This is a genomic window from Streptomyces sp. NPDC054887, from assembly GCF_053610585.1.
This window is the reverse complement of record NZ_JBSGYQ010000012.1, coordinates 1-55,103: the sequence shown is the minus strand read 5'-3', so window position 1 is coordinate 55,103 and position 55,103 is coordinate 1. Positions and strand designations below refer to the sequence as shown.

The following is a 55,103-nucleotide window of genomic DNA, read 5'->3' as shown; positions in this document are numbered from 1 at the left end:
TTCGTGAAATCGAACACGAGAGCTGTCACGATCACAATCGCGAGCAGCAAGGTGATGTGTTCCATTTACCCAGGCAATCGTTTGACGTCAGTGGCACGTGGAACGTAGGCAACCTGGGTGAACGGAAGGTGAACTGGGCCCGGCGGTGTGGTGACCCGAACCGGCTCCCAGACATTCCGCTTCTGGTCCGGAAGGCGTCGAACCGGGCATTCCAGGGGCTCCGCCGTCCCCGCCGGTCTCCAGAAGCGGCCGAAAGACCGGTGGAAGAGATTCCGGTCACCTGCCGCGACCGCGCTGGCAGGATCTCCCGCATGACCGACAGGGATGCGCAGCGGCCGGAACTGATCGAACAGGCGTGGGGCGAGCTGGTGGCCACCGCGCGCAGGACCGTGCGGGAGGGGCTGGTGGTCGGCACCTCCGGAAACGTCTCCGTACGCGTGGGCGGGCTCGTCCTCGTCACCCCGAGCGGAGTCCCGTACGAACGGCTGCGGCCGGAGGACGTCCTCGCCGTCGACCTCGACGGCGAGCGGGTGCTCGGCGGACTCACCCCCACCAGCGAGCTGCCGCTGCACCTCGCGGTCTACCGGAACACGCCGGCCTCCGCCGTCGTCCACACGCACGCCGTGCACGCCACCGCCGCCTCCACCCTGGTGTCCGAGCTGCCCCTCGTGCACTACATGGCCGGCGCGCTCGGCGGCCCCGTCCGCACCGCCCCGTACGCGACGTACGGCTCGCCGGAACTGGCCGACCACATGCTCCGGGCCCTGCAAGACCGCTCCGGGTGCCTGCTGCGCAACCACGGGACGATCACCTACGGCGACACCCTCGACCAGGCGTACGACCGCACCGCGCAGCTGGAGTGGATGTGCCGGGTCTGGCTCACCGCGAGCGCGGTGCCGGGCCTCGAACCGTCCCTGCTCACGCCCGGGCAGCTCGCCGAAGCGCAGGAGAAACTGCGCGGCTACGGCCAGCGCGGCTGACGCCGGCGACACGACACGCGACCGTCCGGCCCCGCCCACTGGCCCCGCGCCCCCCTGATGCGGACACTGGAGCGGTGCGCCCGGCTACAGCGACGGCAGCGGCCGTCACCTCACTCCTCGGCGCCGGCGCGGCGGCGGTCGCGGCCGGCCGCTACGCCGGCGGCGCCGCGCTCAGGGCGTCGGCCGGCAGGCCGCTGCCGTCCGACCCCCGGCTGACCGTGCACGCGGCGGCCGACGGCCGGATCACCCTGACCCGCTGCCTGGCGTCCCTGCGCCCCGGCACGTACGGCATCGAGGGCCCCGGCGTCCACGCCGTCGTCGGCCCCGTCCTGGCGGGCGTCCCGCACACCCCCGACACCGTCGTACGCCGCCTGGAACGCGTCAGCCACGGGGCCCTCGCCGCCGGCGCCCGGGTGCGGCTCACCCCGCAGGTGTACGCCGGCGACCCGCGCACCGCCCTCGGCGTCGACCACATCGACGTGGAGATCCCCGGCGAGCTCGGCCCCCTGCCCGCCTGGTTCCTGCCGGGCGCCCGCAGCACCTGGGTGATCACCGTCCACGGCCTCGGCGCCACGCGCGCCCACGGCATGAACCTCATGCCCTTCCTGCGGTCCCAGCAGCTGCCCGTCCTCGGCCTCGCCTACCGGGGCGACGCGGGCGCCCCGAGGCCCCCCGGCGGTCTCGGGCACCTCGGCGACTCGGAATGGCGCGACGTGGACGCCGCCGTCCGGTTCGCCGTCCGCGGCGGCGCCGAGCGCGTCGTCCTGCACGGCTGGTCCACGGGCGGGGCCATGGCCGTGCACGCGGCGGTGCGCTCCCCGCTCCGCGACCGGGTCAGCGGCCTCGTCCTCGACTCGCCGGTACTCGACTGGCAGGCCACCGTGCGGGCCCTGGCCGTCGCCCGCCGCACCCCCCGCGCACTGCTCCCGCTCGCAGTCAGGGCCGTACAGGGCCGCACGGGCGTGCACGGCGACCGGCTGGCCGAAGCGGCGGGCCCCGGCGGGCTGCGGGTGCCGACGCTCGTCCTCCACGGCCCGGACGACACCGTGGCCCCGTGGCAGCCGTCGCGGGAACTGGCCGGACGGCTCCCGGGACTGGTCGTCCTCCATCCCACCCCGCACGCGCCGCACGCCGCCATGTGGAACGCCGCCCCGGCCGTCTACGAAGAGGTCCTGCGCCGCTTCCTGACGCCGCTGATGTAGCCCGCCCCACCGCCGCCGCCCGGAATATCCGGCCCGTCCGCCGGGGAAAGGTTCCGGCCAGACGCCGTCCACGAACGGCAAGTTCGATTCCGTTTGGGCTTTCGGGGCGTGAACGGCGAGACTGCTCTCCGTGACGTCCCGTACCCCGCGCGACTCCAGGCTCCGACTTGTCCGCCCGCGACCGCTCGCCACCGCCCTCCCCCCGGCTTCCCAGGGCGGACACCAGGCCGTGACACCGCGGCGCACCCGCCCGGCCCCGAGGCCCCCCGAGGGCACCCCGCCGCCCACGGAACTGGCCCGTCAGGCCAGGGCCGTACTCGCCGACGCCGTACGGGTCGCGCGCTGGGCCTCCCCGTCGCCGCGCGGCGCGGCGTCCCGCGTGGAGCCCGGCCGGGACGGCGCACTGTCGGCCGCCGCCGTCCAACAGGCCGCGGCCGAACTCGGCCTGACTCCGTCCCAGGTCCGCGCGGCGTGGGACAGGGCGAGACTCGCGGGCCTGATCGAACTCCACGGCGACCGCACCCGCCCCGGCTGGCGGCTGCGTGCCTGGGACCGTGACGACGCGGCCGTGCTGCGCGGCTGGGTCGCCCTCTTCGACGCGTGGTCGATCGTCCACCCCGCGCCCGAGGGCATCGCCGCGACCGCCGTCGCCGAGGTCGTGGAAGCCGTTCCCCAGGTGCTCTCCCTCCTCCAGCTCTCCGCCGGACCTGTGCAGGTGCCCGCCCTGCTCGACCTGCTCGAACAGCGCGTCGCCGAACTGCGCGAGGAGCGCTGCGAGGTGCCGTACGGCCCGCAGCCGCTGCCGGCGGCCGACGCCGAGCCCGCCGTCTCCCTGCCGCTCCTCCTCGACTGGGCCCTGGAGGGCCAGGCCGCCGTCGGCGCCCTGACCCTCGGCCCGGGACTCGCCACGCTCACCGCCCTCGGCAACTGGGCGGTGTGGGTCAAGCTGGAACAGATCTGCGTCGCGGCGCAGAGCCCGGCGGGCAACATCGAGCAGTCCGCCGAGGACATGCTGCGCGGCTGCGCCCGCCTGACGCCGGGTCCCGCCCGCGCCGAGTACCGCGCCTGGCTCGCCGCCCGTACGGTCTCCAGCGCCGTGACCGAGCTGCTCGAAGCGGCCAGGGGCGAGGACGCGCTGCTGCGCGGACTGGCCTTCGACGCGCTGCGGGTGGTCGGGGCCCCGGCGGAGTCCGGAGTACGGGCAGCCGCCGACGACAGCTCGCTGCGCCCCTACGCCCTGCTGTGGCTCGCGGAGTACGAGGGCGCCGACCCCGAGGACGCCCACGAGGTCCTCACCCGCGAGGAGTCGACGTGGCTGTGGGTGGACACCGCCGCGGCCGTCGCGGACCACGGCGAGACACAGCTGCTCGTACGCCACCTCGACGCCGCGGTGCAGTCGACCGTGCCGGCGCTCCTGGAGGAGGTCCAGGCGATCGGCCACCCGCGCACGGTCCAGGTCCTGGTGGCCCTTGCGGCGGCCCACCCGGACCCGGCCCTCGCGAAGGCCGTGCGCCGGGCGGCCTTCCAGGTCCACACCGGCGGCGTCTAGCGCTGCGCCGCGGTCGCCGGGTCAGCCGCCGAGCGCAGGGGTGTACGTGCCGAAGCTCCAGACGTTGCCCTCGCGGTCCCGGGCCATGTAGTCCCGGGAGCCGTAGTCCTGGTCGGTCGGCGGCATCATGATCTCCACGCCATGCTCGACCGCGCGCGCGTGGTGCGCATCCACGTCGTCGACCACCACGTACACCCCCACCGGTCCCGCGCCCGCCATGGCCTCGGCGAAGACGCCCCTGCGGCCGTGCGCCCCCACCATCACCGCTCCGTTGCCGTACGCCAGCTCCGCGTGCTCCACGTAACCGCCCTCGCTCTCGTAGAGCGCCACCTCCCGGAAGCCGAAGGCGTCCTTCAGGAGCGCGATGGCCGCCTTGGCGTCCTTGTACAGAACCGTCGGGTACATGCTCGGTGCACCGGCCATGCCGATCACCCCGTCCTCTCGTCAGGCGGCCCGTCGAATGCTTCGCGTGCGTCACGCACGCCGAAAGGTGACGTGCGTCTCAGTCTTCCACCGGCCACCGACAACGCCACTTCCGCCGGCGCGCGGCCGAACGGGGGACGCGGCGCCCCCGCCCCGCCGTGTCGGCCGGGCCCGTCCGCCCGCCCCCGGCGCCCACGACTACGTTCTGTCCCTGACCCATGGGCGGCGCCGCAAGGGGGAATCGTGACTGCCAGCACGTCAACGGCCGCGCCGGCCGGTGGCATCAGCAGTTCCGCCGCCCCGGCCCCGAGCGCCGCGCTCCCCGCCCCCGCCCGGCGCCGCCGCCGCGCGCGGCGCATCGCCGGCAGCCTGCTCGCCGCCGCCCTCGCCCTGCCCCTGGTCACCGCCGCCCACCAGGCCAGGAGCGCCCCGTACGGCGACCGGCTCACCGCCCACACCCGCGCGGCCCGCCCCGATCCGGCCCTGCGGATCAGGGACCGGGCGGTCGAGGCGTACGACGGGGCCAGCGGCCGGCGGCACTGGACGCACACCCGCGCGGGACGCCGCCCGCTCGCCCTGCGGCCCGCTCCCGGCCACGCCTTCGCGCTCTGGAGCGACGGCCTGGTCACCGACACCGCCCGCACCACCGGCCGCACCGTCCACTGGCACCGCGCCGTCCCCGGCCTCTCCTCGTGGCTGGCGGCCGGCGGCCCGGCCCGTGCCGCCGGGGTGCTGCACCCCCTCGACCCCGCCGCCGGAATGCTCGCCGTCGTCACCCCGCAGCGCATCGCGGCCTACCGCACGCTCGACGGCGACCTGCGCTGGGTGCTGCCCGCCCGGCGCGGCTGCGCCTTCGAACCGCGCCGCACGGCCCGTACCGGCGGCGCGCTGCTGGTCGCCCAGCCCTGCGGCGCCACCGCCCCCTGGACCGCCGAACTCGTCGCCGTCGACGATCTCGGCCGGATGGCGCCCGACCGCACCCCCCTGGGCAACGCCCCGCCGGGCGGCAACGCCCGCGCCAGAAAAGCAGTTGCGGGCGACCGTTAGACTGGGTCTATGGCAACTCTCCTTGTGCATTAGACGGCGTCGAAGATTTCCCCGCCCGTCCCTTCCGCCGTCCATACCGCCCTGGAGTTTTCCCCTTGATCACCGCCTCCGGCATCGAGCTGCGCGCCGGCGCCCGCCTCCTCATCGAGTCCGCTTCCTTCCGCATCGCCAAGGGCGACCGCATCGGCCTCGTCGGCCGCAACGGAGCGGGCAAGACGACCCTCACCAAGTGCCTCGCCGGCGAGGGCACCCCGGCGGGCGGCACCATCACCCGCTCCGGCGAGGTCGGCTACCTCCCGCAGGACCCGCGCACCGGCGACCTCGACGTCCTCGCCCGCGACCGCATCCTGTCCGCCCGCGACCTCGACGCGGTTCTGCGCAAGATGCGCGAGAACGAGGAGCGCATGTCGAACGGACAGGGCGCCACCCGCGAGAAGGCGATGAAGAAGTACGAGCGCCTGGAGACGGAGTTCCTGACCAAGGGCGGTTACGCCGCCGAGGCCGAGGCCGCCACCATCGCCGCCGCGCTCGGCCTGCCCGACCGTGTGCTCGGCCAGCCCCTGCACACGCTCTCCGGTGGTCAGCGCCGCCGTGTCGAGCTGGCCCGCATCCTCTTCTCGGACGCCGACACCCTGCTCCTCGACGAGCCCACGAACCACCTCGACGCCGACTCCATCGTCTGGCTCCGCGACTACCTGAAGAACTACCGCGGCGGCTTCATCGTGATCTCCCACGACGTCGACCTCGTCGAAACGGTCGTCAACAAGGTCTTCTACCTGGACGCCAACCGGTCGCAGATCGACGTCTACAACATGGGCTGGAAGCTCTACCAGCAGCAGCGCGAGGCCGACGAGAAGCGCCGCAAGCGCGAGCGCCAGAACGCCGAGAAGAAGGCGTCGGCCCTCAACTCGCAGGCCGACAAGATGCGCGCCAAGGCTACCAAGACCGTCGCCGCGCAGAACATGGCCAAGCGCGCCGAGCGGCTGCTCTCCGGCCTCGAAGCGGTGCGCGTGTCCGACAAGGTCGCCAAGCTGCGCTTCCCGGACCCCGCGCCCTGCGGCAAGACCCCGCTGATGGCGGAGGGCCTGTCGAAGTCGTACGGCTCGCTGGAGATCTTCACCGACGTCAACCTGGCCATCGACAAGGGGTCGCGCGTCGTCATCCTCGGCCTCAACGGCGCGGGCAAGACGACCCTCCTGCGGCTGCTCGGCGGCGCCGAGAAGCCCGACACCGGCGAAGTCATCCCGGGCCACGGCCTCAAGCTGGGCTACTACGCCCAGGAGCACGAGACCCTGGACCCCGAGCGCTCCGTCCTGGAGAACATGCGCTCGGCGGCGCCCGACCTCGACCTGGTCGCGGTCCGCAAGACGCTCGGCTCCTTCCTCTTCACCGGCGACGACGTCGACAAGCCGGCCGGAGTGCTGTCCGGCGGCGAGAAGACCCGGCTGGCGCTGGCGACCCTCGTCGTCTCGTCCGCCAACGTCCTGCTCCTCGACGAGCCGACGAACAACCTCGACCCGGCCAGCCGCGAGGAGATCCTCGGCGCCCTGCGCACGTACAAGGGCGCGGTCATCCTCGTCACCCACGACGAGGGAGCGGTCGACGCGCTGGAGCCGGAGCGGATCATCCTGCTGCCCGACGGCGTGGAGGACCTGTGGGGCCCGGACTACAAGGACCTCGTCGCCCTGGCCTGACCGGGCGCCCCGGCCCCGGGCCGGATCCCTCCCGCTGGATCATTCGGCTTACCGGTGATCCTTCATCTGAGTGAGTGGCTCTCGTACCCCGGCGTGTCATGCACCGGAGCGCGGCCCGCCCCCCGTGGGGCGGGCCCTTCGCGTTCCGCTGATCGTTTACCGGCGCTGACCTGGCCATTCCCCCCGGGGCCCGCCGAAACGTACGACGGGGAAACCGCGCGAGCGCGCGCCGTGAGCCCCGCGGGCCGTTCCCGGCGGCCGAACGTTGTTGTACGGACCTTGCCGAATGGGTGGCCAGGAAGCCGGGAAGGGGTGATCATGAGAGTCCAGAGCGCACTTCCTTGAGGAGGCACGGGTGGCCGAGACTCTGAAGAAGGGCAGCCGGGTAACCGGCGCCGCGCGCGACAAGCTCGCGGCAGACCTGAAGAAGAAGTACGACTCCGGTGCGAGCATCCGGGCGTTGGCCGAAGAGACCGGCCGCTCCTACGGATTCGTACACCGGATGCTCAGCGAGTCCGGCGTCACGCTGCGGGGACGCGGCGGGGCGACACGAGGCAAGAAGGCCACTACGGCCTGACCGCCTCGGGCGGGCCCGGCCCATCGTTTTCGGGCGGTGGCCACCCGGTCGATCGCAGGATCGCCCGGGTGGTTACTGTGCAGTCACTTGATGACGGCACGACTGCCACCCGGACCGGAGGCGCCACATGGCTTCGCTCGACTCTGTGCTCGACAAGGACGGCGTACGACTCACCGTCGAGGACGCCGTTGCCACGGTGACCCTGACCAATGCGGCAAAGCGCAACGCCCAGTCTCCCGCTCTGTGGCGGGCGTTGACAGAAGCCGGACGGTCTCTGCCTGGCAACGTGCGGGTCGTGGTGCTGCGCGGCGAGGGCAAGTCCTTCTCCGCCGGCCTGGACCGGCAGGCGTTCAGCCCCGAGGGCTTCGACGGTGAGCCCTCCTTCCTTGACCTGGCACGCGGCTCCGACGAAGACCTCGACGCGGTCATCGCCGAATACCAGGAAGCGTTCACCTGGTGGCGGCGCAGCGACCTCGTGACCATCGCCGCCGTACAGGGCCATGCCATCGGCGCCGGTTTCCAGCTCGCTCTCGCCTGCGACCTGCGGGTCGTCGCCGAGGACGTGCAGTTCGCCATGCGCGAGACCAGCCTCGGTCTCGTCCCCGACCTCACCGGTACGCACCCGCTGACCAGCCTCGTCGGTTACGCGCGTGCGCTGGAGATCTGCGCCACCGGACGCTTCGTCCACGCGGCGGAGGCCGAGCGCGTCGGCCTCGCCAACCTCGTCGTGCCCGCCGGAGAACTCGACGGCGCGGTCCAGGACCTGGCGGCCGCGCTGCTGGCCGCCCCGCGCGACGCGGTGATCGAGACCAAGGCGCTGCTCCAGGGCGCGTCCTCGCGCACGTACGAGGACCAGCGCGTCGCCGAGCGCGCGGCGCAGGCCCGCAGGCTCCGCGACCTCGCCGGCCTCGGCGACTGACGCCTCCAGCCTCCGCCGGCCGGTGCGGCGACCGTCGCGCCGGCCGGCTCATTCCACCCGGGTCACCAGGACGGTCACCGTGGACCGTCCGCCCAGGGACGCCGCGACCGCCTTGCGCACGGCGATCGCCACCGCGAGCGCGCGGTGGCCCGCCGCCGTCGCCACCTCGACGCGTACGTGGCCGTCGTCGACGTGGACCGGGGCGCCGAGCACACGGGTCAGGCGCGCCACGCCCGGCACGGCCGCGGCGGCCGCCGCCGCGCGCTCGGCCCTGCCGCGCTCCTGCGCCCCGTCGGCGCCCTCGTCCGTCGGCGCCTGGCCGCCGCCGGACTCCGCGTCCGTCGTACCCGTACCGCCGCCCTTTTCGTAGGGGCCGCCCGCTTCCGTGCCGCCTTCCGCGCGCCCGCTCTCCTCGGGCCCGCCGCCGGTTCCCCCGTCCGGGGGAGTGCCCGCGAGTTCCTGATCCGCCTCCACAAGGTCCGTCACCCGCAGGTGCACGGCCGTGACCGCGAGTCCCAGCCGGGCCGACGCCGCCTCGCGCAGCGCGAGGCGCAGCCGCTCCGCCCGGTGCGGCAGCGGCTCGCCGCCCGCCGTGGCCGTCAGTTCCGCGTCGATGCGCAGCGGACCGGGCGGCAGCGCGCCCGGCGGCGGCGGAACGGCGGGTTCCACCGCCGCGTCCGGGTCGGCGAGCCCGATGCGCAGCGATCCCAGCCGCACGCCGGCCGTGCCCGCCGTCGCCTGCCGCAGAACCGCGTCGGCCGCCTTCTCCGCGAGCCACGCGCCGTCCGACGCCTCGCCCAGGGGCAGCAGTCTGCCCAGGCCGAGTCGTTGCCGTACTGCCCGGGTCATTCCGTCAGGTGCCATTGCTCCAGCCTGCCGCATCCCCGGCGCGAGATCGGGCAACCGGCCCTAATCTGGGCAATGGAGTCCAGTACCGCCCGAAAGGGGACGAACGGATATGACTGACACCACGCGGAACCGGCCGGACCATCCCGACAAGGGCACGCCCGGCGAGGGGGCTCGGAAGACCTCCATGACGAAGCGGGGCGGCGGCGATCCTTCCTCCCGCGGACGTACGACCATCGCCGACGGCGTGGTCGAGAAGATCGCCGGCCTCGCCGCCCGCGACGTGATGGGCGTGCACGCCATGGGCAGCGGACTCTCCCGCACCTTCGGGGCCGTCCGCGACCGGGTGCCGGGCGGAGCGAAGTCGGTCACCCGGGGCGTCAAGGCCGAGGTCGGCGAGGTGCAGACGGCGCTGGACCTGGAGATCGTCGTCGAGTACGGCGTCTCCATCTCCGACGTCGCCCGCTCGGTACGGGAGAACGTCGTGTCCGCCGTGGAACGCATGACGGGCCTCGAAGTCGTCGAGGTCAACATCGCGGTCAGCGACGTGAAGCTGCCCGACGAGGAAGAGGACGAGCCGGAGCCACGTCTCCAGTAGAGGGAGCAGCAGGATGAGCATGGCGGTAATCGGCCTTGTGGCCGGTATGGCGCTCGGATTCGCCGGGTACTTCGGCGGGTTCGGAGCATTTCTGCTGGTGGCGGCCTTGGGCGCGATCGGCTTCGTAGTGGGCAAGTTCGCCGACGGCGACCTGGAACCAGGCGACTTCTTCCGCGTGGGTGAGCGCGGCGGCCGGCCGAGGTGATCCCCGCGATGGCCACCGGTCAGGTCGAGGCCGCCGAGCGCGGCGCGACCCGGATCGCCGACCGGGTCGTCGCGAAGATCGCCGCGCAGTCGGCGCGCGAGGCGCTCGGGAAGACGCCGGAAGGCGGCAGGGCGCCGCACGCCACGGTGACCGTGCACCACGACAGGGCGCGGGTGCGGGTCGTGCTGGAACTCGGCTACCCCTCCGACATCGGCGGTCAGTGCGGCGCGGTACGCCGGGGTGTCTCCCACGGCGTCAGCGCGCTGGCGGGCATGGAGGTGTCCGAGGTGGCGGTCCACGTCGAGCGGCTGCACTCCTCGCAGGCGCCGCACGGGAAGCGGGGGAGGATCAGGTGAGCGAACCCGACAGCGGCGACAGCGGCCGTACGCAGCGGCTTCCCGTCCTAGGGCGCGAACAGGACGGGCCGGGAGCGTCCGGCGCGTCCGCCGCGCACGACAGGGTGCCCACCCTCCGGGAAGAGGAGGACGGCGGACGGGCCGGACGTTTCTGGTCCGCCCGCCGGGTGCCGGCCGCGCTCGTCGCCCTGCTGACACTCGGCGGCGCCGGTCTGCTGCTGTACGACGTCGCGGCGGTCCGGGCCGGCCACCCCGCGATGCGGTGGCGGCGCGAGCTCGCGGACGGCCTCGCGACGCGGCCCCTGGACGACGTCTGGGTGCTCGTCGGCGCGGGCGTCGCGGCGGCGCTCGGCCTGTGGCTGCTGCTCCTCGCCCTCACCCCGGGGCTGCGCGCGATCCTGCCCATGCGGCGCACGTCGGCCGACGTACGGGCCGGGCTCGACCGGCGGGCCGCCGCGATGATGCTGCGCGACCGGGCCATGGAGGTGTCCGGCGTGCAGTCCGTGCGGGTGGCGGTGGGCCGCTCCAGAGTGCGGGCGCGCGCGGTGTCCCACTTCCGGGAACTCGACGACGTACAGGCCGATCTGGAAGCGGTGTTCGCCCACGGGATCCAGCAGCTCGGGCTCGCCCACCGGCCGGGTCTGTCCGTGCGTGTCGGCCGGCCGGCCAAGAAGAGGTGACGGAGCGATGCCCAAGAAGGTCAACCGTGTCCTGCTCGGGCTGGCGGGGCTGGTGCTGCTCGCCGTCGGCGGCGGGGTGCTCGCCACCGGGCTCGGGATGTCCGTACCGTCGTGGTGGCCCTTCGACGGCCGGGACGACGTGCTGCTCAGCGACGCGGACCGGACGCGGTGGCGGGACTCCGGGTGGTGGTGGCCGGTGGTCATCGCCGCCCTGGCCGTACTGGTCCTGCTCGCCCTGTGGTGGCTGCTCGCCCAGCTCCGCCGGCACCGGCTCGCCGAGGTGCTGGTCGACAGCCGGGACGGCGACGGCGCGGTGCTGCGGGGGCGGGCGCTGGAGAACGTCATGGCGGACGACGCGGGGACGCTGGACGGCGTGGAGCGGGCGCACGTGAGACTGACCGGCCGGCGCGACGCGCCCCGGGCGCGCGCGGCGCTGCTCCTCGCGCCGCACGCCGAGCCGGCCGGGACGCTGGCCGGGTTCACGCACGGGGCGCTGACCCGCGCGCGTGAATCGGCCTCGCTGGAGTCGCTCCCGGCGGAGGTCCGCCTGAGGGAGGTCAAGCACGGGGCGCGGCGCGTGAGTTGAGGCGCGACCGGACGGGCTCGCGGGCCGGTCCCGTCCGGCCCGCGCGTGCGTACGCCTGCGTACGCGGACGTCTCCGGACGGATCAGAAGCCGTGGCGTGCGCCGCCGTCCACCGGCAGCATGACGCCGGTCAGGTACGACGCAGCCGGGGACAGGAGGAACGCGGCCGTCCTGCCGAACTCGTCCGGCCTGCCGTAGCGCCGCAGCGGGATGTTCGCCTCGTTGGCCGCGCGGGCGGCCTCCGCGTCGCCGGACAGCGCGTCGAGCTGACGCACCCGGTCCGTGTCGATGCGGGCCGGCAGCAGGCCCACCACCCGGATGCCCCGCGGGCCGAGGTCGTCGGAGAGGGACTTCGCGAAGCCGGCCAGGCCCGGGCGCAGGCCGTTGGAGATCGTGAGGCCGTGGATCGGTTCGTGGACCGACCCGGAGAGCACGAAGCCGATCACGCCGCCCTCGGACAGCTCGGCCGCCGCCGCGCGGGCCAGGCGTACCGCGCCGAGGAAGACGGCGTCGAAGGCCGCCTGCCACTGCTCGTCGGTGTTGTCGGCCGCCACGCCGGGGGCCGGGCCGCCGACGCTGATCAGGATGCCGTCGAAGCGGCCGAAGTGCGCTCGGGCGGCGGCGATCAGGCGCTGCGCAGACTCGGGGTCGGCGTTGTCCGCGGCGACGCCGACCGCGTTCGGCCCGAGTTCGGCGGCGGCGTCCCCCACCGCCTTCTCGTCCCGGCCGCTCAGGACGACCTTCGCGCCCTCCGCCGTCAACTGCCGCGCCGAGGCGTGGCCGAGCCCGCGGCTCGCCCCGGTCACGACGTACACCCGGTCCTTCAGTTCAAGATCCATGGGCCCATCCTGCCGTCTGCTCCCCGTCCCCGTCGAGGGCGAGCGCGGACCCCACAAGTCCGATATGACTGAATGCCTGCGGGAAGTTCCCGAGCTGCCGCCCGGAGGACGGGTCGTACTCCTCGGCGAGCAGTCCCACGTCGTTGCGCAGGGTCAGCAGCCGCTCGAACAGCTCCCGGGCCTCCTTCACCCGCCCGGTCATCCGCAGCGCGTCGACGAGCCAGTACGAGCAGGCCAAAAAGGTCCCCTCGTCGCCGGGCAGGCCGTCCACGGTGAGGCCGTCGGTGCTGTAGCGGCGGATGAAACCGCCGTGGCTCAGCTCGGACCGTACCGCCTCCACCGTCCCGACGACCCGGGGATCGTCCGGCGGCAGGAAGCCGACGCGGGGGATGAGGAGCGTGGCGGCGTCCAGCTCGGTGGAGCCGTAGTACTGCGTGAAGGTGTTGCGCTCGGGGTCGTACCCCTTCTCGCAGACCTCCCGGTGCACCTCGTCGCGCATCGCCCGCCACCGGTCCGCGTCGCCGCGCAGCGCCGGGTTCTCCTCCAGGGCGCGTACGGCGCGGTCGGCGGCGACCCACGTCATCACCTTGGAGTGCACGAAGTGCCGGCGAGGACCCCTGACCTCCCACAGGCCCTCGTCCGGCTCCCGCCAGTTTGCCTCCAGGAAACCGAGGAGGCTCAGCTGGAGGTTCCACGCGTGCGGCTTGGGCCGCAGGCCCCACGCCCTGGCCAGGTAGAGCGAGTCGATGACCTCGCCGTACACGTCGAGCTGGAGCTGTTTGACGGCCGCGTTGCCGGTGCGGACGGGGGCGGACCCCTCGTACCCCTTCAGCCACGGCAGTTCCGTCTCGGGCAGCCGGCGCTCGCCGGACAGGCCGTACATGATCTGGAGGTCGGCCGGGTTGCCCGCGACCGCCCGCAGCAGCCAGTCGCGCCAGGCGGCGGCCTCGTCGATGTAGCCGGCCGCGACGAGCGCGCCGAGGGTCAGGGTGGAGTCGCGCAGCCAGCAGTAGCGGTAGTCCCAGTTGCGGACGCCGCCGATCTCCTCCGGCAGCGAGGTCGTGGGGGCGGCGACGATGCCGCCGGTCGGTGCGTAGGTCAGCGCCTTGAGGGTGATGAGCGAGCGCAGCACGGCTTCCCGGTACGGGCCCCGGTACCGGCACCGGGAGGCCCACTCCTGCCAGTCCTGGAGGCTGTGTTCAAGGCCCTCGTACGGGTCGGTGGGGGGCGGCTCCTGCTCGTGCGACGGATGCCAGGTCAGGACGAATGCCACCTTTTCGCCCTCGGCCACCGTGAACGACGAGTAGGTCGTGTACTGCTGGCCCCAGGTCTTCACCCAGTCCGCCGGCTCGGTGCGCAGCCAGGCGGAGTCGGGTCCGGCGACGGCCACCCGGTGGCCGGCCGTGCGGCGCATCCACGGCACGATGTTGCCGTAGTCGAAGCGCAGCCGGAGCGTGGAGCGCATGGTCACCTCGCCCGAGAGGCCCTCCACGATCCGTACGACGTCGGGGGCCTCGTCGCGCTGCGGCATGAAATCGGTGACCTTGACCGAGCCGGACCGGGTCTCCCAGACCGTGTCGAGGATCAGGCTGTCACCCCGGTACGAGCGCCGCGCGCAGGCACCCGCGCCGGCCGGGGCCACGCGCCAGTGGCCGTTCTCCTCGTCGCCGAGCAGCGCGGCGAAGCACGCCGCCGAGTCGAAGCGGGGCAGGCAGAGCCAGTCGATGGAACCGTCCTTGCCGACCAGTGCGGCTGTCTGGAGGTCCCCGATGAGCGCGTAGTCCTCGATGCGTTGGGTCACGAGAACTCGTGTTCCCGCGCCGGTGCGGCGTTAAGCGGCCCCGGGCGGCGCGGCGGCGGACCGGCTCAGACGTCGGCGGTGGCCGGTTCGGCGGGCGTCCCTCCGGCGGCCCGCGCCGCCTCGGCGCGGTCGCGCAGTTCGCGGCGTACGAGGACGACCCAGCCGACCGGCACGGCCGCGGCGAACAGCCACCACTGCACGGCGTACGCCATGTGCGGGCCGATCGAGTCGGCGTCGGGGTCGGGCACGAGCTGCGGCTTCGGTCCGGCCGGGACCGGCTCCGTCAGCTCGATGTAGCCGCCGAGGACCGGCCGCCCGAGCGCCTCGGCCCGCTGTTCGCTGTTGATCAGCATGACCTGCCGGGGCGGCAGACCGCTCAGGTCCTTGATGCCGGTGCCGCCCGTCGTCTCGTCGGCCTTGAGGCGTCCGGTGACGGTGACTTCGCCCTTCGGCGCGGCCGGAACCTCGGGGAACGCCTGCTGGTCCGCGCCGAACGGGACCCAGCCCCGGTTGACGAGGACCGCACGGCCGTCGTCCATGACGAGTGGGGTGAGGACGTGGAAGCCGACCTGGTCGTCGGCGTCGGTGCGGCGGCGGACGACGACCTCGTGCGCGGTGTCGTACCTGCCGGTGGCGGTCACCCGGCGCCAGTAGTCGGCGCGCGGGACGGTGTGTCCGGGGGAGGTGATGTCGCCGACGGGCAGCGGCTCGGCCCGCAGGTTGCCCGAGATCAGCTCGTTCTGCGCGACCCGGTGCTCGTGCCGGTGCAGCTGCCAGAAGCCCAGCTCGACCATCGTGGGGATGAGAGCGAGCATCAGGAGGGTGAGGATCACCCACTGCCGGGACAACAGGAAGCGGTACACGTCCTTGACGTTACCTGGCGCGCGGCGGTCCCCGGCGGGTGGGTCGCCCGCCGGGGCGGGCCGGTGTCCGGCCGCCGCCTCAGACCTTGTCGACGATGCCCACCTTCCCCTCCGCGCGCGAACAGTGGGCGCCGCAGTACCAGTGGCCGTCGACCTCGACGCCCTGGCCCAGGATCTGCACCCGGCAGTGCTCGCAGATGGGCGCCATCCGGTGGATGGCGCAGGAGAAGCAGTCGAAGACGTGCACCGCGCCCTGCGCGTGCACCTCGAAGGACATGCCGTAGTCGTTTCCGCATACCTCGCAACGTGCCATGCGCCACAGGGTGGGACGGCGGGCGGCGGCAGGGCGAGCGGGCGGCGGGCGAGTCGCGTGCCAATCACCCGTCTGCCGTGCCTGGCCCGGTTCTCGTCAGCCCGCCGGAGCCACGTCCCGCAGCAACTGCGTGAAGGCGGCCTCGTCGACGACGGGGGTGCCGAAGGACTTGGCCTTGACGGTCTTGGACGTGGCCGAGTCGGGATCGTTGGTGACGAGCAGGCTGGTGAGCCGGGACACACTCGTCGCGACGTGCAGGCCCGCCTCGACCGCGCGGTCCTCCAGCAGCTCGCGGTCGACCGACGTGTCGCCGGAGAAGGCCACCCGCATGCCCTGCTTGAGCAGTTTGCCCGGTTCGTACCGTCCAGGGTTCGGGTACGGGCACGCCGGCCGCTTCCGCGACGGACGCCAGCTGCCCCCGCCGCCCCGGTACGCCGCCTGATGGCCCACCCGCGGCGTCACCGGCGAGTCGGACCACTCCGTGAGCGGCAGGCACTCCAGCAACGGCAGCCGCACGCCGCCCTGCGCCGCCGCGTGCAGGCTCGGGCGGAACGCCTCGGCCAGGACGCGCGCGTCGTCGAGGGCGTGGTGCGCGCGCTGCTGCACGACGCCGAAGTGCGCGGCCAGCGACTCCAGCTTGTGGTTGGGCAGCGGCAGGCGCAGCTCCTTGGAGAGCGCGATCGTGCACAGCCGCTGCTGAACCGGCGCGGTGCGGGCGGCCCGTGCGTACTCCCGGGCGATCATCGACCAGTCGAACATCGCGTTGTGCGCGACGAGCACCCGGCCGTCGAGCCGCTCCGACAGTTCGGCGGCGATGTCCGGGAACAGCGGGGCGCCCGTCAGCACATCGCTCGTCAGGCCGTGGATCCAGACGGGGCCGGGGTCGCGCTCGGGGTTGACGAGCGTGTACCAGTGGTCCTCGACGTTCCCCCGGTAGTCCAGCCGGTAGACGGCAGCGGAGATTATCCGGTCGTCGCGCGCGAGCCCGGTGGTCTCCACGTCGACGACCGCGTACCCCTTCGGGTAGGCGGTCGGCCACGGCGCTGCTGTCGATTGGTCTTCGAGCATGGTCACTGAGGATACGGGCCCCCACTGACAGCCCCGCCCGCCCGGGTGAGCAGACCCTCCACCAGAGCCCGCACGGAGTTGACGAAGAGGCGTTCGGGATCGGCGGGCCGGGCCGGCGCGCGCGCCAGCGTCGGGTCGTGCTCCGCGTTCCGCGCGTCCCACAGCTCCTCCCGGCCCGGGTGCTGCTCGGGGGCGCGTGCGCGGTTGCGCTCCACGAGGACGTACCCCACGACCTGGTACTGGACCGCCCGTACGGCCTCCGCGGCCCTCGCCCCGCGCAGACCCGCGGCGTGCGTCTCGCGCACGAGGGCGCGCTGGGCGGGCAGGAACATCCGCTCGGTGAGGCCGCGTTCGTGGACCATCGCGATCAGGTGGGGGCGTTCGAGCAGCTCGCGGCGCAGGCTGCGGGCGGCGGAGACGATGCGCGCGGCCGGGGTGCGGCCGGCCGGGCGGACGGCGCCCATCTCCTCGACGGTCCGCTCCACCAGGGCGTCGAGGAGCGACTCGCGGTTGCCGACGTGCCAGATGGACGTCACCGCCGTACCGAGCCCGGCGGCGAGCCTGCGCATGGTGAGCGCCGCCGGCCCGTGCTCCCTGACGAGGGCGGCCGCCGCGTCCAGCACCTCGTCGCGGGTCAGCGCGGTGCGCGGGGCGCGCGGTCCGGCGCTGCCGCCCGTGGCGCCCGAGGCGCGTGTGCCGCGTGGCATCGGAGCCCCCGAATCCCGTACGTGCGCGGCCCTTTCACCTTCATCGGCGCCGGTGCAACGGTGTCACAGGTCTTCCCCCGACGAAGGGCGGTACGACATGGCACGCGTACGGTACGGCGCGCGGACCGGCCACGACTTCGCGGCGCTGGGGGTCGCGCCGTGACCGGGGAGCGCTACACCGTCATCTCGGCCGACTGCCACGCCGGGGCCGATCTCCCGGACTACAGGCCGTACTTGGAGAAGCGCCACCACGACGACTTCGACGCCTGGGCCGCGACGTACGTCAACCCGTACGAGGACCTCCTCGCCGACACCGCCGACCGCAACTGGAACTCCGCCCGCCGACTGGGGGAGCTGGAGGCGGACGGCATCGTGGCGGAGGTCGTCTTCCCGAACACCATTCCGCCCTTCTTCCTCAGCGCCTCGCTGACGGCCCCCGCGCCGTCCCCGGCGGAGTACGAACAGCGCTGGGCGGGCCTGCGGGCCCACAACCGGTGGCTCACGGACTTCTGCGACGCGGCGCCGGGACGGCGGGCGGGCGTCGCGCAGATCCTCCTCAACGACGTGGAGGAGGCGGTACGGGAGATCCGCCGCGCCAGGGCGGCCGGCCTCACCGGCGGAATCCTGCTGCCCGGCGCGCCACCGGGTTCGGGCGTCCCCGAGCTCTACTCGCGCACATACGACCCGATATGGGCGGTCTGCGAGGAGTTGGACGTGCCCGTCAACCACCACGGCGGGTCGGCCTCCCCGCCGCTGGGCGACGAACCGGCGGCCCGCGCCGTCTTCATGGTGGAGACGACGTGGTTCTCCCACCGCGCCCTGTGGCACCTGACGTTCGGCGGGGCGTTCCGGCGGCATCCCGGTCTGAAGCTGGTCCTCACCGAACAGGGGTCGGGCTGGATACCGGGCGTGCTCGAGATGCTCGACTACTACCACTCCCGGCTGGTGGCGGCGGCGACCCGCGCGTCCACCGCCGAGTCGAAGTTCGGCGCGGGGCTCGCGGACTCGATGGGCAGCAGCCCCGGCGAGGTCTGGCGCGACCACTGCTACGTCGGCGCCGGCTTCATGCGCCTCACGAGGTGCCGCTGCGCCACCGGATCGGCCTCGACAAGATCATGTGGGGCAGCGACTACCCGCACGACGAGGGGACGGCTCCGTACTCCCGCGAGGGCCTGCGGATCGCGTACGCGGGACTGCCCAGGGAGCAGGTCGCGGCCATGGTGGGCGGGAACGCGGCCCGCGTGTATGGGTTCGACCTCGGCCTCCTGGACCGGCTGGCGGCGCAGTCCGGCCCGCTGGTCGAGGAGATCGCCGAGCCGCTCCCGCCTTCCGATGTCCCGCCCGCCGCGACGAGCCCGGCCTTCGCGCAGGGCGGCTCGGTGCGCGTCTGGTGACCCGGCGGCGCACCCACCCCGTTCGGGGGTGACGCATCGGCCGCCCGGGCACGCTCCGGGACGACGACCTGCCGGCGCGTCACCCCGGCGCGCGTGCGAACCGGCCGCGCGCCGGGGCGCCGGGGGCCGCCGGCCGCAGGCGCACCTCCCTGACAAGCCGTCTCACATACTTGTCGGTAACAACCCCTAGCCGAGCGCCCGTCCGGCCTCTATCGTGCGGGCATGCCGAACCTGCCCGATGTCGTGCTGTGGTCGATACCCGCCTTCGTCCTGCTCACCGTGATCGAAATCGTGAGCTACCGCCTCCATCCCGACGAAGACGCCGCCGGGTACGAGACCAAGGACGCCGTGACGAGCGTCGGCATGGGGCTCGGCAGCATCGCCTTCGACTTCCTGTGGAAGATCCCGATCGTCGCGATCTACATGGCGGTGTACGAGCTGACGCCCGCCCGGGTACCGGTCCTGTGGTGGACGATCCCGCTGATGCTGCTCGCACAGGACTTCTTCTACTACTGGTCCCACCGCGGCCACCACGTGATCCGCATCCTCTGGGCCTGCCACGTGGTCCACCACTCCAGCCGCAGGTTCAACCTCACCACCGCGCTGCGCCAGCCCTGGACGAGCCTCACCGTCTGGCCGTTCTACCTGCCGCTCATCGTCTGCGGCGTGCACCCGGCCGCGCTCGCGTTCTGCTCCTCCGCGAACCTCGTCTACCAGTTCTGGGTGCACACCGAGCGGGTCGGCAAGCTGCCGCGGCCCTTCGAGTACGTGCTGAACACGCCGTCCCACCACCGCGTCCACCACGCCTCCCAGGGCGGCTACCTCGACCGGAACTTCGGCGGCATCCTGATCGTCTGGGACCGGCTCTTCCGCTCCTTCGCGGCCGAGACCGAGCGGCCCGTCTACGGCCTCACCAAGAACATCGAGACGTACAACCCGCTGCGCGTCGCCACCCACGAGTACGCCGCCATCGCCCGCGACGTACGGGCCGCCACCACGTGGCGCGAGCGCGCCGGCCGGATCTTCCGCGGGCCCGGCTGGCAGCCGAAACGCCCGGCGGAGGCCGCGGTGACCGGGCAGGCGCAGGAAGCCCCGGCGGGACAGGCCGCGTGAGCCCCACCGCCCCGGGCGACCCCCGCACCGACGCCGCGGCGACGGCCGCGCCGGGCCCGGACACGGACACCGCCGGCAGCGGGCCGGCCACCGGCCGCCCCGGCGACGCGAGGGCCCGGTGGGTCCTCGCCGCGTTCGCCGTCGCGGCGACTGCCGACCTCGGCTCGCTGCTCGCCGGGGCCGACGCCGGCCACCTGATCGCCAAGCCGCTCCTGATGCCGCTGCTCGCCGCGTACGCCGTCCTGCGCGGCGCGCCGCGCCTGCTGACGCTCGCGCTGCTCTTCGGCTGGGGCGGCGACGTCCTGCTGCTCGCCGACGCCGACTGGGCCTTCCTCGCCGGCATGGGGTCCTTCGCCGCCGGGCACGTCTGCTACCTGCTGCTCTTCGCCCGCGCGGGAGCCAGGACGTCCGCGCTCCTCGGCGCCGGATACGCCGTCGCCCTCCTCACCACGGTCGCCCTGCTGTGGCCCGGCCTGCCCGCGGACCTTCGCGTACCGGTCGCCGGGTACAGCCTGCTGCTGACGGCCATGGCGCTCCGCGCCGGCGGCCTCGGCCGGTACGCCGGCCTCGGCGGCGCGCTGTTCCTGCTCTCCGACACGCTCATCGCCACCGGCGTGGCCGAGTGGCCGCAACTCCCCGTCCCCGACTTCTGGATCATGCTCACCTACATCGCCGCGCAGTACCTGCTGGTCACAGGCGTGCTGGTACGGCAGGCGACCCCGGGCTGGCAGGCGGCGTACGGTGAGGGCCGTACCACCGTCTGACCACAGAGGACCGACTCATGCGCGCCACCGTCATCCACGCCCCGCACGACATCCGCGTGGAGGAGGTGCCGGATCCGCGGATCCAGGAGCCCACGGACGTGGTCGTCCGTGTGCTGCGCGCCTGCGTCTGCGGCAGTGACCTCTGGGCGTACCGCGGCGAGTCCGCCCGGCAGCCCGGACAGCGCATCGGCCACGAGTTCCTCGGCGTCGTCGAGGAGGCCGGGCACGGGGTGGCCGGGTTCGCCCCGGGCGATCTCGTCGTCGCGCCCTTCGTATGGTCCGACGGCACGTGCGAGTACTGCGCCGAAGGGCTCCAGACCTCCTGTCCGCAGGGCGGTTTCTGGGGCTCCGTCGGCTCCGACGGCGGCCAGGGCGAAGCCGTGCGGGTGCCCTTCGCCGACGGCACGCTGGTCAAGCTCCCGGCCGCCGCGGCCTCCGACGACCGGCTGCTGACCGGCCTGCTGGCCCTCTCCGACGTACTGGGCACCGGACACCACGCCGCCCTCGGCGCGGGCGTGCGGCGCGGCTCGACGGTCGCGGTCGTCGGTGACGGCGCGGTCGGGCTGTGCGGGGTGCTGGCCGCCAGGCGGCTCGGCGCCGAGCGCATCATCGCGCTGGGCCGCCACCGGGCGCGCACCGACATCGCCAAGACCTTCGGCGCCACCGACATCGTCGCCGAGCGCGGCGAGGCAGCGGTCGCGGCCGTACGCGAACTCACCGGCGGACAGGGCGCGCACGCCGTCATCGAGGCCGTCGGCACCGAGCAGTCGATGCGCACGGCCGTCGGCATCGCCCGCGACGGCGGCGCGATAGGTTACGTCGGCGTCCCGCACGGCAGCGGCACCGGCCTCGACCTGAGCGTGCTGTTCGACCGCAACGTCGCGCTGCGCGGGGGAGTGGCCCCGGTGCGCGCGTACATCCCCGACCTGCTGCCGGACGTCCTGGACGGAACGGTCGACCCGTCGCCGGTCTTCGACGTCACCGTCGGTCTGGACGGCGTGCCCGACGGCTACCGGGCGATGGACGAGCGCACCGCGCTGAAGGTTCTCGTCAAGCCGTGACCGCGCGGCGGGTGCTGCGCCGAGCCGTGATCGCGCCGAAGGTCGGCGCCGAGCCGTGACCGCACCCGGCGGGACCGCGACCGCCGCACGAGAACGGGCCGCCCGGAAGAGTCCCGGGCGGCCCGCTCGCGTCGCGGTGCCTACTTCTTGGTCACGGCGTCCAGCGCGTCGGCGATGCCGACACCGTAGAAGCCGTTGTTGTTCGTGCCGCCCTCGCACACCGCGTCGACCTTGCCGTCGCCGTCGATGTCGTACGGGTCGGTGCACGGCGCCGCGTCCGCCTGGCGCGCCAGCAGCGCCTTGATCCGCTTCGCCGAGGCCTGGGGGTGCGTGCTCTTGAGGAGCGCCGCCACCCCCGCGACGTGCGGGGAGGCCATCGACGTACCGGCCATGTAGCCCCACTTGCCGCCCGGAACCGGACCCAGGATCAGGCCGCTCGTCGCGGGAGGAGCGGGCTTCTGGTACGCCGTGCTGTCGCCGCCCGGGGCCGCGATGTCGATGACACCGTGCCCGTAGTTGGAGAACGACGACTTGAGACCCTTGGCGCCCGTCGAGGCCACGGTCACGACGCCCGGAAGCTGCGTCGGGGCGTCCAGGCACTCGGACGGGTCGATGTCGCGCGGCACCGGAGTGGTGTCGTTCGGACTCGTCGTGTCATGGATCGTGTCCGCCGCGAGATCGTAGTTCGAGTTGCCGGCCGCGGCGACGTTCACCGCGCCCTTCTTCTCGGCGTACCGCGAGGCTCGGACGATGGCGTCGACGAGCGCCTTCTGGTCCGGGTCGTCCTCGCAGTTGAACATCCACGGGTCGGTGTAATAGCTGTTGTTCGTCACGTCGACGCCGTGCTCGGCGGCCCACATGAAGCCGCAGACCACCGACTCGGTGTAGAAGAACCCGGCCGGCGTGGACACCTTGATGCCCGAGACCCTGACGCCCGGAGCGACGCCGGTGACGCCGACGCCGTTCTTCGCGGCGGCTATCTCGCCCGCCACGTGCGTGCCGTGCGGGCTCTCCTCGGCCGACGGGCGCCAGGCGCCGTCCGTCGTGTCGGGCTTGCCGGTCACGCAGTTGACGGACGCCTCGCGGTCGAAGTTGGGCGCGATGTCCGGGTGGGTGTCGTCGACCCCCGTGTCGATCACGGCCACCGTGACCTTCCGGCTGCCGAGCGTCTTCTCGTGGGCCTTGTCCGCCTTGATGGCGGGCAGGTCCCACTGCAACGGCTGCAACGGGTCCTCACCGGCGACGGCGTCCGCGGACGCCGCCTCGGCCTGAGCCTCGGTGAGCGCCCTGGGGGTGCCGACGTCCTTCGTCGACTGGGCGGGCAGCGGCGCCGTACGGGTCGCACCCGCCGACTGCACACCCCTGACCCCGCGCATCGTCTTCGCGAAGTCGTCGTTCGACGAGTGGACGACGATCACGCCGATCCGGTCGTACGCATGGACGATCGTGCCCCCGGCCGCGGTGATCGCCTTCTTCACCTTGGCCGCGTTGCCGCCGCCCGGGCGGACGTTGACGACGTAGCTCAGCGGCGTGCCCGCCGCCTCGGCCACCGCCGACGCGGCGTCCTTCGCGCCCAGCGCGTCGGCCGACGCCGTGCCGGGCAGGAACGCGAGGGCGGCGGTCATGGCCATGCCCGCGGACACGGCCACGGTACGGCGGGACCGCGCAGTGCGGTGCGGCGTCATGAAATCTCCGTTCGCAGGTGGGCGGAGCCCCGGACGGTCACTTCTCGACGGCGTCGAGCGCGTCGACCACGCCGGCGCCGTAGTAGCCGTTGTAGTTCTCGTCTCCCTCGCAGGTGGTGGCCTCGACCCAGTTGCCGGCCGAGTCGTAGACGTGGCTCGGGCAGCCCGGGTTGTCCGCCTGCTTCTTCAGCAGGCGCTGAAGCTGCGCGGGGGTCGCCTTCGGGTGCGCGCTCTTGAGCAGCGCGGCAACGCCGGCGACGTGCGGGGTGGCCATCGAGGTGCCCTGCTTGTAGCCGTAGCCGCCGTTCAGGACGGTCGACAGGACCCGGCCGTTGGCGTCCGGCGTGGCCGGGATCTGCCACTTGTCGCCACCGGGCGCCGCGATGTCGGCGACGCCGTACCCGTAACTGGAGTAGTACGACTTGACGTTCTTGTCACCCGTCGCGGTGACCGTCATGACACCCGGCAGCTGCGTCGGGACGTCGAGGCACTCCGACGGGTCGATGAGCCGGTCGCCGGGGGTGCTGTCGTTCGGGCTGGAGTCGTCGAGGATCTCGTCGGCCGACAGGTCGAAGTTCGAGTTGCCGGCCGCGGCGACGTTCAGGGCGCCCTTGCGCTCGGCGTACTTCGTGGCGCGCGTCAGGGCGTCGAGCAGCGCCTTCTGGTCCGGGTCGTCCTTGCAGTTGAACATCCACGGGTCGACGTAGTAGCTGTTGTTCGTCACGTCGATGTCGTGCTCGGCGGCCCAGACGAAGCCGCAGACGACCGCCTCGGTGAAGAAGAGGCTGGTGCCCGGCTCGCTCACCTTGATGCCCGCGAGCTTCACGCCCGGCGCGACGCCGGCGACGCCGAGTCCGTTGCGCGGAGAGGCGATCGTGCCGGCGACGTGCGTGCCGTGGTCACTGCCGTCGGCGTACGGACGCCAGGCGCCCTCGGACGAGTCCGCGACGCCGCCGACGCAGTTGGCCGACTGGGACTTGGAGAAGTTCGGCGCGAGGTCCGGGTGCGTGTCGTCGACACCGGTGTCGATCACGCCGACGGTGACCTTCGAGCTGCCGTCGTTGACCAGGGCGGCCTTGTCGGCGCCGATGGCGCGGATGTCCCACTGGTTGGCTTCCAGGGGCTCCTGGCCGGCCACCGCCGCCGCCTCCGCCTTCGCGGCCTCGGCCGCGGACAGCTTCTGCGTGGTGCCTTCCTCCGTGATGCCGACCGGAGTGAGCGGAGAGGTGCGGGTCGCGCCCGCCGAGGCCACACCCTTGGCCTTGCGTATCTGCTTGCCGAAGTCCGGGTTCTGCGAGTGGACGACGATGACCCCGATCTGGTCGTACGCCTTCACCACCGTGCCACCGGCCTTGGCGATCGCCCGCTTCACCGAAGCGCTCGTGCCGTGGCCACCCTTGGTGTTGACCACGTACGACAGCTTGGGACCGGTGGTGTCGACCGCCACCGGGGTGTCGGAACCGTCCAGCGGCGCGGCCGAGGCGGCCGCTCCGGGCAGGAAGCCGAGCGTAGCCGTGAGAGCCAGTCCGACGGGCAGGGCGAGTGCGCGCTGCCGTCTGGATCCCAGATGAGCCATGGGTTCTCCACATCATCCGTGAGAGCCGCTCCTGCGCGGGTGCACATGAGCGGGTACATGACGAGTGAAGCTAGCGCCGATCATGCGTTCGTATCAACGTGTTCGGAAAAGAAATGGCGGATGCCGAACCGAGTCGTGATGCGATCCGTGCCGTTGTCAGGGGGACGAGCGCCATCACCCCCCACCAGTGAGGTCACTTTGTCCACCCCACCCACCGCAGCCGCGTCGCGAGGAGATTCCGTGGCAACCGATGCACCACCGCCCGAGGGCGGCACGGGCCTGATCCGGACAGGGCACACGACACAGGAGTTCGTCGAGGTGCAGGAGAGCGCCGAGTTCGGCGAACTGCGCCGTGCCCACCGGTCCTTCGCCTTCCCCCTGACCATCGCGTTCATCGCCTGGTACCTGCTGTACGTCCTGCTGTCCAACTACGCGGGCGGCTTCATGGGCACCAAGCTCTTCGGCAACATCAACGTGGCGCTCGTCCTGGGCATCGCCCAGTTCGCCACCACCTTCCTCATCGCCTGGTTCTACTCGCGTCATGCCGCGACGCAGCTCGACCCGAAGTCCGAGGCCATCAAGTCCCGTATGGAGGCCGACGCATGAGCCCCGCGCTGACCACGGCGGCCACGGCGCACCTCGCCGCCGCCGGTGACGCGAGCGAGCACCGGCCGCTCATCATCACCCTGTTCGGCCTCTTCGTCGTCGCCACCCTCTTCATCACGGTATGGGCCGGCCGCCAGACCAAGAGCGCCGCCGACTTCTACGCCGGCGGCCGCCAGTTCACCGGCTTCCAGAACGGCCTCGCCATCTCCGGCGACTACATGTCCGCCGCGTCGTTCCTCGGCATCGCCGGCGCCATCGCCCTCTTCGGCTACGACGGCTTCCTCTACTCCATCGGCTTCCTGGTCGCCTGGCTGGTCGCACTGCTCCTCGTCGCCGAGCCGCTGCGCAACTCCGGCCGCTACACGATGGGCGACGTCCTCGCCTACCGCATGCGCCAGCGCCCCGTCCGCACCGCGGCGGGCGCCTCCACCATCGTCGTGTCGATCTTCTACCTGCTCGCGCAGATGGCGGGCGCCGGCGTGCTGGTCTCGCTGCTCCTCGGCATCACCAGCGACGCCGGGAAGATCCTGATCGTCGCCCTCGTCGGCATTCTGATGATCGTCTACGTCACCATCGGCGGCATGAAGGGCACCACCTGGGTGCAGATGGTGAAGGCCGTCCTGCTCATCGCGGGCACCCTGCTGATCACCTTCCTGATCCTGCTGAAGTTCAACTTCAACCTGTCCGACCTGCTCGGTACGGCGGCCTCGAACAGCGGACAGGGCTCCGCGTTCCTCGAGCCCGGCCTCAAGTACGGCGCCACCGGCACCTCGAAGCTCGACTTCATCTCGCTCGGCATCGCCCTGGTCCTGGGCACCGCCGGCCTGCCGCACATCCTGATCCGCTTCTACACCGTCCCCACGGCCCAGGCCGCCCGTAAGTCGGTGAACTGGGCGATCGGCATCATCGGCGCCTTCTACCTGATGACCATCGTGCTCGGCTTCGGCGCCGCGGCGCTGCTCAAGCCAGGCGACATCATCGCCTCCAACAAGGCCGGCAACACGGCGGCCCCGCTCGCCGCCCTGGAGATCGGCGGCGGCGCGGACTCCCCGGGCGGCGCCATCCTGCTCGCCGTGATCTCGGCGGTCGCCTTCGCCACCATCCTCGCCGTGGTCGCCGGCCTCACCCTGGCGTCATCGTCGTCGTTCGCCCACGACATCTACGCCAACGTCATCCGGCGCGGCAAGGCCACGGAGAAGGAAGAGGTACGCGCCGCCCGCTGGGCCACGGTGGCCATCGGCGTGGTGTCCATCGCCCTGGGCGCGATGGCCCGCGACCTGAACGTCGCCGGCCTGGTCGCCCTCGCCTTCGCGGTCGCCGCCTCCGCCAACCTGCCGACGATCCTCTACAGCCTGTTCTGGAAGAAGTTCACGACGCAGGGCGCCCTGTGGTCCATCTACGGCGGTCTGACCGCCTCCGTGGGCCTCGTCCTGTTCTCGCCGGTCGTCTCCGGCAAGCCCAGCTCGATGTTCCCCGGCGCCGACTTCGCCCTGTTCCCGCTGGAGAACCCGGGCCTGATCTCCATCCCGCTCGGCTTCCTGCTCGGCTGGCTCGGCTCCGTACTGTCCAAGGACGAGCCGGACAAGGGGAAGTACGCGGAGCTGGAGGTCAAGTCACTCACAGGCATCGGCGCGCACTGAGCGTACCGCCCACCGGGCCTTCCGCCCTTTCCCACAGCGGTGCCCCCGTGGCCGCGTCGTAGAGTCGTACGACGCGGCCACACCGCTCCCGTGGTATCGGGCCCGTGATCCTGTCAGAGGCGTCGCGTAGGCTCGACAGAGTTCAGCCAAGTCCAACCCGGATCGGGGAGTGGGTCGAGGATGCTTATCGACACGTACGGCCGAGTAGCCACTGACCTGCGCGTTTCGCTCACCGACCGCTGCAACCTGCGCTGCACGTACTGCATGCCCGAGGAGGGCCTGCAGTGGCTGGCGAAGCCGGACCTGCTCACGGACGACGAGATCGTGCGGCTGATCGGCATCGCCGTGACCGACCTCGGCGTGACCGAGGTCCGCTTCACCGGCGGCGAGCCGCTGCTGCGCCCCGGGCTCGTCGGGATAGTCGAGCGGTGTGCCGCGCTCGCGCCCCGCCCCAAGATGTCCCTGACGACCAACGGCATCGGCCTCAAGCGCACCGCGGCCGCGCTCAAGGCGGCCGGCCTGGACCGGGTCAACGTCTCCCTCGACACCCTGCGCCCCGACGTCTTCAAGACCCTCACCCGGCGCGACCGCCACCACGACGTCCTCGACGGCATGGCCGCCGCCCGCGACGCCGGCCTGACGCCGGTCAAGGTCAACGCCGTCCTGATGCCCGGGCTCAACGACGACGAGGCCCCCGACCTGCTCGCCTGGGCCGTCGAGAACGAGTACGAGATGCGCTTCATCGAGCAGATGCCGCTCGACGCCCAGCACGGCTGGAAGCGCGACGGCATGATCACGGCCGGCGACATCCTGGAGTCCCTGCGCACGCGCTTCACGCTCACCGCCGAGGGGGAGGACGAGCGCGGCTCCGCGCCCGCCGAGCGCTGGCTCGTCGACGGCGGCCCGCACCGGGTCGGCGTCATCGCCTCCGTCACCCGCCCGTTCTGCCGGGCCTGCGACCGGACCCGGCTCACCGCCGACGGGCAGGTGCGTACGTGCCTATTCGCCCGCGAGGAGTCGGACCTGCGCGGAGCCCTGCGCTCCGGCGCCCCCGACGAGGAGATCGCCCGGCTGTGGAAGGTGGCGATGTGGGGCAAGAAGGCCGGTTCGGGTCTGGACGACCCGTCCTTCCTCCAGCCCGACCGCCCGATGTCGGCCATCGGCGGCTGACGCGTCCGTCAGCCCTCTTCGGCCACGCGCCGCTCCCACTCCGCGAGCGTCACCACGTCCTTGAGGAAGCCGCGTACGCCGAGGAACTGGGACAGGTGCTCACGGTGCTCGTCGCACGCGAGCCACGTCTTGCGCCGCTCCGGCGTGTGCAGCTTCGGGTTGTTCCAGGCCAGCACCCACACGGCGGCCGAACGGCAGCCCTTGGCGGAGCACACGGCGGCGCCGGCGTCGGCCGAACCGGGGAAAAGAAGGGAATCAGGGGAGTTCACGCACTCAACCCTAGGCCACACCCCTGGTCACAAAGGCGACGCCGAGCAGCCACGGGGGGAGCTGCCCGGCGTCGGTCCGTCGCTCCGACGGGGGATGCGGAGCGCCTACGAAGTATGTCACGCGACATGGGGTGCGGTGCACAGGAACTTCATGATTGATCTGAGCTTTTCCTGAGCTTTGCGGACCGCTGAAGATCAGCTGCGCTCGGGCGGCCGCTCCTCGGACCCGGTCGCGCGCACGTCCGGAGCGGCTTCCCCGGCGGGCCGTTCGGGCGGGCTCTCCAGAGCCGGCCGGACCGGCGTCGGGATGTGCGCCGAGGGCAGTGAAGAGGCGTTCTCCCGGCCGCCGTTCGCGATGACCACGGCGATGTACGGGAGCAGGAGACCCAGCGCCAGGGCCACCACGGCGACATGCCGCTCGACGTTCCACAGGACCGCGGCCAGGATCACCGAGAGGGTACGCACCGACATCGAGATCACGTACCGGCGCTGGCGAGCGCGCACGTCGTCGGCCAGGGCCGGCCGGGCCCCGGTGATCCGGAAGACCTCGGTGTCGCTCTTCTTCCGCAGCACGTCGCACCACCTGATTCCCTGCCGGACGCTCGCTGACCGGACCTCTTCCACGGTACGCCGCCGCCGCGCGGCCATCGAGCGCGGGGGCGTCCGTCACCGGGGCGGTCGCCGTCGCACGGATGGCGTCGCCCGGCATGCGCCGTACGAGCGGCCGTCCGAGACTGGGCCCACATGCGCACACCGCGCCGATGAGGAGGCGACATGAGTTGGTTGTGGGCAATCGTCGTGGGTCTGGTGCTCGGTCTGATCGCGAAGGCGATCATCCCGGGCAAGCAGCAGATTCCGCTGTGGCTGACGGTCGTGTGCGGCATCCTCGGCAGCATCGTCGGCAACTCCGTCGCCGCCGGCCTCGGCGTCGACGAGACCAAGGGGATCGACTGGCTCAGGCATCTGTTCCAGCTGATCGGCGCCGTGGTGATCGTGGGACTCGGCGACATGCTCTACGCGTCGATGAAGGGCAAGAGGCGACGCGCCTGAGCGGGTACGCACAGCAGCGGCCGGAAGCGTGCGCCCACGCCCCCGGCCGCTGTTCCCTGCGAACGGCTCAGCCGGCCGTGACCTCGATCGCCGCCAGGTTCTTCTTCCCGCGCCGCAGTACGAGCCACCTGCCGTGCAGCAGGTCCTCGGGCGACGGCACGGCGTCCTCGTCGGCCACCTTCGCGTTGTTCACGTAGGCGCCGCCCTCCTTGACCGTACGGCGGGCGGCCGACTTGCTCGGCGCGAGACCGACCTCGACGAACAGGTCGACGACGGACCCGAGCTCCGTGACCTCGGCGTGCGGCAGTTCCGACAGCGAGGCGGCCAGCGTCGCCTCGTCGAGACCGGTCAGCTCACCCTGCCCGAACAGCGCCTTCGAAGCCGCGACGACCGCCGCGCACTGCTCCGCGCCGTGCACCAGCGTCGTCAGCTCCTCGGCCAGCGCGCGCTGGGCGGTGCGGGCCTGGGGCCGCTCCTCGGTGAGCTGCTCCAGCTCTTCGAGCTCCGTGCGGCTCTTGAAGCTGAGGATGCGCATGTAGCGCGAGATGTCCCGGTCGTCCACGTTCAGCCAGAACTGGTAGAACGCGTACGGCGTCGTCATCTCCGGGTCCAGCCAGACCGCGCCGCTCTCGGACTTGCCGAACTTCGTCCCGTCCGCCTTGACCATCAGCGGCGTCGCCAGCGCGTGCACGTTGGCGTGCGGCTCCAGGCGGTGGATCAGGTCGAGCCCCGCCGTGAGGTTGCCCCACTGGTCGCTGCCGCCCTGCTGGAGGGTGCAGCCGTGCCGCCGGTACAGCTCCAGGAAGTCCATGCCCTGGAGCAGCTGGTAGCTGAACTCCGTGTAGCTGATGCCCTGGTCGGACTCCAGCCGCCGGGCGACCGAGTCCTTCGCGAGCATCTTGCTGACCCGGAAGTGCTTGCCGATGTCCCGCAGGAACTCGATCGCGGAGAGTCCGGCCGTCCAGTCCAGGTTGTTGACCATGGTGGCCGCGTTGGGACCCTCGAACGACAGGAAGGGCTCGATCTGGGCGCGCAGCCGCGCCACCCAGTTAGCGATCGTCTCCGGGTCGTTCAGCGTGCGCTCCGCCGTCGGCCGCGGGTCACCGATCTGGCCGGTGGCCCCGCCCACGAGGGCGATCGGCCGGTGCCCGGCCTGCTGGAGCCGGCGGACGGTGAGGACCTGCACCAGGTGCCCCACGTGCAGGCTGGCCGCGGTCGGGTCGAAACCGCAATAGAACGTGACCGGACCGTCCGCGAGCGCCTTGCGCAGTGCGTCCTCGTCAGTGGACTGGGCGAACAGCCCGCGCCACTTCAGCTCGTCGACGATGTCGGTCACGGTCTTGACTCTCCTCGGGTGTTCGAACGCTGTGGGTTGCTCCCGGCCAGTCTATGGGCGTCACACGCCCTGGCTGACCGAACTCATGTTGAAGTCCGGGACGCGCAGCGCCGGCATCGCGGCCCGGGTGAACCAGTCGCCCCACTCGCGCGGCAGCGTCTTCTCGGTACGCCCGGCCTCGGACGCCCGCGACAGCAGGTCGACCGGCGACTCGTTGAACCGGAAGTTGTTCACCTCCCCGACCACCTCGCCGTCCTCCACCAGATAGACGCCGTCGCGGGTCAGTCCGGTCAGCAGCAGCGTCGCCGGGTCGACCTCGCGGATGTACCACAGGCACGTCAGCAGCAGGCCGCGCCGGGTCGAGGCGACCATCTCCTGGAGGGAACGCTCCCCACCGCCGTCCAGGATCAGGTTCCCGATCGCCGGCGCCACCGGCAGCCCGGTCAGTCCCGCGCTGTGCCGTGTGGTGACCAGGTGCTCCAGCCGCCCTTCGCGCAGCCAGTCGGTCGGACCCAGCGGCAGCCCGTTGTCGAACACCGAGGAGTCGTCGCCCGAGGAGTGCGCGATCACGAAGGGCGCCGACTCCAGACCCGGCTCGTACGGGTCGCTGCGCAGCGTCAGCGGCAGCGCGGACAGCGTCTCGCCGACCCGCGTCCCGCCGCCCGGCCTGCTGAACACCGTGCGGCCCTCGGCGGCGTCCCGGGCCGCCGACGACCACATCTGGTACACCAGCAGGTCCGCGACGGCGGTGGGCGGCAGCAGCGTCTCGTAACGCCCCGCGGGCAGGTCGATCCGGCGCTCGGCCCAGCCGAGGCGCGTCGCCAGCTCGGCGTCGACGGCCGCCGGATCCACGTCACGGAAGTCCCGGGTCGCGTACCCGGCCCAGGCCGAGCGGCTGCGGTCCGGCGACTTGGCGTTGATCTCCAGGGTGCCGTTGGGCTGGTCGTGGCGCAGGCGCAGCCCCGTCGACGTACCGAGGTAGGTCGAGGTCATCTCGTGGTTGGCGAAGCCGTAGAGCTCCCGGCCGCCGGCCCTGGCGCGGGCGAAGGACTCGCCCAGCGCGGGCGCGAAGTCGGTGAAGACGCCGGACGAGGTCTCGGCGGGCGCGTCCCGGAAGCCGGGGGACTCCGGCACCCCCGACACCAGCGGCTGGGCGTCCTCCGCCGGCCCCGCGCCGCGCGCCGCCGCCTCGGCGGCCCGTACCAGCGGCTCCAGCTCGTCGGCCGTGACGGCCGAGCGCGACACGACGCCGGACGCCGTGCCCCGCGCCCCGTCGACGGTCGCGACGACGGTGAGGGTGCGCCCCCGGGTGACGCCGTTCGTGGTGAGCGCGTTGCCCGCCCAGCGCAGGTTGGCGGAGGAGTGCTCGTCGGCGACGACCACGCACCCGTCGGCCGTGGACAGCTCCAGGGCCCGCTCGACGATCTCGTACGGCTTGACGGTGCGGCTCATCGGCCGGCCTCCTGAGTGGTGTTCAAGATGTTGACGCCGCGGAAGAGAGCCGACGGGCATCCGTGCGAAACGGCCGCGACCTGGCCCGGCTGCGCCTTGCCGCAGTTGAACGCGCCGCCCAGGACGTACGTCTGCGGGCCGCCGACCGCGGTCATCGAGCCCCAGAAGTCCGTGGTCGTCGCCTGGTACGCCACGTCCCGCAGCTGACCCGCGAGCCGCCCGTTCTCGATTCGGAAGAACCGCTGCCCGGTGAACTGGAAGTTGTACCGCTGCATGTCGATGGACCAGGACCGGTCCCCGACGACGTAGATCCCGCGCTCGACGCCGCCGATCAGGTCCTCGGTGGAGAGCCCGCCCGGGTCCGGCTGGAGCGACACGTTCGCCATGCGCTGCACCGGCACGTGGGCGGGGGAGTCCGCGAAGGCGCAGCCGTTCGACCGGCCGAGGCCCGTCAGCTTCGCGATGCGCCGGTCGAGCTGGTAGCCGGTGAGCGTGCCGTTCCTGATCAGGTCCCAGGACTGCGCCTCGACGCCCTCGTCGTCGTACCCGACCGTGGCGAGCCCGTGCTCGGCGGTCCTGTCACCCGTCACGTTCATGATCGGCGAACCGTACGCCAGCTTCCCGAGCCGGTCGAAGGTCGCGAAGGAGGTCCCCGCGTACGCCGCCTCGTACCCCAGCGCGCGGTCCAGCTCCGTCGCGTGCCCGATCGACTCGTGGATGGTCAGCCACAGGTTCGACGGGTCGACCACCAGGTCGTACGTCCCCGCCTCCACACTCGGCGCGCGCATCTTCTCGGCCAGCAGCGACGGCATCCGCTCCAGCTCGCCGTCCCAGTCCCAGCCGGTCCCCAGCAGGTACTCCCAGCCCCGACCCACCGGGGGCGCGATCGTGCGCATGGAGTCGAACTCGCCGGTCGCCGCGTCCACCGCGACCGCCGTGAGCTGCGGGTGCAGCCGCACCCGCTGCTGCGTGGTGACGGTGCCCGCCGTGTCCGCGTAGAACTTGTTCTCCTGCACGGTCAGCAGCGAGGCGTCCACGTGCGCGACGCCGTCCGCCGCCAGCAGCCGCGCGCTCCAGTCCGCGAGCAGCCCCGCCTTCTCCTCGTCCGGCACGTCGAATGGATTGACGTCGTACGCCGAGACCCACGTCCGGTCGGCGTGCACCGGCTCGTCCGCCAGCTCCACCCGCTCGTCGGACCCGGCCGCCCCGATCACCTTCGCCGACAGCTTCGCCATCGCCACCGCCTGTCCCGCGACCCGCGCGGCGGCGTCCATGCTCAGGTCGACCCCCGAGGCGAACCCCCAGCAGCCGCCGTGCACCACCCGCACCGCGTACCCGAGGTCCGTGGTGTCGGAGCTGCCCGACGGCTTGGCGTCGCGCAGCCGCCAGGACGCGCTGCGCACCCGCTCGAAGCGGAAATCGGCATGGTCGGCGCCCAGCGCGCGGGCACGCGCGAGCGCCGCGTCGGCGAGCGCGCGCAGCGGCAGTGCTGTGAACGCTTCGTCGATGGAATGAGGCACGGATGACTCCTAGTCGTCGAGACCGGTCCCCCGATCATGTCGTGGTCCCGGGTCCCTTGCCCACCACATTCTGTAGGGACCCGACAGAGGGCGTCGCTACGCGCTGTCAGGGCCCGATTCTCCGTACGTGGTCCGGTACCGATAGTTTCGGTCAGTACCAGACCGCTATGGAAAGGGTGATCCGTTGAGCCGCTCGGTTCTCGTCACCGGAGGAAACCGGGGCATCGGCCTCGCCATCGCCCGCGCCTTCGCCGAAGCAGGCGACAAGGTCGCGTTCACGTACCGCTCCGGCGAACCACCGGCGGCCCTCACCGAACTCGGCTGCCTCGCCGTCCGGTGCGACATCACCGACACCGAACAGGTGGAGCAGGCCTACAAGGAGATCGAGGAGAAGCACGGCCCGGTGGAGGTGCTGGTGGCCAACGCCGGCGTCACCAAGGACCAGCTCCTCATGCGGATGTCCGAGGAGGACTTCACGTCCGTACTCGACACCAACCTCACCGGCACCTTCCGGGTCGTCAAGCGGGCCAACCGCGGCATGCTGCGCGCCAAGAAGGGGAGGGTCGTACTGATCTCCTCGGTCGTCGGACTCCTCGGCTCGGCCGGGCAGGCGAACTACGCCGCCTCCAAGGCCGGTCTGGTCGGATTCGCGCGCTCCCTCGCCCGTGAGCTGGGCTCGCGCAACATCACCTTCAACGTCGTCGCGCCCGGTTTTGTCGACACCGACATGACCGGAGTGCTCACGGACGAGCAGCGCAAGGGCATCGTCGCCCAGGTGCCGCTCGGCCGTTACGCGCAGCCGGAGGAGATCGCCGCCACCGTGCGCTTCCTCTCCTCCGACGACGCGTCGTACATCACTGGAGCCGTCATCCCGGTTGACGGCGGATTGGGCATGGGTCACTGATCACATGAGTGGAATCCTCGACGGCAAGCGCATCCTCGTCACGGGTGTGCTGATGGAGTCCTCCATCGCCTTCCACACCGCCAAGATGGCCCAGGAGCAGGGTGCCGAAGTCATCCTGACCGCCTTTCCCCGCCCCACGCTGACCGAGCGCATCGCGAGGAAGCTGCCCAAGCCGGCCAAGGTCATCGAGCTGGACGTGACCAACACCGAGCACCTCGACCGGCTGGAGGGCCTTGTCCGCGCCGAGCTCGGCAGCCTCGACGGCGTCGTCCACTCCATCGGCTTCGCGCCGCAGGACGCGCTCGGCGGCAACTTCCTCAACACGCCCTTCGAGTCGGTCGCCACGGCGATGCACGTCTCGGCGTTCTCGCTGAAGTCGCTCACCATGGCCTGCCGCCCGCTGATGGGTTCCGGCGGCTCGGTCGTCGGCCTCACCTTCGACGCGCAGTTCGCCTGGCCGCAGTACGACTGGATGGGCCCCGCCAAGGCCGCGCTGGAGGCCACCTCCCGCTACCTCGCCCGCGACCTGGGCCCGGAGAACATCCGCTGCAACCTGATCTCCGCAGGACCGATCCAGTCCATGGCCGCGAAGTCCATCCCCGGCTTCGCGGACCTGGCGGGCGTCTGGGACGAGCGCTCCCCGCTGAAGTGGGACATGACGGACCCGGAGCCCACCGGCCGCGGCGTCGTCGCGCTGCTCTCCGACTGGTTCCCGATGACGACCGGCGAGATCATCCACGTCGACGGCGGGCTGCACGCGATCGGCGCCTGATCCCGCGACGCCCCACGAAAGCCGCGCGACCCGTCCACCGACGGGCCGCGCGGCTTTCGCGTCCCGCCTCCGACAGTCGTCACCCTCCGTGCCCGAACGCTTCCCGAGTCGAAAAGACCGGCGACTCCCCGCACACTGAGGAAACCGGGACGTACCCGGCGCTCTGAGGGGAGGAGGTGGAGCATGTGCGCCCGTCGAACCGTCAAGCCGCAGCCGGCGCGCTGGCCCTGGCCGCCGTCGCCGCCCTGGCCGCCCCGGCCGTCGCCGGGCGAGGGCCGCAGCCGGGCCCCGGGCCCGGACACGTGAGGGAGACGGCCCCGCAGGTGGCACTCTTCGGCTCCACCTGCCGTACGACCGTCGAGGGCTCACGCGTCGTCGCGTACTGCCACAACCCGTACCCCGCGACCGACCTGGTCCGCCTGCACGTCGAGTGCGACCGCTGGTGGGACATCGACGCCGATGGGCTGCCCGTCGAGGTCGCGCCGGCGCAGACGGTGCGCCTCACCGACCGCTGCTGGAAGGAAGTCCGCACGGCCTGGGTCAGCCACCACCGGATGTAGCGCGGGGCCCCGCGCCCTGCCCCCGGTCCCCGAGGCACTTGAGCGAGTACCCCGCCGCCTCGGTGGCGGCCGTGTCCGCGTCGCGCGCCCGGATCGCCTCGATCAGCCGCCCGTGGTCCATGTGGTCCTCGGGGCGCAGTTCCTGCCCCACGTCCTCGCGCAGCCAGTCGCGCAGCAGGTCGCCGAGATCCGCGTACAGGCCGATGAGCACGTCGTTGTGCGAGGCGGCGACCACGGCCAGGTGCAGCGTCGCGTCCGCCCGTACGAAGAGCTCCGCGTCGCCCGAGGCCCACGCCTCCTCCCGGCGCGCGAGCACCGCGTCGAGCTGCCGCACGTCGCGCTCGGTACGCCGCTGTGCCGCGAGCCGGGCCGCCGAGGACTCCAGCGTCGAGCGCAGCTCCGCGATGTGGCGGGGGTCGGCGTCCGCGAACCGGCGGTGCATGACGCCGGCCAGCTCGCTGGTGGCGACGACGTACGTGCCGGAGCCCTGCCGGATGTCCAGCAGCCCGTTGTGAGCCAGCGCGCGCACCGCCTCGCGGACGGTGTTGCGGGCGACGCCCAGCTGTTCCACCAGCTCCGGTTCGGTCGGGATGCGCGACCCCACCGGCCACTCGCCCGAGGTGATCGCGTTGCGCAGCTCGGTGATCACCTGATCGGCGAGCGCCGAGCGGCGGGGTGACGTCAGCGCCATGGCGGCAGTGCTCCCTGGTTCAGGATTGGACAACCAATCATCCCATGATTCTATGATGGTTCCATGGCCCGTGACGACACCCGAACCGTGAACCCCGCCGCCGAAGCCCCCGTACAGCGGCAGCACCGGCCCCCGTCGCAGCACCGCGCCCGGTCGGTCTGGGTCACCCGGCTCGTGGTCCTCGGCCTCGTCCTCGCCGCCCTCAACCTCCGACCGGCCATCACCAGCCTCGGCCCGCTCCTCGAAGAGGTCCGCGCAGGGCTCGGCATGAGCGGCAGCGTCGCCGGTCTCCTGACCTCCGTACCGCCGCTCTGCTTCGCCCTCTTCGGCCTCACCGCGCCCCGGCTCGCCCGCCGCTTCGGCCCCGGCGCGATCGTCTGCGCCGGGATGGCGGCCATCGCCGCCGGCCTGCTGATCCGCCCCTACCTGGGCGGCACCGCCGGATTCCTCGCCGCCAGCGCCCTCGCCCTCATGGGCATCGCGGTCAGCAACATCCTGATGCCGGTCATCGTCAAGCGCTGGTTCCCCGAGCGCGTCGGCCAGATGACCGGGCTCTACTCGATGGCGCTCGCCCTCGGCACCGCCCTCGCGGCCGCCGCCACCGTCCCCATGACGCGGGCGCTCGGAGGCAGTTGGCAGACCGGCCTCGCGGTGTGGGGCACCCTCGCCGCCGTCGCCGTACTGCCCTGGCTCGTCCTCACGCGCCACCCGGCCACCCGGGCGCCCCGCACCCCCGCCGCCCCCGGAACGGACAGCGCCCCCGCGCCCGCCCCGAGCATCACCCGCAGCCGTACGGCGTGGGCGCTGGCCTGCTTCTTCGGGCTCCAGGCCACCGCGGCGTACATCACCATGGGATGGATGCCGCAGATCTTCCGCGACGCCGGGGTCTCCGCCGGCACCGCGGGGGTCCTGCTCGCCGTGACCATGGCGATGGGCATCCCGCTCGCGTTCGTCATCCCGCGCCTCGCCTCCCGCATGCGCAACCAGGGGCCGATCGTCGTGGCCCTCGGCCTCAGCGGCCTGCTGGGTTACGCCGGCCTCTACCTCGCCCCCGCCTCCGGCGCCTGGGCGTGGGCCCTGCTGCTCGGCGTCTCCAACTGCGCCTTCCCGCTCGCCCTGACCATGATCGGCATGCGCGCCCGCAGCGGCGCGGGCGTCGTGCGCCTCTCCGCCTTCGCCCAGAGCACCGGCTACCTCATCTCCATCCCCGGGCCGCTGCTGGTCGGCGTGCTCTACCAGCACAGCGGCAGCTGGGGCCTGCCGATCGGCCTCATGGCGGGCCTGATGGTGCCGCAGATCGTGGTCGGCGTGCTGGCGGGACGCAACCGTACGATCGAGGACGAACTCGCCTGACCCCGTCGCGGCCGGGCGTACAAAGGGTGCGAGACTGGCCGTATGCCTGTACTCGACCCGAACCCCCAGAACGGCCAGAAGAAGCTGCTGCTCGTGCTCGGCGCGATGCTCGGCGTCACGGTCCTCATCGCGATCGTCGCCACCCTGGCCTCCCCCTGAGCCCCGTCGCCCGACGCGCACGCCCCCGCGGTGGTGGGGTTGTCCCCACCACCCCTTAGGGGGCCAGGGTCAGGGTGAACTGGGTGGATCACCGGATGGGTTCCCGCGCGCGCACTCCGTAGGTTGACGTACATCAGCCGAACAGCGACGACGGAGGCGGTCATGGCGGCCCGCACACACACCCGGACCCACCCGCCGGCCCCCGGCATCGGCACCCGCCTCCCGTGGTGGGCCGTGGCCCTCCCCATGCTGGCCTTCGCCGTCCTGCTGCTCCTGATCGCGGGGCCGGGCGAGGCGCAGGCGGCGCCCGGCGATCCGGCCGTCACACACCTCGTGGAGCGCGTCCGGCACACCCTGTCCCACTAGCCGGCCGGGCCCCGTTCACCCGTGTCGGGGCAGCCCGCCAACACCCTGCGCCCCGTGGCGCGATTCGTGCGAAGCTGGGATGCATGAGCGTCGATACACCCCGCAGGATCGTCCTACTCCGGCATGCGAAGGCCGACTGGCCGCAGGTGTCCGACCACGATCGGCCGCTCGCCGACCGCGGCCGCATGGACGCCCCCGTCGCCGGCCACCGGCTGGCCGACACGGGCATCACCTTCGACCTGGCCCTGTGCTCGACCGCCGCCAGGACGCGCGAGACCTGGAAGCTGGCCGTACAGGAACTGCCGAGGCGCCCCAAGACCGTCTACGAGGAGCGGCTGTACGAGGCCACCCTCGGTGACATCATCGCCCTCCTGAACGAGACGCCCGACGAGGTGAACGACCTCCTCGTCATCGGGCACAACCCCAGCATGCACGCCGCCGCCGACGCGCTCGCGGGCAGCGGCGAGGGCGACGCGATGGCCCGCATGGCCAAGAGCGGCTTCCCGACGGCCTCGTTCGCGGTCATCGGCTTCACCGGCTCCTGGAAGTCCGTGGAACACGGTGTGGGCAAGCTCCTGGACTACTGGGCCCCGCACGACTGAGCCCGACCCGTTTCCGGTACGTACGTCCGAGGCCCCGGCGCGCGACCGCGCCGGGGCCTCCTGCCGTACTCACACCCGCGGGGTCACTCGGCCAGCCCGTCGGCCGCCTCGACCTCTTCACGGGTGACACCGAGCAGATACAGCACGGTGTCCAGGAAGGGCACGTTCACGGCGGTGTCGGCGGCCTCGCGCACCACGGGCTTGGCGTTGAAGGCCACACCCAGTCCCGCAGCGTTCAGCATGTCGAGGTCGTTCGCCCCGTCGCCGACCGCGACGGTCTGGGCGAGCGGTACGCCCGCCTCCGCCGCGAAGCGGCGCAGCAGCCGGGCCTTGCCCGCACGGTCGACGATCTCGCCGACGACCCGGCCGGTGAGCTTCCCGTCCACGATCTCCAGCGTGTTGGCGGACGCGAAGTCCAGCCCGAGCCGCTCCTTGAGGTCGTCGGTGACCTGCGTGAACCCGCCTGACACGACGCCCACTTGGTAGCCGAGCCGCTTGAGCGTACGGATCAGGGTGCGGGCGCCGGGCGTGAGCCGCACCTCCTGGCGCACCTTGTCCACGACGTCCTCGTCGAGCCCGGCGAGCAGGGCGACGCGCGCGTGCAGCGACTGCTCGAAGTCCAACTCACCGCGCATCGCCTGGGCGGTGACCTCGGCGACCTGGTCCTCACAGCCCGCGTGCGCGGCGAACAGCTCGATGACCTCGTCCTGGATGAGCGTGGAGTCCACGTCCATCACGACCAGGCGCTGGGCGCGCCGGTGCAGCCCCGCCGACACCACGGCCACGTCGATGCCCAGCTCGGCGGCCTCCAGCGCCAGCGCGGTGCGCAGGGCCTCGGTCTCCGTGCCGGAGACCGCGAACTCCACAGCGGTGACCGGGTACTTGGCGAGCCGGAAGATGCGGTCGATGTTGCCGCCGGTCCCGGTGATCGTGGCCGCTATGGCGGCGGTCGACTCGGCGGTCAGCGGGTGCCCGAGCACCGTGACGTGCGAACGGCCGCTGCCGCGCGGCCGGTTGTCGCCCGTACCGGAGATGATCTCGGCCTGGAGGCTGAGGGAGTCGGCCCAGCTGTGCACGGTGGCGCGCAGCTCGCCCGCGGTGCTCACGGTGGGCTCGGTGACCAGGGCGCACAGGACGATGCGGCCCCGGGTGACGACCTGCTCGATGTCGACGACGTCGACCGAGTACGCGGCGAGCGTGTCGAAGAGCCCGGCGGTGATTCCGGGACGGTCCTTCCCGAAGATCTTGACGAGAAGGGTGGGTGCGGCGTCGGGGGACTGGCCGGGCCGACTCGGCTGAGAAGCGCTCATGATGTCTCTACCGTATCGGGCCCTTCCCCCTCCCTCACCTCCTGTCCCGACCACCGGACACCTCGCCCCGGCACACCACCCGCCCTTCACGCTGCGGAGCCGCACCGGCACAATGCGCACACGCGAAGTCGCCACCGCGAGTGGCGGAATGTCGACGGCAGTCCTCACCCGTCCTGTACCACCTTGCTGTCTTCACGCATGATCCGTACGACTCGCCCCTTCTCGCTACTCTCCGGGAGCATTTCTCCCACGCGAAAGGCATTCCCGAACGGTGCGCGCGGGGCTCGACTTTCTAATTCGGGACTGGGCCTGAAATAGTGCCCACCGATGTTCAGCATCCCTAGACTCCCTGCGACGGGGGTAACTCGGGGGACAACAAGTGGGGCGCGGAGTGCCGGAACTCGTACTGGAATTGAATGGAAGGACCTGGACGCTCGATCCGTCCAGGTCGTACACCCTCGGACGTGATCCGCAGGGTGATCTGGTGATCGACGACGCCAGGGTGTCGTGGCGGCACGCCACCGTCAGCTGGGGCGGCCGCAGTTGGGTCATCGAGGACCACGGCAGCACCAACGGCACGTACGTGCGGGGCCAGCGGATCCACCAGATGGAGATCGGCGCCGGAACCGCCGTGCACCTGGGCAACGCGACCGACGGCCCGCGGCTCACCCTCACCGGCGCGGGCGCGTCCGCGGGGCAGGCCGCCATGGCCCAGCAGGCACCGCAGCAGCAGGCGGCGCCTCAGCAGGCACCCCAGCAGCAGGGCGCTCCGGCCTGGACCCCTCAGCCGCAGGACCCGCACCAGCAGCAGCCCCAACAGCCCCAGCAGGCATGGCAGCAGCCGCCCCACCAGGCGCAGGTGCCGCACCAGCAGGGCAGCCCGGCCGGCGGCGGCGCGGGGGCTCCGCCGGTGTACGGCGACCGCAGCCCGACGACGTTCCACCAGGTGTCCATGGGCCGCGTGATGCGGATCGGCCGTGCCCTGGAGAACGAACTGGTGGTCTCCGACCTCCAGGTCTCGCGCCTGCACGCCGAGTTCACCGCGACGCCCGACGGCCGCTTCCAGATCCGCGACCTCGGCAGCCACAACGGCACGTACGTCAACGGTCAGCCGATCCCCAAGTCCGGCACCGTACTGCTCGGCCCCACCGACATCGTCGGCGTCGGCCACTCGACGTTCCGCCTGGTCGGGGACCGGCTGGAGGAGTTCGTCGACACCGGCGAGGTCTCCTTCTCCGCCCGCCACCTCACGGTGACGGTCGACGGCGGCAAGCAGATCCTCAAGGACGTCTCCTTCGGCGTCCCCGAGAAGTCGCTCATCGCCGTCATCGGCCCCTCCGGATCCGGCAAGTCCACCCTGCTCAAGGCGCTCACCGGCTACCGGCCCGCCAACCAGGGCGACGTCCTCTACGACAACCGGAACCTCTACAAGCAGTTCGCCGAGCTGCGTCAGCGCATCGGTCTGGTCCCGCAGGACGACATCCTGCACAAGGAACTGACCGTGAAGAAGGCCCTCAAGTACGCCGCCAAGCTCCGCTTCCCCGCGGACACCACGGAGGCCGAGCGCGAGCAGCGCATCAACGAGGTCCTCGGCGAGCTCAAGCTGGACATCCACAAGGAGAAGAAGGTCACCTCCCTCTCCGGTGGCCAGCGCAAGCGCGTCTCCGTGGCCCTGGAGCTGCTGACCAAGCCGTCGCTGATCTTCCTCGACGAGCCGACCTCCGGCCTCGACCCGGGCATGGACCGCGACGTCATGCAGCTGCTGCGCGGCCTCGCCGACGACGGCCGCACGGTCCTCGTCGTCACCCACTCCGTGGCCGAGCTCGCGATCTGCGACAAGCTCCTCGTCATGGCCCCCGGCGGCAGCGTCGCGTACTTCGGCCCGCCCGAGGAGGCCCTGAACTTCTTCGGCTACAGCACCTGGGCCGACGTGTTCTCCGCGTTCGAGAACTACCGCGACTACGACTGGGCGGGCCGCTGGCGCGGTTCCCAGCACTACCAGATGTACGCCGCCGACATCGACGCCGTCGCCGCGCAGCCCGTGCACATGCCGCCCCCGCAGCAGATGCGCCCGCCCAAGCCGCAGAGCTGGGGCTCGCAGCTGTGGACCCTGATCCGCCGGTACGTGTCGGTCATCGTGTCCGACAAGGGCTTCATCGGCCTCATGCTGATCCTCCCCGCCGTACTGGGCATCGTCAGCACCGTGATCCCGGCGGACAGCGGCCTGGGCTTCGGCCCGGAGAAGAACAGGCTGGTCAACAAGGACGTCGGCACGATCCTGCTGATCCTCGCCGTCGGCGCGTGCTTCTCCGGCGCGGCCAACTCGGTCCGTGAGCTGATCAAGGAACGGGTCATCTACGAGCGCGAGCGCGCCACCGGCCTGTCCCGCTCGGCGTACCTGATGTCCAAGGTCATCGTCCTCGGGTTCATCACCGCCCTCCAGGGCGTGATCATCGCGGCGATCGGCTTCGGCGCCCGCTCGAAGCTGCCGGCCGAGGGCGTCATCTTCGAGGACACCCCGGTCATCGAGATGACGATCGTCATCAGCGCGCTCGGGTTCACCTCGATGATGTTCGGCCTCATCATCTCCGCGCTCGTGAAGACCGCCGAGAAGACGATGCCGCTGCTCGTGATGTTCGCGATCGTCCAGGTCGTCTTCACCGGCGTGCTCTTCCAGCTCCACGACAGCCCGGGCATCGAGCAGGTCGCCTGGCTCATGCCGTCCCGCTGGGCCGTCGCCGCGCTCGGCACCACGGCGCAGCTCAACGTCACCATGCCGTGGGACCCGCTGAACCTCGACGGGCTGTGGGACCACACCGCCGGTCAGTGGATCTTCGACATGAGCGTGCTGCTCGGCATCGGCGCCCTCTGCGGCCTGCTCGTCGTGCGCCTGCTGCGGCGCCACGAGCCCGAGGTCATGCGCAAGTAACGGCACCCGGACACGCCGAAGGGCGGCACCCCACGCGGGGTGCCGCCCTTTCGCACGCTCCGAGCCTCAGGCTCAGTAGGCGCTGTTGACGTTGTCCATGGAGCCGTAGCGGTCGGCCGCGTAGTTGCAGGCGGCGACGATGTTGGCGACCGGGTCGTACTGGTCGTGCTTCGTGCCTGCGACGTGGTAGGCGTCGAAGGTCGGCTTGATGACCTGGAGCAGGCCCTTGGACGGGATGCCGTTGATGGCGTTGATGTCCCAGTTGTTGATCGCGCGCGGGTCGCCGGAGGACTCGCGGATGATGTTGCGGTGGATGCCCTCGTAGGACCCGGGGATGTTGTGCTTCTTCATGATGGACATCGCCTCACGGATCCACCCGTCGAGGTTGTTCGCGTAGACCGGCTTGCGCGCGGCGGCGCGGCTCGCGGCCGCTCGCGCGTCGGCGCGCTTCTTCGCCTCGGCCTTGGCCTTGGCTTCGGCCTCGGCCTTCGCCTTGGCGGCGGCCTGGACCTTGGCGTCGGCCTTGGCGCGGGCCTCGGCCACGGCCTTGGCCACCTTGTCGGCGCCGACCTGCTGCTGCGTGATGCTCGTGTGCACTGTCTTGGCCTGGACGCTGCCGGCGGCTGCCGACCACGCGACCGGAGCCGCGGCGGCCACCGACTGCGTGTCGGCCTCGGCCGACGCGTTGTCGGGGACGAGCGAGAACGTGAGGGCGGCGGCGCCGAGGGCGGCGACACCGGCGATCGAGAACTTGTGGTTCTTGTTCAGACGGCTATAGCCAGGGGTGCGAGACGCGGACATGCAGACGTACCTCTTCGAATAGCGGAAGCCGCGGAGTCCGCGACGGCAGCCATTGTTAGCGGCCGCAAAATCCTGTGGCAAAGGTGTGACGTACGATCCCCGGTAGTGGACACGGACCTTCGCACAAGGCCCCGGCGCGGGTCGCTACCCAGCCCAGACGCCCCTTATGTGTCCACTACGCCCCTTCGTAAGTGACGTGAGTCCTATGCGCGGGCTCACATCGGGCCGGTTGCGAACTCACCCTTAGTTGCTCGTGCGATGCTCCGCGTGAGCGGCCCGGCACCCTCCTCGGCATACGTCGCCGAACGCGCGCCGGACGCACCGCCCCGCCGTACCCGAGGCGCGCTACGGCGGCTCCCGCCACCACCGCCATCACCCCGCCCACAACGCGAATACCGACCCCGGGCTCCACCACCGGACCGGTCCACCCCCTGGCCGCCGACCCCAGAGCCCGTACCGCCGCCGTCCCCACCGGCCGCCCCGCCGGCCCGCGCCCGCGTCACCAGCCGCCGGCCCCCCTCACAGCGCCCACAGGGCGCCCACCCCACACCGTCACCGTCGCAGCTGCCGCAGCCGCCAGGCCCGGGCGCTTCGCCGTAGGCGGGGTCAGCAGGCCGGCGGTGCCGGGACGGCACCGCCTCCTCGCCCCCCGCCCACATCAGCCACACCCCACCCCGCACGGACACCGCCGCCCACCCCCGGCGCGGACCCCGCACCACCCCACCCCAATCCAGCCCACCCCACCCCTGCCCCGGCACCGGCACCGGCCCGCACTCCCCGCCCCCAGCCCTACGACCAACGCCCCAAGCACCCCCCACCCCACGCCCGATACGCCCGTCCCGCCCCGCCGGTACGGTGACCACATGAGCGATCCCCACGCTCCCAACTGCGTACGAGCAGGGGAGAGCCCGTCCCCCCGCGCCGGCCTCACGGCCGTGAGTTCCGCGCTGCTCGCGATGAGCCGGCACCTGGAAGTGCGCGACGTACTGAAGACGATCGTCGCCTCCGCCCGCGAGCTGCTCGACGCCGAGTACGCCGCCCTGGGCGTCCCGGACGACCACGGCGGCTTCGCCCAGTTCGTGGTGGACGGCGTCACCGACGCGCAGTGGAAGGCGATCGGGCCACTGCCCCGCCAGCACGGCATCCTCGCCTCGATGCTGCACGGCGCCCACACCGAGCGCCTCGCCGACGTACGCAAGGACCCGCGTTTCGAGGGCTGGCCGTCCGCGCACCCGGACATGTCCGACTTCCTCGGCCTGCCCATCCGCGACGGCGACGAGGTCATCGGCGCGCTGTTCCTCGCGAACAAGCGCTGCCCCAAGCCCGACGGAACCTGCGGCTTCACCGAGGACGACGAGGAACTGCTCGGCATGCTCGCCCAGCACGCCGCGATCGCTCTCACCAACGCCCGCCTGTACGAGCGCAGCCGCGAGCTGACGATCGCGGAGGAGCGCTCCCGGCTGGCGCACGAGCTGCACGACGCCGTGAGCCAGAAGCTCTTCTCCCTGCGCCTGACCGCCCAGGCCGCCGCGGCCCTGGTCGACCGCGACCCGGCCCGAGCCAAGGGCGAACTCCAGCAGGTCGCCTCGCTGGCCGCCGAGGCGGCCGACGAGCTGCGCGCCGCGGTCGTCGAGCTGCGCCCGGCCGCCCTCGACGAGGACGGCCTGATCGCCACCCTGCGCACCCAGATCAACGTCATGGACCGCGCCCACACCGCCCGCGTCACCTTCCACAGCAGCGGTGTACGGGCGCTGCCCGCCGCCCAGGAGGAGGCGCTGCTGCGGGTCGCCCAGGAGGCACTGCACAACGCGCTGCGCCACTCCGGCGCGGAGAACGTCGACGTCGTACTGGAGAAGAGCGGCCACGGCGCCCGGCTGCGCGTCACGGACGACGGCAGCGGCTTCGACCCCAGGACGGTGCGCCGGGCGGGCCGCCACCTCGGACTGGTCTCGATGCGCGACCGCGCGGACGGGGCGGGCGGCAGACTCACCGTGGAATCGGCGCCCGGCAAGGGCACCACGATCGAGATGGAGGTTCCCGGTGGCTGACGCCGTACGACCGCCGAAGGACGGAATCCGCGTACTGCTGGTCGACGACCACCAGGTGGTACGCCGAGGTCTGCGCACCTTCCTGGAGGTGCAGGACGACATCGAGGTCGTCGGCGAGGCGGCGGACGGTGCGGAGGGCGTCGCCCGCGCGGAGGAGCTGCGCCCCGACGTCGTACTGATGGACATCAGGATGCCGGGCACGGACGGCATCGACGCGCTGCGCAAGCTCAGGGAGCTGGCCAACCCGGCGAAGGTGCTGATCGTCACGAGCTTCACCGAGCAGCGCACCGTCGTCCCCGCCCTGCGCGCGGGTGCCTCGGGGTACGTCTACAAGGACGTGGACCCGGACGCCCTGGCCGGCGCCATCCGTTCCGTGCACGCCGGGCACGTCCTCCTCCAGCCGGAGGTCGCGGGCGCGCTGCTCGCGCAGGAGGAGGGGAACGGTGGCACGGGCCGGGGCAGCTCGCTCACCGAACGGGAGCGGGAAGTGCTCACGCTGATCGCCGACGGCCGCTCCAACCGGGAGATCGCCCGGGCACTGGTCCTCTCGGAGAAGACCGTCAAGACGCATGTGTCGAACATCCTGATGAAGCTGGATCTCTCCGACCGGACCCAGGCGGCCCTGTGGGCCGTCCGACATGGGATTACGGGTTAATCGGACGGTCTACGTCCGGTCCGAGATTCATACCGTCGGGTGTATGTCCCCCGAATGGCGCATCCCCCCGGGCCGACGGCCGTTCTTCATGGCGTGCTGCGGCGGCTGGCCGCGGCGACGTCTAGGAGGATCCTGAAGTGAAGAACCTGAAGAAGGCCGCTGCCGTCACCATGGTCGCGGGCGGCCTCGTCGCCGCCGGAGCCGGTGTCGCCTCCGCCACCGACAGCGGTGCGCTGGCGCAGGGCAAGGCCGTCCACTCGCCGGGCGTCGGCTCCGGCAACCTGGTTCAGGCCCCGGTCCACGTCCCGGTGAACGCCGTCGGCAACACCGTCAACGTCATCGGTGCCCTCAACCCGGCCTTCGGGAACCACGGCATCAACCGCTGACCCCAGCGGTGACCACCGGCCCCCAGGCGCCCGCCTGGGGGCCGGTCGCGTACCCGGCACCCGCCCCCGCTCCCGGGCGCCGCGCGCCCCGGCGTAAACCGCCCACACGCCCCCGCACGCAACGCACCCCACGAGGCCCCGCTCAGCACCGGCGCCCCCGCTCAACATGCATCCCCCGCACCTGGCCCACACCGAGCTACCCACTCAGCGCAGGCAGCCCCCGCCCCCGCAACCTGTCCCGCGCCGGCCAGCCCCCGCCCCCGCACCCAGGTCCCGCGCCGGCCAGCCCCCGCACCCAGACCTAGCGCCCCCCGCTCCGAACCCGGCGAGCAGCCTCAGCGGTCGCGCCCCCGCTCCCGCTCCTCCACCCACGCGTTGAACGCCGCCACCTGCGCCCGCCGGGCCACCCGCTCCACCGGCCGCAGCGCCTCCACCCGGGCCGCCATCTCGGACGCGCTCACCGCGCCGCCGTGCCCGTTCGCGTACGCCACCGAGACGAGCAGCCCCACCCGCTGCGCCAGCTCCAGCACACGGACCGCGCGCGGCGGATACCCCGGCGCCAGCACCTCGCCGCCGCCGCCCTCCACCCGCGCCCGGTACGCGTCGATCGCGGCCTCGGCCACCGGACCCGACCCCGCCACGTCGAGCCGCGACAGCACCGCGGTCGCGTCCCGCAGGGCCTCCGCGAGCTCCCGCTCGGCCTCGCCGAGCGAGGGCACATCGGCCGGCGGAGCCTCCCGTACGGGCAGGCAGTGCCACAGCACCTCGACCCGTACGTCCCCCTCCGGCCCGACCTCGTACACCTCCGGCACCAGCCCCAGCGCCGCCCCGGAGCAGACGACCGCCTCCTCCGCCTCCAGCGCCCGCGCGTTGAACTCCGGCGGCCCGCTGAGGCCCAGCGGATGCCCCGGAGCGGGCAGTGCCACCCGGAAACCGGTGGCCCCCAGTGCGCGCAGCCGCCCCAGGGCCAGCGTGAGCCCCACGGGCCCCACCTCCCCGGGCACGCCTTCCACCCGGTGCACCGCGTCCTCCCCGACGACGGAGAGCGCGACGTGATCCGGCGATGCGAGTCCGGCCAGCAGGGCGTTTCCCCATGCGGCCAGTCGTCCTGAGCGAGGTTCCGAGAGCATGGCCCCAGCCTAGGGAATGGACCTAGCAGACGGACCCCGCGACCGGTGGCGTAGGTTTTCCCCTGGAGCTTTGCCTACAGGCATGCCCGACATTCTCGAGACTGCATGGGGAGACAACGCGCTCATGAGCGATGTACTGGAGCTGGTGGACGTATCCGTGGTCCGCGACGGACGCGCTCTGGTGGAAGACGTCTCCTGGTCGGTCAAGGAGGGCGAGCGCTGGGTGATCCTCGGCCCGAACGGCGCCGGGAAGACCACCCTGCTGAACGTCGCCTCCAGCTATCTCTTCCCGACCACCGGCAGCACCCGGATCCTCGGCGAGCAGCTCGGCAGCCCCGGCACCGACGTGTTCGAGCTCCGCCCCCGGATCGGCATGGCCGGCATCGCGCTGGCCGACAAGCTGCCCCGCCGCCAGACCGTCCTCCAGACGGTGCTCACCGCGGCGTACGGCATGACCGCCACCTGGCACGAGGACTACGACGAGGTCGACGAGCAGCGCGCCCGCGCCTTCCTCGACCGCCTCGGCATGACCGCGTACCTCGACCGGAAGTTCGGCACGCTCTCCGAGGGCGAGCGCAAGCGCACCATGATCGCCCGCGCGATGATGACCGACCCCGAGCTGCTGCTCCTCGACGAGCCCGCCGCAGGTCTCGACCTCGGCGGCCGCGAGGACCTGGTCCGCCGCCTCGGCCGCCTCGCCCGCGACCCGTACGCCCCCTCGATGATCATGGTCACGCACCACGTCGAGGAGATCGCCCCGGGCTTCACCCACGTCCTGATGATCCGCCAGGGCAAGGTCCTCGCCGCCGGTCCCGTGGAGACCGAACTGACCTCCCGCAACCTGTCCTTGTGCTTCGGCCTCCCGCTCGTCGTCGAGCGCAGGTCGGACCGCTGGACCGCCCAGGGCCTCCCGCTGGGCTGACCTCCGGAAGCGGTGCTCGCGCCCTGTCGGCGAAGAGCGCCCGCCCCTACCATGACCATGTGGACATCGACGCATGGGTGTGGTGGCTGATCGGCGCTGTCGGGCTGGGAATTCCGCTCGTGGTGACCGCGATGCCGGAGTTGGGAATGCTGTCGGCGGGCGCGGTCGCCGGCGCCCTGACCGCGAGCCTGGGCGGCGGAATCGTCGCCCAGGTACTGGTCTTCGCCGCGGTCTCGGTCGCGCTGATCGCCGTCGTACGCCCGATAGCCGCCCGCCACCGCTCCTCCCGGCCCGAACACCGCACCGGCATCGACGCCCTGAAGGGCCGTCAGGCCGTGGTGCTGGAACGGGTCGACGGCAGCGGCGGGCGGATCAAGCTCGCGGGCGAGGTGTGGTCCGCGCGCTCCCTCGACGCGGACCAGAGCTTCGAACCCGGCCGGCAGGTCGACGTCGTGGAGATCGACGGAGCCACCGCCGTAGTCATGTAACCGGCCAGGTGGGCCGAACACCCCGCACACCGCCGCGCGTTCTGGGAAGATTGATCATCAGATCGTCCGCGCGCGACCGGGCCGGTCTCCCGAGAAGCACAACACGAAGGGCACGGGAAACGCGATGTCATCCGTCATCATCGTCCTGATCATCCTGGTGGTGCTGGTCTTCATCGCCCTGATCAAGACGATCCAGGTCATCCCGCAGGCCAGCGCCGCCATCGTGGAGCGCTTCGGCCGCTACACGCGCACCCTCAACGCCGGCCTGAACATCGTCGTCCCGTTCATCGACTCGATCCGCAACCGGATCGACCTCCGCGAACAGGTCGTGCCCTTCCCGCCCCAGCCGGTGATCACCCAGGACAACCTGGTGGTCAACATCGACACCGTCATCTACTACCAGGTCACCGACGCCCGCGCCGCGACGTACGAAGTCGCCAGCTACATCCAGGCCATCGAGCAGCTCACCGTCACGACGCTGCGCAACATCATCGGCGGCATGGACCTGGAGCGGACCCTGACCTCCCGCGAGGAGATCAACGCGGCGCTGCGCGGCGTCCTCGACGAGGCCACCGGCAAGTGGGGCATCCGCGTCAACCGCGTCGAACTCAAGGCGATCGAACCGCCCACCTCCATCCAGGACTCGATGGAGAAGCAGATGCGCGCCGACCGCGACAAGCGCGCCGCGATCCTCACCGCCGAGGGCATCAGGCAGTCCGCGATCCTCACCGCCGAGGGCGAGAAGCAGTCCGCGATCCTGCGCGCCGAGGGCGAGGCCAAGGCGTCCGCCCTGCGCGCCGAGGGCGAGGCCCAGGCCATCCGTACGGTCTTCGAGTCCATCCACGCCGGCGACCCGGACCAGAAGCTCCTCTCGTACCAGTACCTCCAGATGCTCCCGAAGATCGCCGAGGGCGACGCCAACAAGCTCTGGATCGTGCCCAGCGAGATCGGCGACGCCCTCAAGGGCCTCAGCGGCGCCTTCGGCAACTTCAGCGGTGGCGCGCCGGGCTTCAACACCGGCCAGGAGCGCCGCCAGGAACCCCCGCTCGACTGACCCCTTCGACGGCCGGGGCCCACCCGTCGTGCATGATCGGTGCTCCAAGCAACGATCATGCACGAAGGGCACACCGTGACCATCTGGGAGATGCTCGCCGTCTTCGCCGCGGGCGTGGGCGCGGGGACCATCAACACCATCGTCGGATCCGGAACCCTCATCACCTTCCCGGTCCTGCTCGCCACCGGCCTGCCGCCCGTGACCGCGACCGTCTCGAACGCCCTCGGCCTGATCCCCGGCGCCATCAGCGGCGCCATCGGCTACCGCAAGGAACTCACCGGCCAGCGCCGCCGCATCCTCCGCCTCGGAGCGGCAGCCGCCGCCGGCAGCTTCTGCGGAGCCGCACTGCTCCTCACCCTGCCCCCGACCGCCTTCGAGACGATCGTGCCGGTCCTGGTCGGCCTCGCCCTGGTGCTGGTCGTCCTGCAACCCCGCATCACCCGGGCGGTCAAGCGCCGCCGCGAGCGCCACGGCTCCGAAGGCGACCCCGACGGCGGCCCGCTCCTCATCGCCGGCCTCCTGCTCGCCAGCGTCTACGGCGGCTACTTCACGGCGGCCCAGGGCATCATCTACGTCGCCCTCATGGGCATGCTGCTCACCGACACCCTGCAACGCGTCAACGCCGCCAAGAACGTCCTCGCGGCCGTCGTCAACACCGTCGCCGCGACCTTCTTCCTCTTCGCCGCCGACTTCGACTGGACGGCGGTCGCCCTCATCGCGGTCGGCTCCACGCTCGGCGGTCAGCTCGGCGCCCGGATCGGCCGCCGCCTGCCGCCCACCGCGCTGCGCGCCCTGATCGTGGCCGTCGGCACGGTGGCGATCGTCCAGCTCCTGCTGCGCTGACGGCATGCGAAGGCCCGCCTCCCCGGGAAGTCAATGACCTCCCGGCGGAAGCGGGCCGGACGCGCCGGACGTGAGCCCTACGCGGACTGCGCCAGCCACTGCGGCAGCGCGGACCGCTCGTCCGCCCCCAGCGCCAGCAGCATCGCGTCGGCGGGCGTCGGTACGAACGGACGGTGCAGCAGCGGCATCCCCGCCTCGTCCGGCGTACGGTCCGCCTTGCGGTGGTTGTCCTCCGCACAGGACGCCACCGTGTTCAGCCAGCTGTCCCCACCGCCCTGCGCTTTCGGCACCACGTGGTCCACGGTGGTGGCACGCCGCCCGCAGTACGCGCACCGGTGCTGGTCCCGTATCAGCACACCGCGCCGCGACCACGGCGCGTGTCTTCGGAAGGGCACCCGGACATACCGGCACAGCCTGATCACCTGCGGCACCGGAAGATCCACGGCGGCCGCACGCATACGCAGTCCGGGGTGGGCCTGCTCGACGACGGCCTTGTCCGTCAGAACGAGCACCACCGCCCGGTTCAACGTCACCGTAGACAGCGGCTCGAAGCTCGCGTTCAGTACCAGCGTGTCCCGCATCCCGCCCACCCTCCCTGCGCCGGCCCACCCCGTGGCGGGCTTGGATCAACTCTGACCGGGCACACCGAGATGGACAACGCAATAAAAAGATGCCCGTCCCTGATCTCTTCCAAGACCAGGGACGGGCAAACGGAAAGTGAACGGTCAACTCGCCGCGGGAGCCTCGTACTCGGCGACCAGCTGCGCCCGCCCGAGCGTGTGGAACCGCAGATTGAAGCCCACGGCGGCGGGGGAGGCGTCGGCGTCCGGACCCAGCCGTTCGGTGTCCACCGCGTACACCGTGAACACGTACCGGTGCCGCTCGCCGGCGGGCGGCGCCGCCCCGCCGAAGTCCTTCGAGCCGTAGTCGTTGCGGACCTGCACCGCGCCGTCCGGCAGCCCCTCGAACTTCCCGCTGCCCGCCCCGGCCGGCAGCTCCGTCACCGTCGCCGGGATGTCGAACACGGTCCAGTGCCAGAAACCACTGCCGGTCGGTGCGTCCGGATCGAAGCACGTCACGGCGAAGCTCTCGGTGCCGGCGGGGAAACCCTCCCACCGCAGGTGCGGAGACGTATTGCCCTCCGCGTACACCTGGGCGTCCTGCAACACCGCTCCGTCGGCGACGTCCTCACTCACCACGGTGAACGAGGGCACCGGCGGGTGGAAGTCATGGGGAAGCGGCGGCCTCTTCGCCTCGGACACGTCTGAACCTCCGATGGGTCTGTCTTCTGCCTACTTCGTGCGACCCGCGTCCCGGGTACGCGGTCCGACCCTAGAGCCAGTTGCGCTGACCGCCGACCTGTGCGAGCCACGCGTTGAGGTAGGCCGCCCAGTCGGTCCCCTGGAAGTCGTTCAGACCGACCTTGAAGGCGCGGTACGAGTCGCTGCTCTCGCTGAAGAGACCCGGCTTCTTGTCCATCTCCAGGACTACGTCCATCTCGCGGTCGTCCGCGACGAAGGTCAGCTCGACCTGGTTCAGCCCGCGGTACTGCTGCGGCGGCTGGAACTCGATCTCCTGGTAGAACGGCAGCCGCTGCCGCGTCCCCCGGATGTGACCGCGCTCCATGTCGGCGCTCCGGAACCGGAAGCCCAGCTGTACGAAGGCGTCCAGAATCGCCTGCTGCGCCGGCAGCGGGTGCACGCTGATCGGGTCCAGGTCGCCGGAGTCAACGGCCCGGGCGATCTCCAGTTCGGTCGTGACGCCGATGTTCATACCGGGCAGCTGCTGACCGGCGATGCTGGTGATCGGCGTCTCCCACGGGATCTCCAGGCCGAACGGCACCACGTGCAGCGCGCCGGCCTTCACCTCGAAGGCGCCGCCGAGCCGCTGCTTCGTGAACTCGATGTCCTGCTTGACCTCCTGGTCACCGCCCTCGACCTCGACCCGCGCCTGCAGACCGACGGACAGCCCCTCGATCTGCTGATCGACCGAGCCGCCCTGGACGCGCACCTCGCCCTGGACCACACCGCCGGGTACGACGTTCGCCTCGGTCAGCACCGTCTCCACCGACGCGCCACCGGCACCCAAGCTCGCAAGCAACTTCTTGAAGCCCATGGCTTCCTCCCCAGATAAATGGTTCTGACCAGTACGAACGCGCAAGGACCACGTCCGGTTCCGCGCCCCCACCCTGGCAAAGGCCGAGCCTCATGGCCACCTACCCGAACGGACGGCTTCCACTACGCTCGGAGGGCATGATCACGGACCCCGACCGTACGCCGCTGCCCAGGACCTTCTTCGACCGCCCCGTACTGGAGGTGGCCCCCGACCTCCTGGGGCGCACCCTCGTACGCCTGACCGGCGAGGGCCCCATCGAACTGCGCATCACCGAGGTCGAGGCCTACGACGGCGCGGGCGACCCGGGCTCGCACGCGTACCGCGGCAGGACGGCGCGCAACGCGTCGATGTTCGGCCCGCCCGGTCACGCTTACGTCTACTTCATCTACGGCATGTGGTTCAGCCTCAACCTGGTGTGCGGACAGGAGCACAAGGCGAGCGGCGTCCTGCTGCGCGGGGGAGAGGTGACTCGCGGCCAGGAGCTGGTGCGCAAACGACGACTCTCGGCCCGGAACGACAACGAACTGGCCAAAGGCCCGGCACGCCTCGCCACAGGGCTGGCCGTCGACCGCACCCTCGACGGAACCGACCTCTGCGCCGGCCCCGACTCTCCTCTTTCCGTACTGCACGGCGTACCGGCCCCCGCCGACCTGGTGCGGAACGGTCCACGCACCGGAGTGGGGGGCGAAGGGGCCGACCACCCCTGGCGGTTCTGGGTCGACGGCGATCCGACCGTCAGCCCCTTTCGGGCCCACACGCCGCGCCGCCGACGAACTTGACTCGGCCCGGGCGGCCCCCTAATGTAGTCCGAGCCGCTTGACACGGGCACTGCCGTCGGGACGGGCTTACGAGCCCACCGAAGCAGCCCCGAAGCGGCCAACCACTCCTACGACTTCCCTGACGGGTTCGAATTCCGGCATGCCCGAATTCTTGCCCACCGGCTCGATTATGAGCCGCAAGGGAAATCCGCTAAAGTGGTGCCCACGCCGAAAGGGAAACGCGAGAGCGAAGAACTGGAAAGCGCCGAGGAAGTCGGACGCGAAAGAGTCTGATAGAGTCGGAAACACGAAATGCCGAACGAAAGCCCGGAGGAAAGCCCGAGAGGGTGAGTACAAAGGAAGCGTCCG

General features: G+C 71.9%; 58 protein-coding genes and 1 pseudogene (1 of these 59 running past the window's edge). 36 read left to right on the top strand and 23 right to left on the bottom strand.

Features of this window, described 5'->3' with window-relative positions; all coding sequences use genetic code 11:
- Positions 1-65, bottom strand: partial view of an anion permease gene (locus ACWGH0_RS09455; protein WP_453403572.1) — the beginning only. 1,189 nt of this gene lie to the left of the window's left edge; only the first 65 of its 1,254 coding nucleotides appear in the window; it begins with the start codon at positions 63-65; the stop codon falls past the left edge of the window.
- A 246-nt stretch (positions 66-311) separates the two neighbouring features.
- On the opposite strand from ACWGH0_RS09455, the gene ACWGH0_RS09450 reads away from it, so the two are divergent.
- The 3 genes from ACWGH0_RS09450 (at position 312) to ACWGH0_RS09440 (ending at position 3,731) form a co-directional block, all read left to right on the top strand.
- Positions 312-980 (top strand): class II aldolase/adducin family protein, encoded by a 669-nt coding sequence (locus ACWGH0_RS09450; RefSeq protein WP_453403571.1) that lies wholly within the window; start codon positions 312-314, stop codon positions 978-980.
- 74 nt (positions 981-1,054) lie between these two features.
- Complete coding sequence (locus tag ACWGH0_RS09445; RefSeq protein ID WP_453403570.1) at positions 1,055-2,182, top strand: alpha/beta hydrolase; 1,128 nt, start codon at positions 1,055-1,057, stop codon at positions 2,180-2,182.
- 130 nt (positions 2,183-2,312) lie between these two features.
- Positions 2,313-3,731, top strand: a complete 1,419-nt coding sequence (locus ACWGH0_RS09440) for a hypothetical protein (protein WP_453403569.1) — start codon at positions 2,313-2,315, stop codon at positions 3,729-3,731.
- Between the two features lie 21 nt (positions 3,732-3,752).
- On the opposite strand, the gene ACWGH0_RS09435 is transcribed toward ACWGH0_RS09440, so the two are convergent.
- A complete protein-coding gene (locus ACWGH0_RS09435; RefSeq protein WP_453403568.1) occupies positions 3,753-4,154 on the bottom strand; it encodes a VOC family protein in 402 nt (133 codons plus the stop codon).
- Positions 4,155-4,397: 243 nt separating this feature from the next.
- Here ACWGH0_RS09435 and ACWGH0_RS09430 point away from each other — a divergent pair, with 243 nt between their 5' ends.
- From ACWGH0_RS09430 to ACWGH0_RS09415, 4 genes are all read left to right on the top strand, one after another.
- Complete coding sequence (locus tag ACWGH0_RS09430; RefSeq protein WP_453403567.1) at positions 4,398-5,201, top strand: hypothetical protein; 804 nt, start codon at positions 4,398-4,400, stop codon at positions 5,199-5,201.
- Between the two features lie 95 nt (positions 5,202-5,296).
- A complete protein-coding gene (locus tag ACWGH0_RS09425; RefSeq protein ID WP_453403566.1) occupies positions 5,297-6,895 on the top strand; it encodes an ABC-F family ATP-binding cassette domain-containing protein in 1,599 nt (532 codons plus the stop codon).
- Positions 6,896-7,250: 355 nt separating this feature from the next.
- Positions 7,251-7,472, top strand: a complete 222-nt coding sequence (locus ACWGH0_RS09420) for a helix-turn-helix domain-containing protein (RefSeq protein ID WP_010987827.1) — start codon at positions 7,251-7,253, stop codon at positions 7,470-7,472.
- A 127-nt stretch (positions 7,473-7,599) separates the two neighbouring features.
- A complete protein-coding gene (locus ACWGH0_RS09415) occupies positions 7,600-8,391 on the top strand; it encodes an enoyl-CoA hydratase/isomerase family protein (RefSeq protein ID WP_453403565.1) in 792 nt (263 codons plus the stop codon).
- 48 nt (positions 8,392-8,439) lie between these two features.
- On the opposite strand, the gene ACWGH0_RS09410 is transcribed toward ACWGH0_RS09415, so the two are convergent.
- Entirely contained in the window at positions 8,440-9,255 is an 816-nt protein-coding gene (locus tag ACWGH0_RS09410; protein ID WP_453403564.1) for a nucleopolyhedrovirus P10 family protein, read from the bottom strand.
- A 94-nt stretch (positions 9,256-9,349) separates the two neighbouring features.
- Between ACWGH0_RS09410 and ACWGH0_RS09405 the strand changes: the two genes are divergently transcribed.
- Genes ACWGH0_RS09405 through amaP form a run of 5 tightly spaced genes read left to right on the top strand, consistent with a single transcriptional unit; the run spans position 9,350 to position 11,662 of the window.
- The gene (locus ACWGH0_RS09405) at positions 9,350-9,835 is read left to right on the top strand and encodes an Asp23/Gls24 family envelope stress response protein (protein ID WP_453403563.1); all 486 of its coding nucleotides are present in this window, start codon (positions 9,350-9,352) and stop codon (positions 9,833-9,835) included.
- Between the two features lie 13 nt (positions 9,836-9,848).
- On the top strand, positions 9,849-10,040 hold the full coding sequence (locus ACWGH0_RS09400) for a hypothetical protein (RefSeq protein ID WP_453403562.1): 192 nt from the start codon (positions 9,849-9,851) through the stop codon (positions 10,038-10,040).
- Between the two features lie 8 nt (positions 10,041-10,048).
- Entirely contained in the window at positions 10,049-10,396 is a 348-nt protein-coding gene (locus ACWGH0_RS09395) for a hypothetical protein (protein ID WP_453403561.1), read from the top strand.
- Entirely contained in the window at positions 10,393-11,076 is a 684-nt protein-coding gene (locus tag ACWGH0_RS09390) for a DUF6286 domain-containing protein (protein ID WP_453403560.1), read from the top strand. The genes ACWGH0_RS09395 and ACWGH0_RS09390 overlap by 4 nt, the downstream gene beginning before the upstream one ends.
- Before the next feature lie 7 nt (positions 11,077-11,083).
- The gene (gene amaP / locus ACWGH0_RS09385) at positions 11,084-11,662 is read left to right on the top strand and encodes an alkaline shock response membrane anchor protein AmaP (RefSeq protein WP_453403559.1); all 579 of its coding nucleotides are present in this window, start codon (positions 11,084-11,086) and stop codon (positions 11,660-11,662) included.
- Between the two features lie 82 nt (positions 11,663-11,744).
- Here the strand turns inward: amaP and ACWGH0_RS09380 are convergent, their stop codons facing one another.
- From ACWGH0_RS09380 to ACWGH0_RS09355, 6 genes are all read right to left on the bottom strand, one after another.
- The gene (locus tag ACWGH0_RS09380) at positions 11,745-12,500 is read right to left on the bottom strand and encodes an SDR family oxidoreductase (RefSeq protein WP_453403558.1); all 756 of its coding nucleotides are present in this window, start codon (positions 12,498-12,500) and stop codon (positions 11,745-11,747) included.
- Entirely contained in the window at positions 12,490-14,301 is a 1,812-nt protein-coding gene (locus tag ACWGH0_RS09375; protein ID WP_453403557.1) for a glycoside hydrolase family 15 protein, read from the bottom strand. The genes ACWGH0_RS09380 and ACWGH0_RS09375 overlap by 11 nt, the downstream gene beginning before the upstream one ends.
- A 65-nt stretch (positions 14,302-14,366) precedes the next feature.
- A complete protein-coding gene (locus tag ACWGH0_RS09370) occupies positions 14,367-15,164 on the bottom strand; it encodes an SURF1 family cytochrome oxidase biogenesis protein (RefSeq protein WP_453403556.1) in 798 nt (265 codons plus the stop codon).
- 79 nt (positions 15,165-15,243) lie between these two features.
- Complete coding sequence (locus ACWGH0_RS09365) at positions 15,244-15,477, bottom strand: hypothetical protein (protein ID WP_453403555.1); 234 nt, start codon at positions 15,475-15,477, stop codon at positions 15,244-15,246.
- Positions 15,478-15,573: 96 nt separating this feature from the next.
- Positions 15,574-16,551, bottom strand: a complete 978-nt coding sequence (locus ACWGH0_RS09360) for a DEDDh family exonuclease (protein WP_453403554.1) — start codon at positions 16,549-16,551, stop codon at positions 15,574-15,576.
- Positions 16,548-17,252, bottom strand: a complete 705-nt coding sequence (locus ACWGH0_RS09355) for a TetR/AcrR family transcriptional regulator (RefSeq protein WP_453403553.1) — start codon at positions 17,250-17,252, stop codon at positions 16,548-16,550. Before ACWGH0_RS09355 ends, ACWGH0_RS09360 begins: the two co-directional genes overlap by 4 nt.
- A 159-nt stretch (positions 17,253-17,411) precedes the next feature.
- On the opposite strand from ACWGH0_RS09355, the pseudogene ACWGH0_RS09350 reads away from it, so the two are divergent.
- The 4 genes and pseudogenes from ACWGH0_RS09350 (at position 17,412) to ACWGH0_RS09335 (ending at position 21,584) form a co-directional block, all read left to right on the top strand.
- Positions 17,412-18,646: pseudogene (locus ACWGH0_RS09350) on the top strand (amidohydrolase family protein).
- A 222-nt stretch (positions 18,647-18,868) separates the two neighbouring features.
- Positions 18,869-19,759, top strand: coding sequence for a sterol desaturase family protein (locus tag ACWGH0_RS09345; RefSeq protein WP_453403552.1), 891 nt, complete (start codon positions 18,869-18,871; stop codon positions 19,757-19,759).
- Positions 19,756-20,523, top strand: coding sequence for a lysoplasmalogenase (locus ACWGH0_RS09340; protein WP_453403551.1), 768 nt, complete (start codon positions 19,756-19,758; stop codon positions 20,521-20,523). The genes ACWGH0_RS09345 and ACWGH0_RS09340 overlap by 4 nt, the downstream gene beginning before the upstream one ends.
- Before the next feature lie 17 nt (positions 20,524-20,540).
- On the top strand, positions 20,541-21,584 hold the full coding sequence (locus ACWGH0_RS09335) for a zinc-dependent alcohol dehydrogenase family protein (protein ID WP_453403550.1): 1,044 nt from the start codon (positions 20,541-20,543) through the stop codon (positions 21,582-21,584).
- 140 nt (positions 21,585-21,724) lie between these two features.
- Here the strand turns inward: ACWGH0_RS09335 and ACWGH0_RS09330 are convergent, their stop codons facing one another.
- A complete protein-coding gene (locus tag ACWGH0_RS09330; protein WP_453403549.1) occupies positions 21,725-23,269 on the bottom strand; it encodes a S8 family peptidase in 1,545 nt (514 codons plus the stop codon).
- A gap of 37 nt (positions 23,270-23,306) precedes the next feature.
- On the bottom strand, positions 23,307-24,845 hold the full coding sequence (locus ACWGH0_RS09325) for a S8 family peptidase (protein ID WP_453403548.1): 1,539 nt from the start codon (positions 24,843-24,845) through the stop codon (positions 23,307-23,309).
- 240 nt (positions 24,846-25,085) lie between these two features.
- Here ACWGH0_RS09325 and ACWGH0_RS09320 point away from each other — a divergent pair, with 240 nt between their 5' ends.
- The 3 genes from ACWGH0_RS09320 (at position 25,086) to moaA (ending at position 28,261) form a co-directional block, all read left to right on the top strand.
- Complete coding sequence (locus ACWGH0_RS09320) at positions 25,086-25,451, top strand: DUF485 domain-containing protein (protein WP_453403547.1); 366 nt, start codon at positions 25,086-25,088, stop codon at positions 25,449-25,451.
- Positions 25,448-27,091 carry a solute symporter family protein gene (locus ACWGH0_RS09315; protein WP_453403546.1) on the top strand — a complete coding sequence of 548 codons (1,644 nt, stop codon included), beginning with the start codon at positions 25,448-25,450 and terminating at the stop codon, positions 27,089-27,091. Before ACWGH0_RS09320 ends, ACWGH0_RS09315 begins: the two co-directional genes overlap by 4 nt.
- Before the next feature lie 180 nt (positions 27,092-27,271).
- Complete coding sequence (moaA, locus tag ACWGH0_RS09310) at positions 27,272-28,261, top strand: GTP 3',8-cyclase MoaA (RefSeq protein ID WP_453403545.1); 990 nt, start codon at positions 27,272-27,274, stop codon at positions 28,259-28,261.
- Positions 28,262-28,269: 8 nt separating this feature from the next.
- Here the strand turns inward: moaA and ACWGH0_RS09305 are convergent, their stop codons facing one another.
- Together ACWGH0_RS09305 and ACWGH0_RS09300 are read right to left on the bottom strand one after the other, a co-directional pair.
- A complete protein-coding gene (locus tag ACWGH0_RS09305) occupies positions 28,270-28,530 on the bottom strand; it encodes a hypothetical protein (protein ID WP_453403544.1) in 261 nt (86 codons plus the stop codon).
- 195 nt (positions 28,531-28,725) lie between these two features.
- Positions 28,726-29,103, bottom strand: coding sequence for a DUF3099 domain-containing protein (locus tag ACWGH0_RS09300; RefSeq protein WP_453403543.1), 378 nt, complete (start codon positions 29,101-29,103; stop codon positions 28,726-28,728).
- Between the two features lie 201 nt (positions 29,104-29,304).
- Here ACWGH0_RS09300 and ACWGH0_RS09295 point away from each other — a divergent pair, with 201 nt between their 5' ends.
- On the top strand, positions 29,305-29,580 hold the full coding sequence (locus tag ACWGH0_RS09295; RefSeq protein ID WP_453403542.1) for a GlsB/YeaQ/YmgE family stress response membrane protein: 276 nt from the start codon (positions 29,305-29,307) through the stop codon (positions 29,578-29,580).
- Between the two features lie 67 nt (positions 29,581-29,647).
- Here ACWGH0_RS09295 and tyrS read toward each other — a convergent pair whose 3' ends face one another.
- The 3 genes from tyrS to ACWGH0_RS09280 are packed head-to-tail and all read right to left on the bottom strand — an operon-like array spanning position 29,648 to position 33,888.
- Positions 29,648-30,916 (bottom strand): tyrosine--tRNA ligase, encoded by a 1,269-nt coding sequence (gene tyrS, locus ACWGH0_RS09290; RefSeq protein WP_453403541.1) that lies wholly within the window; start codon positions 30,914-30,916, stop codon positions 29,648-29,650.
- Between the two features lie 60 nt (positions 30,917-30,976).
- Positions 30,977-32,368, bottom strand: coding sequence for a metallopeptidase TldD-related protein (locus ACWGH0_RS09285; protein ID WP_453403540.1), 1,392 nt, complete (start codon positions 32,366-32,368; stop codon positions 30,977-30,979).
- A complete protein-coding gene (locus ACWGH0_RS09280) occupies positions 32,365-33,888 on the bottom strand; it encodes a TldD/PmbA family protein (RefSeq protein ID WP_453403539.1) in 1,524 nt (507 codons plus the stop codon). The genes ACWGH0_RS09285 and ACWGH0_RS09280 overlap by 4 nt, the downstream gene beginning before the upstream one ends.
- Positions 33,889-34,072: 184 nt before the next feature.
- On the opposite strand from ACWGH0_RS09280, the gene fabG reads away from it, so the two are divergent.
- The 3 genes from fabG to ACWGH0_RS09265 all read left to right on the top strand — a co-directional run bounded on the left by fabG (position 34,073) and on the right by ACWGH0_RS09265 (position 36,124).
- Positions 34,073-34,792: a 3-oxoacyl-[acyl-carrier-protein] reductase gene (gene fabG, locus ACWGH0_RS09275; RefSeq protein ID WP_453403538.1), complete on the top strand. Its 720-nt coding sequence runs from the start codon at positions 34,073-34,075 to the stop codon at positions 34,790-34,792.
- A 4-nt stretch (positions 34,793-34,796) separates the two neighbouring features.
- On the top strand, positions 34,797-35,564 hold the full coding sequence (gene fabI, locus ACWGH0_RS09270; protein WP_453403537.1) for an enoyl-ACP reductase FabI: 768 nt from the start codon (positions 34,797-34,799) through the stop codon (positions 35,562-35,564).
- A 185-nt stretch (positions 35,565-35,749) separates the two neighbouring features.
- Positions 35,750-36,124: a hypothetical protein gene (locus ACWGH0_RS09265; protein ID WP_453403536.1), complete on the top strand. Its 375-nt coding sequence runs from the start codon at positions 35,750-35,752 to the stop codon at positions 36,122-36,124.
- Here ACWGH0_RS09265 and ACWGH0_RS09260 read toward each other — a convergent pair.
- Entirely contained in the window at positions 36,105-36,815 is a 711-nt protein-coding gene (locus ACWGH0_RS09260) for a FadR/GntR family transcriptional regulator (protein WP_453403535.1), read from the bottom strand. The two genes, ACWGH0_RS09265 and ACWGH0_RS09260, sit on opposite strands and share 20 nt — an antisense overlap.
- 63 nt (positions 36,816-36,878) lie before the next feature.
- Here ACWGH0_RS09260 and ACWGH0_RS09255 point away from each other — a divergent pair, with 63 nt between their 5' ends.
- The 4 genes from ACWGH0_RS09255 to ACWGH0_RS09240 all read left to right on the top strand — a co-directional run bounded on the left by ACWGH0_RS09255 (position 36,879) and on the right by ACWGH0_RS09240 (position 39,295).
- Positions 36,879-38,168 carry a CynX/NimT family MFS transporter gene (locus tag ACWGH0_RS09255; RefSeq protein ID WP_453403534.1) on the top strand — a complete coding sequence of 430 codons (1,290 nt, stop codon included), beginning with the start codon at positions 36,879-36,881 and terminating at the stop codon, positions 38,166-38,168.
- Between the two features lie 42 nt (positions 38,169-38,210).
- On the top strand, positions 38,211-38,327 hold the full coding sequence (locus ACWGH0_RS09250; protein WP_453403533.1) for an SGM_5486 family transporter-associated protein: 117 nt from the start codon (positions 38,211-38,213) through the stop codon (positions 38,325-38,327).
- 162 nt (positions 38,328-38,489) lie between these two features.
- The gene (locus ACWGH0_RS09245; protein WP_453403532.1) at positions 38,490-38,693 is read left to right on the top strand and encodes a hypothetical protein; all 204 of its coding nucleotides are present in this window, start codon (positions 38,490-38,492) and stop codon (positions 38,691-38,693) included.
- 83 nt (positions 38,694-38,776) lie between these two features.
- Complete coding sequence (locus tag ACWGH0_RS09240; RefSeq protein ID WP_453403531.1) at positions 38,777-39,295, top strand: SixA phosphatase family protein; 519 nt, start codon at positions 38,777-38,779, stop codon at positions 39,293-39,295.
- 83 nt (positions 39,296-39,378) lie between these two features.
- Here the strand turns inward: ACWGH0_RS09240 and serB are convergent, their stop codons facing one another.
- On the bottom strand, positions 39,379-40,605 hold the full coding sequence (gene serB, locus ACWGH0_RS09235; protein WP_453403530.1) for a phosphoserine phosphatase SerB: 1,227 nt from the start codon (positions 40,603-40,605) through the stop codon (positions 39,379-39,381).
- A 379-nt stretch (positions 40,606-40,984) separates the two neighbouring features.
- Here serB and ACWGH0_RS09230 point away from each other — a divergent pair, with 379 nt between their 5' ends.
- Positions 40,985-43,534, top strand: coding sequence for an FHA domain-containing protein (locus ACWGH0_RS09230; protein WP_453403529.1), 2,550 nt, complete (start codon positions 40,985-40,987; stop codon positions 43,532-43,534).
- Positions 43,535-43,606: 72 nt separating this feature from the next.
- On the opposite strand, the gene ACWGH0_RS09225 is transcribed toward ACWGH0_RS09230, so the two are convergent.
- Positions 43,607-44,335 carry a transglycosylase SLT domain-containing protein gene (locus ACWGH0_RS09225; protein WP_453403528.1) on the bottom strand — a complete coding sequence of 243 codons (729 nt, stop codon included), beginning with the start codon at positions 44,333-44,335 and terminating at the stop codon, positions 43,607-43,609.
- A gap of 863 nt (positions 44,336-45,198) precedes the next feature.
- On the opposite strand from ACWGH0_RS09225, the gene ACWGH0_RS09220 reads away from it, so the two are divergent.
- The 3 genes from ACWGH0_RS09220 to ACWGH0_RS09210 all read left to right on the top strand — a co-directional run bounded on the left by ACWGH0_RS09220 (position 45,199) and on the right by ACWGH0_RS09210 (position 47,424).
- A complete protein-coding gene (locus tag ACWGH0_RS09220; RefSeq protein WP_453403527.1) occupies positions 45,199-46,383 on the top strand; it encodes a GAF domain-containing sensor histidine kinase in 1,185 nt (394 codons plus the stop codon).
- Complete coding sequence (locus ACWGH0_RS09215; protein WP_453403526.1) at positions 46,376-47,038, top strand: response regulator; 663 nt, start codon at positions 46,376-46,378, stop codon at positions 47,036-47,038. The genes ACWGH0_RS09220 and ACWGH0_RS09215 overlap by 8 nt, the downstream gene beginning before the upstream one ends.
- 137 nt (positions 47,039-47,175) lie before the next feature.
- Positions 47,176-47,424 (top strand): chaplin, encoded by a 249-nt coding sequence (locus ACWGH0_RS09210; protein WP_453403525.1) that lies wholly within the window; start codon positions 47,176-47,178, stop codon positions 47,422-47,424.
- A gap of 335 nt (positions 47,425-47,759) precedes the next feature.
- On the opposite strand, the gene ACWGH0_RS09205 is transcribed toward ACWGH0_RS09210, so the two are convergent.
- Positions 47,760-48,554, bottom strand: a complete 795-nt coding sequence (locus ACWGH0_RS09205) for a hypothetical protein (protein WP_453403524.1) — start codon at positions 48,552-48,554, stop codon at positions 47,760-47,762.
- A gap of 124 nt (positions 48,555-48,678) precedes the next feature.
- Here ACWGH0_RS09205 and ACWGH0_RS09200 point away from each other — a divergent pair, with 124 nt between their 5' ends.
- The 4 genes from ACWGH0_RS09200 to ACWGH0_RS09185 all read left to right on the top strand — a co-directional run bounded on the left by ACWGH0_RS09200 (position 48,679) and on the right by ACWGH0_RS09185 (position 51,861).
- Entirely contained in the window at positions 48,679-49,476 is a 798-nt protein-coding gene (locus ACWGH0_RS09200) for an ABC transporter ATP-binding protein (RefSeq protein ID WP_453403523.1), read from the top strand.
- Between the two features lie 59 nt (positions 49,477-49,535).
- Positions 49,536-49,964, top strand: a complete 429-nt coding sequence (locus ACWGH0_RS09195) for an NfeD family protein (protein ID WP_453403522.1) — start codon at positions 49,536-49,538, stop codon at positions 49,962-49,964.
- A 124-nt stretch (positions 49,965-50,088) separates the two neighbouring features.
- Positions 50,089-51,018: an SPFH domain-containing protein gene (locus ACWGH0_RS09190; RefSeq protein WP_453403521.1), complete on the top strand. Its 930-nt coding sequence runs from the start codon at positions 50,089-50,091 to the stop codon at positions 51,016-51,018.
- A 75-nt stretch (positions 51,019-51,093) separates the two neighbouring features.
- Positions 51,094-51,861, top strand: a complete 768-nt coding sequence (locus tag ACWGH0_RS09185; protein ID WP_453403644.1) for a sulfite exporter TauE/SafE family protein — start codon at positions 51,094-51,096, stop codon at positions 51,859-51,861.
- A gap of 77 nt (positions 51,862-51,938) precedes the next feature.
- Here ACWGH0_RS09185 and ACWGH0_RS09180 read toward each other — a convergent pair whose 3' ends face one another.
- The 3 genes from ACWGH0_RS09180 to ACWGH0_RS09170 form a co-directional block, all read right to left on the bottom strand.
- Entirely contained in the window at positions 51,939-52,442 is a 504-nt protein-coding gene (locus ACWGH0_RS09180) for an HNH endonuclease (RefSeq protein WP_453403520.1), read from the bottom strand.
- Between the two features lie 144 nt (positions 52,443-52,586).
- Entirely contained in the window at positions 52,587-53,123 is a 537-nt protein-coding gene (locus tag ACWGH0_RS09175) for a YbhB/YbcL family Raf kinase inhibitor-like protein (RefSeq protein WP_453403519.1), read from the bottom strand.
- Between the two features lie 70 nt (positions 53,124-53,193).
- Positions 53,194-53,976 carry a sporulation protein gene (locus tag ACWGH0_RS09170; protein WP_453403518.1) on the bottom strand — a complete coding sequence of 261 codons (783 nt, stop codon included), beginning with the start codon at positions 53,974-53,976 and terminating at the stop codon, positions 53,194-53,196.
- A gap of 137 nt (positions 53,977-54,113) precedes the next feature.
- Between ACWGH0_RS09170 and ACWGH0_RS09165 the strand changes: the two genes are divergently transcribed.
- The gene (locus ACWGH0_RS09165; RefSeq protein WP_453403517.1) at positions 54,114-54,755 is read left to right on the top strand and encodes a DNA-3-methyladenine glycosylase; all 642 of its coding nucleotides are present in this window, start codon (positions 54,114-54,116) and stop codon (positions 54,753-54,755) included.
- The last annotated feature ends 348 nt before the right edge of the window (positions 54,756-55,103 follow it).

Bases quoted from the DNA above. Each gene is read 5' to 3' on its own strand.
- ACWGH0_RS09200 (WP_453403523.1), top strand. From the start codon at position 48,679: ATGAGCGATGTACTGGAGCTGGTGGACGTATCCGTGGTCCGCGACGGA.
- ACWGH0_RS09180 (WP_453403520.1), bottom strand. From the start codon at position 52,442: ATGCGGGACACGCTGGTACTGAACGCGAGCTTCGAGCCGCTGTCTACG.
- ACWGH0_RS09240 (WP_453403531.1), top strand. From the start codon at position 38,777: ATGAGCGTCGATACACCCCGCAGGATCGTCCTACTCCGGCATGCGAAG.
- ACWGH0_RS09325 (WP_453403548.1), bottom strand. From the start codon at position 24,845: ATGGCTCATCTGGGATCCAGACGGCAGCGCGCACTCGCCCTGCCCGTC.
- ACWGH0_RS09205 (WP_453403524.1), bottom strand. From the start codon at position 48,554: ATGCTCTCGGAACCTCGCTCAGGACGACTGGCCGCATGGGGAAACGCC.
- ACWGH0_RS09405 (WP_453403563.1), top strand. From the start codon at position 9,350: ATGACTGACACCACGCGGAACCGGCCGGACCATCCCGACAAGGGCACG.
- ACWGH0_RS09220 (WP_453403527.1), top strand. From the start codon at position 45,199: ATGAGCGATCCCCACGCTCCCAACTGCGTACGAGCAGGGGAGAGCCCG.
- ACWGH0_RS09410 (WP_453403564.1), bottom strand. From the start codon at position 9,255: ATGGCACCTGACGGAATGACCCGGGCAGTACGGCAACGACTCGGCCTG.
- fabI (WP_453403537.1), top strand. From the start codon at position 34,797: ATGAGTGGAATCCTCGACGGCAAGCGCATCCTCGTCACGGGTGTGCTG.
- moaA (WP_453403545.1), top strand. From the start codon at position 27,272: ATGCTTATCGACACGTACGGCCGAGTAGCCACTGACCTGCGCGTTTCG.
- ACWGH0_RS09330 (WP_453403549.1), bottom strand. From the start codon at position 23,269: ATGACGCCGCACCGCACTGCGCGGTCCCGCCGTACCGTGGCCGTGTCC.
- ACWGH0_RS09245 (WP_453403532.1), top strand. From the start codon at position 38,490: ATGGCGGCCCGCACACACACCCGGACCCACCCGCCGGCCCCCGGCATC.
- ACWGH0_RS09365 (WP_453403555.1), bottom strand. From the start codon at position 15,477: ATGGCACGTTGCGAGGTATGCGGAAACGACTACGGCATGTCCTTCGAG.
- ACWGH0_RS09165 (WP_453403517.1), top strand. From the start codon at position 54,114: ATGATCACGGACCCCGACCGTACGCCGCTGCCCAGGACCTTCTTCGAC.
- ACWGH0_RS09435 (WP_453403568.1), bottom strand. From the start codon at position 4,154: ATGGCCGGTGCACCGAGCATGTACCCGACGGTTCTGTACAAGGACGCC.
- ACWGH0_RS09450 (WP_453403571.1), top strand. From the start codon at position 312: ATGACCGACAGGGATGCGCAGCGGCCGGAACTGATCGAACAGGCGTGG.
- serB (WP_453403530.1), bottom strand. From the start codon at position 40,605: ATGAGCGCTTCTCAGCCGAGTCGGCCCGGCCAGTCCCCCGACGCCGCA.
- ACWGH0_RS09315 (WP_453403546.1), top strand. From the start codon at position 25,448: ATGAGCCCCGCGCTGACCACGGCGGCCACGGCGCACCTCGCCGCCGCC.
- ACWGH0_RS09250 (WP_453403533.1), top strand. From the start codon at position 38,211: ATGCCTGTACTCGACCCGAACCCCCAGAACGGCCAGAAGAAGCTGCTG.
- ACWGH0_RS09355 (WP_453403553.1), bottom strand. From the start codon at position 17,252: ATGCCACGCGGCACACGCGCCTCGGGCGCCACGGGCGGCAGCGCCGGA.
- ACWGH0_RS09395 (WP_453403561.1), top strand. From the start codon at position 10,049: ATGGCCACCGGTCAGGTCGAGGCCGCCGAGCGCGGCGCGACCCGGATC.
- amaP (WP_453403559.1), top strand. From the start codon at position 11,084: ATGCCCAAGAAGGTCAACCGTGTCCTGCTCGGGCTGGCGGGGCTGGTG.
- ACWGH0_RS09225 (WP_453403528.1), bottom strand. From the start codon at position 44,335: ATGTCCGCGTCTCGCACCCCTGGCTATAGCCGTCTGAACAAGAACCAC.
- ACWGH0_RS09285 (WP_453403540.1), bottom strand. From the start codon at position 32,368: ATGAGCCGCACCGTCAAGCCGTACGAGATCGTCGAGCGGGCCCTGGAG.
- ACWGH0_RS09260 (WP_453403535.1), bottom strand. From the start codon at position 36,815: ATGGCGCTGACGTCACCCCGCCGCTCGGCGCTCGCCGATCAGGTGATC.
- ACWGH0_RS09400 (WP_453403562.1), top strand. From the start codon at position 9,849: ATGAGCATGGCGGTAATCGGCCTTGTGGCCGGTATGGCGCTCGGATTC.
- ACWGH0_RS09295 (WP_453403542.1), top strand. From the start codon at position 29,305: ATGAGTTGGTTGTGGGCAATCGTCGTGGGTCTGGTGCTCGGTCTGATC.
- ACWGH0_RS09190 (WP_453403521.1), top strand. From the start codon at position 50,089: ATGTCATCCGTCATCATCGTCCTGATCATCCTGGTGGTGCTGGTCTTC.
- ACWGH0_RS09255 (WP_453403534.1), top strand. From the start codon at position 36,879: ATGGCCCGTGACGACACCCGAACCGTGAACCCCGCCGCCGAAGCCCCC.
- ACWGH0_RS09170 (WP_453403518.1), bottom strand. From the start codon at position 53,976: ATGGGCTTCAAGAAGTTGCTTGCGAGCTTGGGTGCCGGTGGCGCGTCG.
- ACWGH0_RS09380 (WP_453403558.1), bottom strand. From the start codon at position 12,500: ATGGATCTTGAACTGAAGGACCGGGTGTACGTCGTGACCGGGGCGAGC.
- ACWGH0_RS09335 (WP_453403550.1), top strand. From the start codon at position 20,541: ATGCGCGCCACCGTCATCCACGCCCCGCACGACATCCGCGTGGAGGAG.
- ACWGH0_RS09415 (WP_453403565.1), top strand. From the start codon at position 7,600: ATGGCTTCGCTCGACTCTGTGCTCGACAAGGACGGCGTACGACTCACC.
- ACWGH0_RS09345 (WP_453403552.1), top strand. From the start codon at position 18,869: ATGCCGAACCTGCCCGATGTCGTGCTGTGGTCGATACCCGCCTTCGTC.